Consider the following 56,399-nt stretch of genomic DNA (forward strand, 5'->3'; position numbering starts at 1 on the left):
TCTGGTGCGTTATCGATCTGGTCGAAAGCACGAGCAGCACCGCCGTAGGTTTTAGCCAGTACGGTAGTGATTGCAGCAGTCAGGGTAGTTTTACCATGGTCAACGTGGCCGATAGTACCAACGTTGACGTGCGGTTTTGTACGTTCAAATTTTTCTTTAGACACGGCTATATTCCTTACTATAGTGCTCTCCCCTTCGGAGAGAGCACGGGACTTAGGTTTTAATCCTGTGGATTACTTACCACGGGCTTCGATAACGGCCTGAGCAACGTTGTTCGGCGCATCATCATACTTCAGGAATTCCATAGTGTATGATGCACGACCTTTGGTCAGAGAACGCAGCTGAGTTGCATATCCGAACATTTCAGACAGCGGAACTTCAGCGTGGATCTTAACGCCAGTTACTTCGGATTCCTGACCACGCAGCATACCGCGACGACGGCTCAAGTCACCGATAACGTCACCGGTGTTCTCTTCCGGAGTTTCTACTTCAACCTTCATGATTGGCTCAAGCAGAACTGGTTTTGCTTTCTTAAAGCCTTCTTTAAAGGCAATAGACGCAGCCAGTTTAAACGCCAGTTCAGAGGAGTCAACGTCGTGGTAAGAACCGAAGTGCAGACGAACACCCATGTCTACAACCGGGTAACCAGCCAGAGGACCAGCTTTCAGCTGCTCCTGGATGCCTTTATCAACGGCAGGGATGTATTCGCCAGGAATTACACCACCTTTGATGTCGTTGATGAACTCGTAACCTTTAGGGTTAGAGCCCGGCTCCAGTGGGTACATGTCGATCACAACGTGACCGTACTGACCGCGACCACCAGACTGCTTAGCGTGTTTACCTTCAACATCGGTAACTTTCGCGCGAATCGCTTCGCGGTAAGCAACCTGAGGTTTACCCACGTTCGCTTCAACGTTGAATTCACGTTTCATACGGTCAACGATGATGTCCAGGTGCAGTTCACCCATACCAGCGATGATGGTCTGGTTAGATTCTTCATCAGTCCATACGCGGAATGATGGGTCTTCTTTCGCCAGACGGCCCAGAGCCAGACCCATTTTTTCCTGGTCAGCTTTGGTTTTTGGTTCAACCGCGATGGAGATTACCGGCTCTGGGAATTCCATACGCTCCAGAATGATTGGGTGATCCGGGTCACACAGGGTGTCACCAGTAGTCACGTCTTTCAGACCGATAGCAGCAGCGATGTCGCCCGCACGAACTTCTTTGATCTCTTCACGTTTGTTAGCGTGCATCTGTACGATACGGCCAAAACGTTCACGCGCCGCTTTCACGGAGTTCAGGATGGTGTCACCGGAGTTAACCACACCAGAGTAAACGCGGAAGAAGGTCAGGTTACCCACGAATGGGTCGGTAGCAATTTTGAACGCCAGTGCAGAGAACGGCTCGTCATCACTTGCGTGACGCTCAGCCGGAGTATCTTTACCGTCGTCCAAGATGCCGTTGATCGCAGGAACGTCAACCGGGGATGGCAGGTAGTCAACTACCGCATCCAGCATTGCCTGAACACCTTTGTTCTTGAACGCAGAACCACAGGTTACCAGGATGATTTCGTTGTTCAGAACGCGCTGACGCAGAGCAGATTTGATCTCTTGTTCAGTCAGTTCTTCACCACCCAGGTATTTCTCCATCAGCTCTTCAGAAGCTTCTGCTGCGGATTCGATCAGGTTCTGGTGCCATTCGTCAGCCAGGTCCTGCATCTCTGCCGGGATATCTTCGTATTCGAAGGTAACGCCCGCATCTGCTTCGTTCCAGTTGATCGCTTTCATTTTCACCAGGTCGATAACGCCGGTGAAACCTTCTTCAGCACCAATTGCCAGCTGAAGCGGAACAGGGTTCGCGCCCAGACGGGTTTTGATCTGGCCAACAACTTTCAGGAAGTTAGCACCCATACGGTCCATTTTGTTAACGAACGCGATGCGTGGAACTTTATATTTGTTCGCCTGACGCCATACGGTTTCAGACTGTGGCTGAACACCACCAACTGCGCAATAAACCATTACCGCGCCGTCAAGAACACGCATGGAACGTTCTACTTCGATGGTGAAGTCAACGTGCCCTGGGGTGTCGATGATGTTTACGCGATGCGGTTCGTACTGCTTAGCCATACCTGACCAGAAAGCAGTAGTCGCTGCGGAGGTGATAGTAATACCACGCTCCTGCTCCTGTTCCATCCAGTCCATGGTGGCAGCGCCGTCATGAACTTCACCGATTTTATGGTTTACACCGGTGTAGAACAGAATACGTTCGGTAGTAGTGGTTTTACCGGCGTCGATGTGCGCACTGATACCGATGTTACGGTAGCGTGCGATGGGTGTTGTACGAGCCATTTGATTCCTCGTTTATATCTTTAGGCGTTCAGTTAAGTTACCCAGAGCGGGCGGCTTCTCTGAAGCGCCCGCCTGGTGACTACGACTCCGAAGGGATTACCAACGGTAGTGTGCGAACGCCTTGTTGGCTTCTGCCATACGGTGAACGTCTTCACGTTTCTTAACTGCGGTACCTTTGTTTTCCGCAGCATCAGAAAGTTCGTTCGCCAGACGCAGAGCCATGGATTTATCACCGCGTTTACGAGCAGCTTCAACGATCCAACGCATTGCCAGAGCATTACGACGAACCGGACGAACTTCAACTGGAACCTGATAAGTAGAACCACCAACGCGGCGAGACTTAACTTCTACAGTCGGGCGCACGTTGTCGAGAGCGACTTCGAAAGCTTCCAGTTCATTTTTACCAGAACGCTGAGCCAGGGTCTCCAGCGCGCTGTATACGATTGCTTCTGCGGTAGATTTTTTACCATCTACCATCAGGATATTTACAAATTTTGCCAGCAGTTCTGATCCGAATTTCGGATCTGGAAGAATTTTACGCTGACCAATGACGCGACGACGTGGCATGGGATTACTCCGTTGTTAATTCAGGATTGTCCAAAACTCTACGAGTTTAGTTTGACATTAAGATAAATCAGTTTGGCCTTACTTAACGGAGAACCATTAAGCCTTAGGACGCTTCACGCCGTACTTGGAGCGAGCCTGCTTACGGTCTTTAACACCTGAGCAGTCCAGCGCACCACGAACGGTGTGGTAACGAACACCCGGAAGGTCTTTAACACGACCGCCACGGATCAGGATCACGGAGTGCTCCTGAAGGTTGTGACCTTCACCACCGATGTAGGAAGTCACTTCGAAACCGTTAGTCAAACGCACACGGCATACTTTACGCAGTGCGGAGTTTGGTTTTTTAGGAGTGGTGGTATATACACGAGTACATACACCACGTTTCTGCGGGCAGGCTTCCAGCGCAGGCACGTTGCTTTTTGCAACTTTGCGTGCACGTGGTTTGCGTACCAGCTGGTTAACTGTTGCCATTAAATAGCTCCTGGTTTTAGCTTTTGCTTCGTAAACACGTAATAAAACGACCTCATACAATATGAGGACGCGAAATTTTAGGGCTACGTCGAAAAGGTGTCAAGAAATATACAGCGATCTCAAATCACCAGTTCATTTGACTGGCGTGCGTCACAGTAAGATTGACGAAATCAGTATAGCCAACCACGTCAATTTTGGCTGAAATTTGACCAGAAAGACCCCGCGCATCCAGATCGTCCTTCAGCGCAGAGACAGTTATGGGGGCATTACTGAGGATTTCAACAAAACGGCTGCCTTCAAGCGCCGCCAGCACGCCATCCTGAATCAGCAGCAGATCGTCGCCTTCGCGCAGCATGCTCAGTAACGTGTCGATATCGCATTGCCACGGTGAACGGCTCAGGGTATGGAGCATGACGGCCTCAGAAAGTCAGAACGGTATCGTAGTGAGAGAGATGTTCGCGCAGCGCCGCAGAGGCGAGGATCGTCACGTCCAGCACGAACGATGTATTCTCGTTTAACCCACGAGCGGCCAGCGAGTCGGCACACACATAGAAGGTTTCAATGTCATAGAGCGGCAGAACCTTAAAGGTCGCAATGTAATCGCGCGCGAGAATAGCCTGCGGCTGTTGACCGGCCAGAAGCTGGAATACGCCATCGCCTATAAAGAACACGCCGATATCTTCGGTTAATGCCGATGTCGCGAGCAATGCATCCAGCCCTTCGCGACCTGAAGCGCTGCCGTGCGGCGCAGAAGTAAACACAAACGCTACGCGCTTCATCAAAATTGCACCACTCTGTCGCAGGTCAATGCAGCCTGTGCCAATGCACCTAATCCGCTGAGCGAAAAGCCCGGTTGCAGGTTGGCCCCCGCCAGACCGAGGCGTTCGGCTTCGGTCGCATCCGCCACACCGCGACGCAGTGCCGCGGCGACGCAGATATGCAGCTCAACGCCCTGCGTTTCGTTTAATTTTTGCCAGGCGCGCACAAGGTCAAACTCATCGCTTGCCGGAGAGGTAAACTGGTTCGCGTTATACACCCCTTCACGATAGAAGAAGACGCTTGCCAGTTCATGGCCGGCATCAAGCAGCGCATGGGCAAACTGTAGCGCGCTGCTGGCCTGCTGGGTTCCGTACGCCGGGCCCGTCACCATTAACGCAAAGCGCATTACTTGTCTTGCCCCAGGAAATCGCCGCTTTTGAACTGGCGAATATAAAGGTAAACCGTGTGCTTAGAGATATTCAGGCGATCGGCCACCTGGTTGATGGCATCTTTGATATCAAAAATCCCTTTCTCATAGAGGTTCAGGACGATCTGACGATTCTTGGCGTTGTTGGATACGTTGCGATCGGCATTCACCTCTTCAATGGTGAACTCCAGCGTCTGGGTCACGAGATCCTCAACGGAGGAAGCAAAGTTCACCGACGAGCCCACGTCCGGCGTTTCTGGCGGAATGAAGGTGCTCATGATTTGAGAGAAGGGCACATCAAGGTTCATGTTGATGCACAGCAACCCGATAACCCGGTGGTCACGGTTTCGAATCGCGATAGTTTCTGATTTCATCAGCACGCCGCTTTTGGCGCGGGTGAAATAGCATTTTGAGACGCTGCTGTCCGCGCCGGTCATGTCATGCAACATACGCAATGCAAGGTCGGTGATTGGCGAACCAATTTTACGGCCAGTGTGCTCACCGTTCGCAATGCGGATAGCGGAACACTTAAGATCTTGCAGGGAATGCAATACGATTTCGCAGTGGGAACCAATGAGCATCGCTAACCCGTCCACTACCGCTTCGTAGGATTTCAGAATATCGAAGTCGGTCTGGTCAAATGGACGTTGATCCAGCAAATCAAGTTCACTGGTTTCGTTGGTTAAAAGCGACCTGGACATGAAAAAAACACTCCTTTTCAGGAGCCTGTCGTTAGGTTTTCAGGGCAGGCTCATTATCTACACGGACAACTAAATTAATACAGCGTGTATAACGCTTTCCAGTGTTAATTATATCTGCCCCACATAAAAAAAACCGCCGCCTGGCAGGCGGCGGTTTTTCTCAGCATTACTTCTTGGCTGCTGCGGCTTTATCGTCAGCCGGTGCGTCTGCTTTCGCATCCGCTTTCGGAGCCGGTTTGATGTCCAGCAGTTCTACGTCAAATACCAGCGTAGAGTTAGCCGGGATGCCCGGAACGCCAGTTTTGCCGTAAGCCAGGTCTGGTGGAATGACCAGCTTGATCTTACCGCCTTTCTTGATGTTCTTCAGGCCTTCGGTCCAGCCCGGGATCACACCGTCCAGACGGAAGGAGAGAGGCTCACCGCGGGTGTAAGAGTTATCGAACTCTTTACCGTCGATCAGCGTACCTTTGTAGTTCACCACAACGGTGTCGCTGTCTTTAGGCGCGTCGCCGGTCCCTTCTTTCTCAACTTTATAGATCAGGCCGGTAGAAGACGTTTTAACGCCTTTCTCTTTAGCAAACGTGTCGCGGTAGGCTTTGCCTTTCGCTTCGTTATCTTTAGCGTCTGCTTCCATCTTGGTTTGAGCGGCGCCTTTCACACGCGCTTCAAACGCTTGCAGAGTCTGCTCGATTTCCTGATCAGAGAGCTTGCTCTTGTCGGCGAACGCATCCTGAACACCGGCGATCAGCTGGTTTTTGTCCAGTTTGATGCCCAGCTTCTCTTGTTCTTTCAGAGAGTTTTCCATGTAACGACCCAGAGACGCGCCAAGTGCGTAGGCGGATTTCTGGTCGTCATTTTTGAATGCCGCTTTGCTGTCTGTAGTCGCAGCAGGCTTCGCAGCAGTATCAGCAGCGAAAGACAGCGGCGCGTTGAGCGCAACGGCCATCGTGGTCGCCAGCAGCGTAACTTTAAACAGTGATTTCATCCATATCTCCAGGACCTGAGGTCTCTCACCCCAGTGTTAAACGTAAATGAGTGACGTACTATAAAACGTTGTGGAAGAAATCTACAGACAGACTCCCCCTATTGTCGCCTCTTTTCAGACTATTTTTGTTTAAATAAGTTTCTTGTCAGGGAGATGGATACTGTACTTAAGGAAAAAGTCAGCTAAACTTCGCCGCCGCTGGCCCATTATGGCGTATGAGATATAAACGAGGTGAATGATGAAGGATACAATGATCGAAGCGAGACTGGCTGAGCTGGAAAGCCGCCTGGCTTTTCAGGACATCACCATCGAAGAACTGAACCAGACCGTAACGGCCCATGAGCTTGAAATGGCAAAACTGCGCGATCATATGCGCCTGCTGACGGAAAAGCTGAAGGCCACGCAGCCGTCGAATATTGCCTCTCAGTCGGAAGAGACGCCACCACCTCATTATTGAGGCGTAAAAAAAGCGGGATTATCCCGCTTTTTTATTTTCCGCAGTACGGAATCAGTGGCAACCGCAGCCGCCGTTACCGCAACCACCTTTACCGTGGTCGTGACCATGGTCGTGGCCGTGACCACCGCAGCAGCCGTCATGGCCGTGATCGTGGTCATGGTCGTGACCGTGCGCACCGTGAACGTGACCATGAGCCAGCTCTTCTTCGGTTGCTTCACGGATAGCAACAACTTCTACGTTGAACTTCAGATTCTGGCCAGCCAGCATGTGGTTGCCGTCAACCACAACGTGGTCGTCTTCAACTTCAGTGATTTCAACAGGAACCGGACCCTGGTCAGTTTCAGCCAGGAAGCGCATGCCAACCTGCAACTCGTCAACGCCCATGAACACGTCTTTAGGAACGCGCTGAACCAGGTTGTCGTCATACTGACCGTAAGCGTCGTTTGCGCCTACAGCAACGTCGAATTTGTCGCCAACTTCATGGCCTTCCAGCGCAGTTTCCAGGCCGGAAATCAGGGAACCGTGACCATGCAGGTAGTCCAGCGGCGCACTCACCGGAGACTCATCAACCAACACACCGTCTTCTGTACGTACCTGATAGGCCAGGCTGACCACCAGGTCTTTTGCTACTTTCATGATATCTCCTGAGCGTGGGAAAATTACTGGCGCAGATTGTAGCGGAAATCTGCACCCGTGTACCCTTAAGCTTAAAAAAACTCAGAGCATATCGCTAGTCTGGATGAAAAATGCCGATCACTTGCTCTTCTTTGCGAACGTGATCGCGGGCTTCTTTGTCGGCCTCACGCATCTGGTGGCCGCACTTAACACATTCAACGATATCGATATTATTTTCGCGCCACATGGCCAGCGTATCTTGCGCCTGGCAGGACGGGCACTTTGCACCCGCGATAAAGCGTTTACGTACAGCCATCTTTCGTTACCCTTTATTCAAATTCATCCCAGCCGTCGAGCTGGCGTCGTTCCTGCTGCATTTCACGCTGGAAGATCTCCTCCAGTTCGCGACGCGCTTCCCGCACGCGGGAGATCTGCGCCGTGTCGCTGTGCACGGGCATGAGCTCGCGCAGCATGCGCATATCCAGCCGGCGGAAATGCATCTGGGCCCGCTGGGCCTGGTGAGGATGCATCCCAAGCGAGATCAGCGCCTTACGCCCCAGCTCCAGCGCACTGGAAAACGTTTCACGGGAGAAGTGTTTCACACCCGCCTGCAAAAGTTCGTGAGCTTCAACACGTCCGCGGGCACGCGCCAGAATATGCAGATGCGGGAAATGCTGCTGGCACAGCTCCACCAGCTTCATGGTGTCTTCCGGATCGTTGCAGGTGATAATGATGGACTCCGCGGCCTCCGCTCCCGCCGAGCGCAACAGCTCAAGCTGCGTCGCATCGCCGTAGTAGACCTTATAACCGTATTTGCGCATCAGGTTGACCGCGCTGATATCGCGCTCCAGCACCGTGATGCGCATTTTGTTCGCCATCAACAGACGGCCAATCACCTGTCCGAAGCGGCCAAAGCCCACGACGATCACCTGCGGCTTATCGTCTTCCACCCACGGCGTTTCATCTTCATCGGTTGCCGGGTTCAGCCGGCGCGACAGCAGTTTGTCCACCAGCTTCATCAGCAGCGGCGTGGTCATCATCGACAGCGTTACCGTCACCAGCAGCAGCGCCATCTGGTCATCTTTGAACAACTTCTGAGACGACGCCGTGGAAAACAGCACAAATGCAAACTCTCCCCCCTGGCTCAACACGCTGGAAAACTGCATTCTTTCCGAGCTGCGCAGCCCGTAAATTCTCGCCAGAACATACAGCACCAGCGTTTTCACCGCGACCAGCACCGCCACGCTCATCACGACCCACAGCAGATGGGTATAGAGCACGCCGAGGTTGAGCGCCATGCCCACCGAAATAAAGAATAGCCCTAACAGCAGCCCCTTAAACGGATCGATGGCGGTCTCCAGCTCGTGGCGGTACTCACTTTCCGCAAGCAGCACCCCGGCGATAAACGTCCCGAGCGCCATCGACAGCCCGAGGGCATCCATGAACAGCGCCGAGCCGAGAACCAGCAGCAGCGTTGCGGCGGTAAATACCTCGCGCACGCCGGATGCGGCAATGAACCGGAATACCGGGCGCAGTAAAAACCGTCCGCCAATCAGCATGCCCGCGAAGGCCAGCACCTTCATGGCGATTTTCATCCAGTCGAAATGATCGTCTCCGGAGCCTGCCAGCAGCGGCACCAGCGCCAGCGCCGGGATCACCGCTAAATCCTGGAACAGCAGCACCGAAAAGCCCAGCTGCCCCGCCTCGTTGCGGTTCATCCCCTTGTCGCGCATCAGCTGTAGCGCCATCGCCGTCGACGACATCGCAAGACCGATCCCGCCAATCACCGCCGCCTGCCAGGAAAACTGCGTCAGCATCAGCAGGCCCGCCAGAATGGCGGCGCTGAGCAACACCTGCGCCGCCCCGACGCCAAAAATAGATTGCCGCAATTGCCATAGCTTGGAGGGGTTCAATTCAAGGCCGATAATGAACATCAGGAACACCACGCCCAGCTCGGAGAAGTGGAGAATTTCATCCACATCGCTGATGAACCCCAGCCCCCAGGGGCCAATGGCGATCCCCGCCAGCAAATAGCCCAGCACCGCGCCGATGCCGAGACGCGCGGCAAGCGGCACGGCGACCACGGCGGCAAACAAAAACAGCACCCCGGCAAGGAGTAAATTCGAACCGTCCATTAGCGTCCTCCCGCCGGTATCGGTGATGCCAGCCATTCTCCGTAGGCTCTGGCATGGCTCGCCAGCGCCTTTGGTTCCTGCCGCCGCGCCCAGTAAACAATAATCGGGCTCATCCAGTGCATGCGGCACATCGCCGCCGTCAGCTCGAACGGCCTCAGGATGTCGCTCATGGGATAACGGTTCAGCCCGTCGTGACGGTAAGCGCTTTCCGGCTCACCGGTGGTAATGACGCTCCGCCAGTACTTTCCCGCCAGTTGGTTGCCTCCCACCCCGCTGGAAAAGCCCCGGCTCAGCACGCGGTCCAGCCACTCTTTGAGCAGCGCCGGACAGCTGTAGGTATAAAGCGGATGCTGGAACACAATCACGTCATGCTGACGCAGCAGTTCCTGCTCGTAAGGAATATCGATAAAGAAATCAGGATAGTGCGCGTAGAGATCGTGCACCGTGACGTTACTGAGCTGTGTGGCCGGCTTAAGCAGCACCCGGTTCGCCACCGAGTCCTGAGATTCCGGATGGGCATACAGCAGCAGCACTTTCGCTGTCTGAGACATCACTCCCCTCCCGGTTCTGTTTTTGTGTATTGTTGTCGTTTTGGGCTACCATGGCGGCCCGGTGGGAAAAATGGCCCACACCTTACATTATTATAATGACAAATTAACATAGTCGGAACATACGGCGCTTCTATGATTGTTTTCTCCTCGTTACAAATTCGTCGCGGCGTGCGCGTCCTGCTGGATAACGCGACTGCTACCATCAACCCGGGCCAGAAGGTGGGGCTGGTCGGCAAAAACGGCTGCGGTAAATCCACCCTGCTGGCGCTGCTGAAAAACGAGATAAGCGCGGACGGCGGGAACTTTACCTTCCCGGGCAACTGGCAGCTTGCCTGGGTGAACCAGGAGACGCCTGCGCTGAGCGAACCCGCACTCGACTATGTTATCGACGGCGACCGCGAATACCGCAGGCTCGAAGCGGAGCTTAATGCCGCTAACGAGCGCAACGACGGCCACGCCATCGCCACCGTTCACGGCAAGCTGGACGCCATCGACGCCTGGACCATTCGCTCCCGCGCCTCCAGCCTGCTGCACGGTCTGGGCTTCAGCAACGAACAGCTTGAACGCCCGGTCAGCGACTTCTCGGGCGGCTGGCGTATGCGCCTCAACCTGGCGCAGGCGCTGATCTGCCGCTCCGACCTCCTGCTGCTCGATGAACCGACCAACCACCTCGATCTCGATGCGGTTATTTGGCTGGAGAAGTGGCTTAAGAGCTATCAGGGCACTCTGATTCTGATCTCCCACGACCGCGACTTCCTCGATCCGGTAGTAGATAAAATCATTCATATCGAACAGCAAAGCATGTTCGAGTACACCGGCAACTACAGCTCCTTCGAACGCCAGCGCGCGACGCGCCTTGCCCAGCAGCAGGCGATGTATGAAAGCCAGCAGCAGCGCGTAGCGCACCTGCAAAGCTTTGTGGATCGCTTCAAGGCTAAGGCGTCAAAAGCCAAGCAGGCGCAGAGCCGCATCAAGATGCTGGAACGCATGGAGATGATCGCCCCCGCGCACGTGGATAACCCGTTCCACTTCAGTTTCCGCGAGCCGGAGAGCCTGCCGAACCCGCTGTTGAAAATGGAAAAAGTGAGCGCAGGCTATGGCGATCGCATTATTCTCGACTCTATTAAGCTTAACCTGGTGCCGGGTTCACGCATCGGTCTGCTGGGGCGTAACGGCGCCGGTAAATCCACGCTAATCAAGCTGCTGGCGGGCGAGCTTAACCCGGTCAGCGGCGAAATCGGCCTGGCGAAGGGCATTAAGCTTGGCTACTTCGCCCAGCATCAGCTGGAATTTTTACGCGCGGATGAATCGCCAATTCAGCACCTGGCTCGCCTGGCCCCGCAGGAAATGGAGCAAAAGCTGCGCGACTACCTCGGCGGCTTCGGCTTCCAGGGCGATAAGGTCACTGAAAACACCGCGCGTTTCTCGGGCGGTGAAAAAGCCCGTCTGGTGCTGGCGCTGATCGTCTGGCAGCGTCCAAACCTGCTGCTGCTCGATGAACCGACCAACCACCTGGATCTCGACATGCGTCAGGCGCTGACCGAAGCGCTGATTGAGTTCGAAGGGGCGCTGGTTGTCGTATCGCACGATCGCCACCTGATCCGCTCCACCACCGACGATCTCTACCTGGTGCACGGTGGCAAAGTGGAGCCGTTCGACGGCGATCTGGAAGATTATCAGCAGTGGCTGACGGACGTGCAGAAGCAGGAAAACCAGCCGGAAGAGTCAGCGAAAGACAACGCCAACAGCGCGCAGGCGCGCAAAGACCAGAAGCGCCGTGAAGCGGAGCTGCGCACCCAGACTCAGCCGCTGCGTAAAGAGATTGCCCGTCTCGAAAAAGAGATGGAAAAGCTCAACGCCACGCTTGCCGCCGTTGAAGAGAAGCTGGGCGACAGCGATCTGTACGATCAGCGCCGTAAAGCGGAGCTAACGGACTGCCTGCAAACGCAGGCGAAAGCCAAATCCAGCCTCGAAGAGTGCGAAATGGCCTGGCTGGACGCGCAGGAACAGCTGGAAGCGATGCTGCAAGCCGACTAACACGCCGGGAGGGTTATGGGTTTCGATACCACGAGCGAGATTACGTTCCGTAAGCTCAGCATCTTCATGACGTTCATGGAGAAGGGCAATATCGCGCGTACCGCCGAAACACTCGGCCTGAGCGGCGTCAGCGTGCACCGGGCGCTGCATACCCTGGAAGAGAACGTCCGCTGCCCGCTCTTTACCCACAAAGGACGCAACCTGATTGCCCTCCCCTCGGCGTGGACGCTGCTGGAGTATTGCCAGGAGGTGATGCAGGTGATGGAGCGCGGGCTGGAAGAGTCGCGCAAGGTCGCCGGCATTGGTCAGGGGCGGTTACGCGTCGGCACGCTCTACTCGTTGACGCTGGAAACCGTGCCGCGCCTGATCATGGGCATGAAGCTGCGCCGTCCGGATCTGGAGATGGATCTCACGATGGGATCTAACGAAACCTTGCTGCACATGCTGGATGAAGGGTCGCTGGACGCGATTTTAATCTCTATCTCCGAAAGCGATATCGACCGTAACAGCCTCGAAGTGCTGCCGCTGTTCCACGACGATATTTTCCTTGCCGCACCGGCCTCTGCCACGCTCAATACCAGCGTCCCCGCCGATCTGCGCGACTATAAAGATCGGAAGTTCGTCGCCCTCGCGGAAGGGTTCGCCACGTATGCGGGGTTTCAGGAAGCGTTTCATATTGCCGGCTTCGAGCCGGATATTGTGACGCGGGTGAACGATATCTTCTCGATGCTGAGCCTGGTGCAGGCAGGGGTCGGGTTTACGCTAATGCCGGGCAGGATGAAGAAAGTGTACGAAAATTCGGTGCAGCTGTTAAAGCTGGCGCAGCCGTACCAGATGCAGCAGCTGATTGCGATCGTCTTTGCGCGCAACCGCGAGCAGGATCCCAGCCTGCGGGCGCTGGCCGCTGAAGGGCGGATGTATGCCCGCAGTTTGCAGGATGGTGCCTGATGTTATTGCCCGGTGGCGCTACGCTTACCGGGCCTACTCCCGGATTGTAGGCCCGGTAAGGCGCAGCCGCCACCGGGCATCAAACTCACCGCTGAAGCCGCCCTGCCAGATGCACCGCCACGTCCACCCCGCTGCGCTCCAGCGAAATGGATTCCCCTTCCCAGGCCGCCTGACGCGTCAGGCAGGTCAATATGCCCCCTGGCGGCATCTCAATCGCCAGCCGCGCTTCGCGTTCATTGGCGGAAATGACTGCCTCCTGCCAGCGCACGGTGCGCGCCATGTTCATCGCCAGGTCATCGGCAATTCTTTCTGGCTGCCAGAGCACGCGCCCGGTACTGCCGCTCAGGTACGCGCAGCGGGGGCGTGAAAGCGTGACCGATTCAAACGCCGCCACCAGCTTCTGCGCCGGTTCCGCCAGCAGCTCGCAGTGCGACGGCACGCTTACCGCCAGCCGTTTGGCCTTGCTCGCACCCTTCGCCAGCGCGCGTTCCGCCACCTGCGCCATGCCGTCATCGGTTCCGGCTATAACGATCTGCGTTTCGGCATTCAGGTTAGCGATATAGGTTTCTGTCCCCTGGATAAGGTTTTCCACCTGCGGCAGGGTCAACCCCATTATCGCCGTCAGGCCGTAGCCGTGCGGATACGCCTGCTCCATCAGATCGCCACGCAGCGCCACCAGCTTCAGCGCGTCCGTAAACGCCAGCGCGCCCGCCACTACCGCCGCGGGATAAGCGCCAATCGATAAACCGCTGACGATATCCGGCGACACGCCGCGACGTTCCAGCTCGCACGCCCAGGACACGCCGGCAATTAACAGTGAAAGCTGAACCGCGCGGGTATGGGTCAGCGAGGCTGCGCTGTCCAGGGTATCGACTTCCGCCCCCAGCACGGCACGGGCCTGCTCCAGCTCCGTTCCCGGCAGGTTTTGCAGCATACCTTCATGCTGGGTGCCCTGCCCCGGAAAGGTAAACAGTATTTTCATTACTCCTCCCTGTGCCATGGATCCGCCACCAGGCGCGGTCCACGGCGAGTTTTCAGCAGCGTTTTGCCATCGCGTAACCATTCCGCCAGCGCGAATCCGCCCTCGGGCGTATCCACCTGCGTATCCGCCCGGCACAGCGCGCGGCCAAGCTGAGCCTGCCAGCCGGTAAACGCGTCAGGTGACACGGCGTGCGGAGCGCGGATGAGCAGATCGAGATCGCTGTCGGCGTGGATCACCGGAATACTGGTCGCCAGCGCGTAACCCGTACTGCCGGTTATCCCCCACGTCCACGGCCACGACTGCTGAGCAAGCTGAAGCGCCACCTGAACCGGCGGCTGAGTGACAAACGGCGAACGCAGCAGATCGGCGGTGACGCACAAATCTTCAGGCGAAACCACGCGCAGCACGTTCCCGGGCTTCACCCATCCGGCCGCACGCTGGTCGCGACGCAAACCGCGCACGCCAACGGGAATACGGCCTTCACTATCAACATCACGCCGTACCACTACCGGCAGCCCGGTATGCCAGGCCGCGTCCACCCAGGAGTCGGTGACGCCTTCCAGCGCGTCACGCGCGGTAAGCCAGATAAGGTCGTGGGGGCGTAATGTTGTGGTCATGATTACATTCCTGAAGTCAGCGAAATAAACAGCGGCAGCGACAGGATACACAGTACGGAGCTCAACAGCAGCACGGCTTCTGCATCCGGCGACTGCACGCCAAAGCGGTTACCGAACACGACGCCGAAGAAGCCCGCGGACAGCGCAATCATCAGGATGGCGGTGATCGCCACGGAGCCGTGCAGACCGAAGATCAAGACGATACCCCAGGCAATCGCTGGCTGGATGAGCAGCTTAGCGATGGTGGAGGTGATCACCATGGTGTTGATCTGAAGCTTACGCGCGGAGAGGATCACCCCGGTCAGGAACAGCGCCGCAGCGGTCGCGGACAGTCCCAGCGGTTTAATCGCCGCCAGTACCAGCTCTGGCATTGTGATGCCGATAGCGGACAGGATCACACCCAACAGCGGGCCCATCACGATCGGTTTTTTAATGGAACGCCACATCAGCACCGGCAGCATGGAAAGCGTTGAACCGGAGTTATTGCCTTCGGCGCGGGCTTTCTCACGCTCCAGAATCAGCAGGCAGAACGGGGTCATCAGCACCGAACCACAGGCGATGGAGACCGCTACGGAGAGTGAAGTAGAAGAACTTTCACCCAGCACGCTGCCCAGAATCGGCAGGCCGAGCGCCGCATAGTTTGGCAGGGCGACGGTCAGCGTCAGCACGGCCGCATCCTGCGGGGATTTTTTAAAGACTTTGGTGGCGAGGAAGTAGATGGCCGCATAGGTGATCCACATCGCCAGAGTGAGAACCAGGATCAGCGGCGACTGCGCCACAATGCCGGTCCACGGGGTTTGCACGGTGGCGCTGAACAGCGCGGCAGGGAGTGCAAAATCCATAACGAAGATATTCAGCAGGGAAACATTTTTGTTATCGACCATCTTTGCCTTACCGGCCCAGAATCCCAGCAGCATGATGACGAAAATCGGTGCAAGAGCATGAACAATTACGTAAGTCATAAATCACCTGTAGTAAAAAAGTTTAAGCACTGGCGCGATGTTTATTATTTTCAGGATGCAGCTCCCCGCGTGGACGCAGCGGGTGCGCCCACGGGGTGATGCATCTGGCAGGTCTCTTGTTACTTACCAGTTGGCTCGCATGCGTTCACGTACGAGCGCCGAGCTGCGGCGGTTGTCAGCACCCAGACGGTTTTTCAACGTGGTGTCCTGACGAGCGTCACTGATGGCCTGTTGCAGGGTGGTTTTCACCAGCGTCAGATCGTTATCGGAAGGGGCATCCGGATTGCTGATGTCCAGCAGGTCAGAAAGCAGCCCCAGCGTGGCGTAGTTGCTGATGTCGTACGCCATTGGCGGGATGGTTGCCGCCAGTTTTTCCAGCGCCTCTACGGTGCGCAGCGTAATGCGCGCCGCAGACTCTTTGCCCATCGCGTGGATCAGCACGCCTTTATCGTTGAAGGCAATCAGGCGGTTAGCCTGGTAGCCGTGCGCCAGAAACGCGCCAGACATGGCCTTACCGACGATAAGACCAATCACCGGATGCCCCGCTAAACGCGCGTTGGCGTAGGCGGCAGCGGCTCCGGCCAGCGCCTGGTGGATACCAAACGCCTCTTCGCGACGACCATAGGCCTGGCTTGGGACGTCGATCACCGCCACAATCGGGCGCTTCACGGCTTTATCAGCGTCAGCGGCTACGGTTTCGCTGACCACTTTTGCCAGCGTCCAGCCTTCCAGCAGGCCGACTTCCCCTTGCGCCGCGCGCGGGAAGTGGTTGTTGGCGTCCGGCACCACGGCGACAAAGCGCACCGTTTCACCGTTCAGCTCGCCGTCTGCCGCCTGCACGGACGGGCATAACCCTTCCAGACGTTTGGCGTGAGGAGCGAGGGTTTCCAGCCAGAGTTCGCCACGGCTTATTGAAGTACTCATCATTTCACCTCCCGGGCAAAAAGCGCTTTAATCTGTTCGGCATCGGCCTGTTTGCGGGTGTCGAAATTCGTCAGACGGTTCAGGTAATCGTCGTAGTTATCGGTGCGATGTTTCGCCGGTACGCCTTTGGCGATGGCCTCGTTCATCGCGGCTTTCACCGCGTTCACGCCGTCGCCGACGAGCGCGTCTACCAGCCCGCTTTCATAGCGCACTTCACCGCCGGTCATGCTCCAGATAAACGGACGGTCGCGGGAGTCGTACTCTTCAATGCCCGCTTCCTGCTCAATAACCTGCGGACCGTTGAGGCCAAGACGCGCTTCGCGGGTCACAATCAGGTAGCTGCACAGCGCCGCGGCGATAGACATCCCGCCGAAGCAACCTACGGTCCCGGCGACAATCCCGACGACCGGGGTATAGCGACGCAGGTCAACGATCGCGGCGTGGATATCGGCAATCGCCGCCAGGCCAAGGTTGGCTTCCTGCAAACGTACGCCACCGGTTTCGAGGCACAGTACCGCCTGAGTCGGAATGCCGTTGCGGTTATCTTCCGCCGCCAACTCCAGCGCCGCCGCCATTTTGGCGCCGGACACTTCGCCCATGCTGCCGCCCTGGAAGGTGCCTTCAATCGCCACGACTACCGCAGGCTGGCCGTTGATGGTCCCTTTCGCGACCACCATGCCGTCGTCGGACTGAGGAACAATCCCCTGTGGCCCAAGCCATGGAGAGATAATGCCTTCAAACGGATCCAGCAGTTCGCGGTAGCTGCCGTCGTCAAGCAATGCCTGCGCACGCTGGCGCGCTTTTAGTTCGATAAAGCTGCTGTCATCACGCATGATTCACCCCTTCAAAGACCTGTTCGATACGAATGCGCGCCACGCCCGGCGTCGCGCCGAAATCGTGGATGGTCAGTTTGCCTGCGGGCAGGCTGCTGACGGTTTGCAGGCGGTTGAACAACGCCTCCCAGCGTCCGCGGCTGTTGTCGACGGAGGTGGTGATATCAATGGTTAAGGTCTGGCCCGGTTCGGCGGTGAAAAGCGCCTCCATATCCCCGGAACCGACTACCCCTGCCAGCGCCCTGCCGCTTACTTCGCGGCTGGCGGGCACGGTCAATGTAATTTTTTCCATAACATCCTCTTAATGCTTTGAATAGGGCGTTTCGATGCGGTCAAGAAACAGCGTGGCGGCAAGCAGGTCTGCGGCACCGCCCGGCGAGGCGTTGAGCGTCAGCATCTGACGGTCTAACCGCGCCAGCGCCTGCTGTCCGGCAAGCGTTGCGCATCCTCCGGCGTTCAGCACCGCACGGGCACCGTTCTGCATGGCGTCCAGACCCTCCATTCCAGCGCGCGACAGCACGCAGGTATCGGTGAGCGAGGTCATGATCGCCATCAGCGCGTCAAGCCTGGCGTGCGTTTCGCTGCTGCCGTTGAAACGGCTGAGGCGAAGCTGCGGCAGCGCGCGCTGCATAACGTGCGGAAACGCCTGCTGAGCCTCTTCACGCGCGCCCGGCACGCGGTAGCGGTGCGTGGCGCGTAACCCTTTGCTGAACACTTTTGGTGCCGCGTCGTCCGGCAGTTTCGCCAGCTGCGCGGCGGTGTTCGCGACGGCCTGCGCGCTGGCATCACCGCCCAGCATCGCCACCGCGCTCACCAGCAGACCTAAAGCCCAGATCGCGCCACGGTGCGTATTCACGCCGTCGGTAGCGGCCATCATCTGCCGTTCACCTTCGCGACCCAGGCGGCCAACGGTTTGCCTGAGGGCAATATCCGCCGGACGCTGCCAGCTCTGCTGCGCCATCGCCTGAAACGAGGGGGTCAGGCTGTGGGCGGAACGCTCCATCAGCGCAAGCGATAAATCGTGGTGCGCGCCGTTCCCCCGGCTGTCCACCAGACCGGGTTTCGGGCTTAAGCGTGCTTCGTCAATCAGACACTGCGTGGCGGTTCGCGCCAGCCATTCGGCACCGCCTTCAACCTGGATCTGGGGCAGAAGTTTCATTACCAGCTCCGGAATTTCGCAGGTGGGTTATACAGACCGCCGGACCACTCAACGAGGTCGGACACGCTGCCTGCGGCCAGCAGAGAGCGAGTGGCGTCGGTGCGACGAATACCCATATCTTCCGGATAAACCACCTTCCCGCTCTGGCGCAGTTCCGCCACGCGTTTGGCATCCACGCCCAGACCGATATCGGTAATACCCGCCACGGCGGCGACCATCGCGCGACGCTCTTCCAGATCTTTCGCCCGGTAGAGGTACGCAATCCCCTCTTCCGTCAGCACGTGGGTGACGTCATCACCGTAAATCATGACCGGCGCCAGCGGCATACCGGAGGCTTTCGCCACGTCTACGGCGTCGAGTTTTTCCACGAAGGTTGGCTTCACGCCCGCCTGGAAAGTTTCCACCATCTGCACGACCAGCTTTTTACCGCGCTGCATTGGGTCCGGCTCGGTGATCATGTTCAGCCAGGCCGGCGTGGCGTGGCGACGACCGTGCGGATCGTGGCCCATGTTTGGCGCGCCACCGAAGCCGGAGAGACGACCGCGGGTCACGGTTGAGGAGTTCGCGTAACCATCAACCTGTAGCGTAGAGCCGATAAACATATCCACCGCGTACTGACCTGCCAGCTGGCAGAAGGCGCGGTTAGAGCGCATAGAGCCGTCTGCACCGGTAAAGAACACGTCCGGACGAGCGCGGATGTACTCTTCCATCCCCAGCTCGCCGCCGAAGCAGTGGACGCTCTCCACCCAGCCGCTTTCGATGGCGGGGATCAGCGTTGGATGCGGGTTCAGGGTCCAGTGTTTACAGATTTTGCCTTTGAGCCCGAGCTGTTCGCCGTAGGTTGGCAGCAGCAGCTCAATCGCCGCGGTGTTAAAGCCGATCCCGTGGTTCAGGGACTGCACCTGGTGCTCCGCGTAGATGCCTTTAATTGCCATCATCGCCATCAGGATATGTTCCTGTTTGATGAGGCGCGGGTCGCGGGTGAAGAGCGGTTCAATAAAGAACGGCTTGTCCGCCACCACCACGTAATCGATCCACGAGCCCGGGATATCAACGCGCGGCAGGTCGCACTCGTCGTCCACCAGTTCGTTCACCTGTGCGATGACGATACCGTCGTGGAACGCGGCAGCTTCCACCAGCGCCGGGGTATCTTCGGTACTCGCCCCGGTATAAAGATTGCCTTTGCGGTCCGCTTTAAAACCGGCAATCAGCGCCACGTTTGGCGACAGGTCGACGTATAAACGTGAATAGAGTTCGATGTAGGTGTGAATCGCACCGATTTCGAGCTGACCATCTTCCAGCAGCTGCGAAATGCGCAGGCTTTGCGTACCGGAGAAGGAGAAATCCAGCTTGCGGGCGATACCTTTCTCAAAGATGTCCAGATGTTCGCTGCGGCCCACGCTCGGCATGATCATATGCAGGTCATGTACGATTTGCGGGTTCACTTCCGCCAGTGAACGGGAAAGGAAATCCGCCTGCTTCTGGTTATTACCTTCCAGAACGACTTTGTCGCCTGGTGCGATCAGTTTTTCCAGCATGGCGACAAGATCGCCCGTTGGCAGTACCTTGCCCTGTACCGGTACGGATGCCAGACGACGCGCTTTCTCAGTGCGTCGGGTGTTCCATTGCCGGGTGGGAGTTTGCCCAGATAACATTATTAACCTCCTGATTCAGCACATCATTCTGATTTGCCTGACGTTGAGTAAAGTGTGCGCTCTGGTGAGAAAGGCATCAATTAAGCGTAGGACGGAATCATTAGCTTGAGAGTAATAAACAAGGTAAGGAAATGTGATCGGGATCAGTTCATATTTCGGAAAAACGGGCTAAACGGGGTACAATCCGGAAGGTATAGTTAATTACTGACAAGAATCAGCATCGCCCTTATGACCCAAATCATTCCCTCAGACTTCGACATTGCAGCCGAAGAGAGCGCAGAGTTTGTGCCCATGCGCGGGGTGGCTAACCCCCACCTGCAAACCATGCTGCCGCGCCTGATCCGGCGCAAGGTACGGTTCGCCCCTCACTGGCAACGCCTGGATTTGCCGGATGGCGACTTTTTGGATCTTGCCTGGAGCGAAGATCCGGAGCGGGCCAAACATAAACCTCGTCTGGTGGTGTTTCACGGTCTGGAAGGCAGCCTGCACAGCCCTTACGCCCACGGCCTCATCGAGGCGGCGAAGGCCCGCGGCTGGCTTGGGGTCGTAATGCACTTTCGCGGATGCAGCGGCGAGCCAAATCGCCAGAAACGCATCTATCACTCGGGTGAAACCGAGGACGGCACCTGGTTTCTGCGCTGGCTGAGAGACCGTTTTGGCGCCGCGCCAACGGCAGCGGTGGGATACTCGCTGGGCGGCAATATGCTGGCCTGCCTGCTGGCGAAAGAGAGCGACGCCGTACCGCTGGACGCGGCGGTTATTGTCTCCGCGCCATTTATGCTTGAGCAGTGCAGCTATCATATGGAAAAGGGGTTTTCGCGAGTCTACCAGCGTTACCTGCTCAACCTGCTGAAAGCCAACGCCGCGCGCAAGCTGAAGGCCTACCCGGATACGCTGCCTGTGACGCTGCAACAGCTTAAACGCGTGAAGCGCCTGCGCGAGTTTGATGATTTGATCACCTCGAAAATTCACGGCTTTGCCGATGCAATCGACTATTACCGTCAGTGCAGCGCCATGCCTTTACTGAATCAAATCACGAAACCCACGCTGATTATCCACGCCAAAGACGATCCGTTTATGGATCATCACTCGATCCCCGCGCCCGATTATCTGCCGGCCAACGTGCAGTATCAGCTTACCGAGTTCGGCGGACACGTCGGCTTTGTTGGCGGCACGCTGCGTCGGCCTAAAATGTGGCTTGAGACGCGTATTCCCGACTGGCTAACGGCTTATCTGGACGGTAAAAAATGATTATTCCCTGGCAGGATCTCTCTCCCGAAACGCTCGATAATCTGATTGAAAGCTTTGTCTTGCGCGAAGGCACCGATTATGGTGAACATGAACGTTCGCTTGAACAAAAGGTCAACGATGTTAAGCGCCAGCTTAAAAGCGGCGACGTGGTGCTGGTATGGTCCGAACTGCATGAGACGGTCAATATCATGCCCCGCAACGCGTTTCATGGCTGATCTTAAAACTTTTCCAGTCAGGGAGTTGCTATGTCTGCCAGACATCCGGTTATTGCCGTTACGGGTTCGAGCGGGGCGGGAACCACCACCACCAGCCTCGCCTTTCGCAAGATCTTCGCACAGCTGAATTTACGGGCGGCAGAGGTAGAGGGCGACAGCTTTCACCGCTACACGCGCCCGGAGATGGACATGGCCATCCGCAAGGCGCGCGATCTGGGTAAACACATCAGCTACTTTGGTCCGGAGGCGAATGACTTCGGCCTGCTGGAGCAAACCTTCCGCGAATACGGGCAAAGCGGCACCGGACAGTCCCGCAAGTATCTGCACACCTACGATGAAGCCGTTCCCTGGAACCAGGTACCCGGCACGTTCACGCCCTGGCAGCCGCTGCCGGAACCGACTGACGTGCTGTTTTACGAAGGGTTGCACGGCGGCGTGGTGACGCCTCAGCACGACGTGGCGCGCCACGTGGATTTGCTGGTAGGGGTGGTGCCGATTGTTAACCTTGAGTGGATCCAGAAGCTGACGCGCGACATCAGCGAGCGCGGCCACTCGCGTGAAGCGGTGATGGACTCGGTGGTGCGCTCCATGGAAGACTACATCAACTTCCTGACGCCACAGTTCTCCCGCACCCACATTAACTTCCAGCGCGTGCCCACCGTGGATACCTCTAACCCGTTCGCCGCGAAAAGCATTCCCTCGCTGGACGAAAGCTTTGTGGTGATCCACTTCCGCAACCTGGAAGGCATCGATTACCCCTGGCTGCTGGCGATGCTGCAAGGCTCGTTTATTTCGCACATGAATACGTTAGTGGTGCCGGGCGGAAAAATGGGGCTGGCGATGGAGCTGATCATGACGCCGCTGGTGCAGCGGCTGATGGAAGGGAAGCAGATCGCGTGATTTTTTTGCCCGGTGGCGCTGCGCTTACCGGGCCTACGGTCATGCTTTTGTAGGGCGGGTCAGCGAAACGCCACCCGCCAAAAGATTAAGCCTCGATCACTTCATACGAATGGGTGATGTTTACCGCTTTCTCCAGCATCAACGCCACGGAGCAGTACTTCTCCGCTGAGAGATCCACCGCGCGTGACACCGCCGCGTCTTTCAGCGCTTTCCCGGTGACAACAAAATGCAGATTGATGTGCGTGAACAGGCGTGGCGCCTCTTCGCGACGTTCTGACGTCAGCTTCACTTCACAATCGGTCACGTCATGACGGCCTTTTTGCAGGATCGACACCACGTCGATCGCACTGCATCCCCCTGCCGCCATCAGCACCATTTCCATCGGGCTTGGGGCTTTATCGCCGGAGTTACCGTCCATCAAAACCTGGTGCCCGGAGGCCGACTCGCCCAGGAACGTTAACCCTTCAACCCATTTCACACGCGCTTGCATATTCACTCACTCCAACGTTGCATTTTTTATGACAGATTACGTGTACGTTACATTTCTCGCAACGGAAGGCGACCTGCGTCATGCTGAAGCGAGACACCAGGAGACACGCAGCGAAAGCTATGCTAAAACACTCTGGATGCTACAGTAATACATTGACGTTACACATGTATGCAGAGGACATCAAACTTTACTGGCTGCGAAACGTTACGACAGCCGACTTCCCAGGGTATGGGTAAGAATTCGATTGCAACCCCAGAGTCCGGATGCATCTTATGACTCTGGTGACAGCTTATAACAGAGGATAACAGCGCATGGTGCTTGGCAAACCGCAAACAGACCCGACTCTCGAATGGTTCTTGTCTCATTGCCACATTCATAAGTACCCATCAAAGAGCACGCTGATTCACCAGGGTGAAAAAGCGGAAACGTTGTATTACATCGTTAAAGGCTCGGTGGCCGTGCTGATCAAAGATGAAGAAGGGAAAGAGATGATCCTTTCTTATCTGAACCAGGGCGATTTTATCGGTGAACTGGGCCTGTTTGAAGAAGGCCAGGAACGTAGCGCCTGGGTTCGTGCAAAAACAGCATGTGAAGTGGCTGAAATTTCTTACAAGAAATTCCGTCAGCTGATTCAGGTCAACCCTGACATCCTGATGCGTCTATCTTCCCAGATGGCACGCCGTCTGCAAGTGACCTCTGAGAAGGTGGGTAACCTTGCTTTCCTGGACGTAACCGGTCGTATCGCGCAGACGCTGCTGAACCTGGCGAAACAGCCGGACGCCATGACCCACCCTGACGGTATGCAAATTAAAATTACCCGCCAGGAAATCGGTCAGATTGTCGGCTGCTCCCGTGAAACAGTGGGCCGTATCCTGAAGATGCTGGAAGACCAGAACCTGATCTCCGCCCACGGTAAAACCATCGTGGTTTACGGGACCCGTTAATTCCGGTCAGACGGCGTGCCGCCGCAGGGTGGCACGCCGTTTTTGTCTCTACTCCTCATGTGGCGCAGGCTGATCTATCACCCGGAAGTTAACTACGCACTGCGACAAACGCTGGTGTTGTGTCTCCCCGTGGCCGTGGGCCTGCTCCTCGGACATCTTCAGCAGGGGTTGCTGTTTTCTCTCGTGCCCGCCTGCTGCAACATTGCCGGTCTGGACACGCCGCATAAACGCTTTTTCAAACGCCTGATTATTGGCGGCTGCCTGTTTGCCGGCTGTAGCCTGGCCGTGCAGCTTTTACTGGCCCGCGACATTCCGCTGCCGCTGATCCTGACCGTGCTGGCGATGACGCTCGGCGTAACCGCTGAAATCAGCTCGCTGCACGCCCGCCTGCTTCCCGCGTCGCTGATAGCCGCCATCTTCACCTTAAGCCTTGCGGGCAATATGCCTGTGTGGGAGCCATTGCTGATCTACGCCCTCGGCACGCTGTGGTACGGGCTGTTTAACTGGTTCTGGTTCTGGCTGTGGCGGGAACAGCCGCTGCGTGAATCCCTGAGCCTGCTCTACGTGCAGCTTGCTGAATACTGCGAAGCAAAATACACCCTGCTCACTCAGCATACCGACCCGGAAAAATCCCTGCCGCCGCTGCTGGAGCGGCAGCAAAAAGTGGTGGATCTGATCAGCCAGTGCTACCAGCAGCTGCACATGCTTGCCGCCAATAAAAATCATGAATACAAGCGGCTGCTGCGTACCTTCCAGGTCGGGCTGGATTTGCAGGAGCATATCTCCGTCAGCCTGCATAATCCGGAAGAGGTGCAAAAGCTGGTGGAGCGCAGCCATGCGGAAGCAGTGATCCGCTGGAACGCGCAGACCGTCGCGGCGCGCCTGCGGGTGTTGGCTGATGATATTCTCTATCACCGCTATCCGACGCGCTTTAACATGGATAAACAGCTCGGCGCGCTGGAAAAGATTGCGCGTCAGCACGCGGATAACCCGGTCGGGCAATTTGCCGCCTGGCATTTCAGCCGCATCGCCCGCGTGCTGCGCACCCAGCGCCCGCTTTATGCCCGCGACCTGATGGCCGATAAGCAAAAACGGCTCCCGCTGCTGCCCGCGCTGAAAAGCTACCTGTCGCTGAAGTCTTCCGCCCTGCGCAACGCCGCGCGGATCAGCGTGATGCTGAGCATCGCCAGCCTGATGGGAATGGCCCTGCACCTGCCGAAACCCTACTGGATCTTAATGACCGTACTGTTTGTTACCCAGAACGGCTATGGCGCCACGCGGGTCCGGATTCTGCATCGTGCGGGCGGCACGATGGCGGGGCTGATTATCGCGGGCGTGACGCTGCACTTCCACGTGCCGGAGGGCTATACCCTGGCCGGTATGCTGGCGATCACTTTAGTGAGCTATCTGATCATCCGCAAAAACTACGGCTGGGCGATGGTGGGCTTTACGGTGACGGCGGTGTATACCCTGCAACTGCTCACGCTTAACGGGGAACAGTTTATTATTGCCCGGCTGGTCGATACGCTGATTGGCTGTCTGATCGCCTTTGGCGGTATGGTCTGGCTGTGGCCACAGTGGCAGAGCGGGCTGCTGAGGCAGAACGCCCACGACGCGCTGGAGGCCGATCAGCAGGCCATTCGCCTGATCCTGAGCGACGACCCGCAGCCTTCCCCGCTGGCCTACGAACGCATGAAGGTCAACCAGGCGCATAACGCCCTGTTCAACTCCCTGAACCAGGCCATGCAGGAGCCGGGCTTTAACGCGCACTACCTGGCGGACATGAAGCTGTGGGTGACGCACAGCCAGTTTATCGTCGAGCACATCAACGCCATGACCACGCTGGCGCGCGAGCACACCATGCTGACGCCAGACCTGGCGCAGCGCTATTTGCAGTCGTGTGAAATTGCGTTGCAGCGCTGTCAGCAGCGTCTGGAGTATGACGCGCCGGGCGAGTCGGGAGAGTCAAATATTCTGGAAGCGCCGGAAACACTCACCCACGGCCCGATGAGCACCCTGGAGCAGCATTTGCAGCGCGTTCTCGGGCACCTGAACACCATGCACACCATTTCCTCGGTGGCATGGCGTCAGCGTCCGCATCACGGGATTTGGTTAACCCGCAGGTTGAAGCGGACGGCGTATTAGCCTTTTACAATCTTCGCGACCGCCGCGGCAAAGCGGGTTAACCCGTCTTCAATGTCGTTCTCTTCCACCACCAGCGACGGCGCAAAACGCATCACGTCCGGCCCGGCGTTGAGTACCATGACGCCTTCATGGGCGGCGGCGTGCAGGAAATCGCGCGCGCGACCTTTATACTGCGGCTTCAGCTCGGCGCCGATCAGCAGCCCCATGCCGCGGATCTCGCTGAACACGTCGTACTGTTCATCAATCTTTTTAAGGTGTTTCACAAACAGGTCGCGTTTCGCATTCACGCCGTTCAGAACGTCCGGCGTGTTGATGATGTCGAACGCCGCGCCCGCCACGGCGCACGCCAGCGGATTACCGCCGTAGGTGGAGCCGTGTGAGCCGACGTGGAACGCGGACGCGATATCCTGGGTGGTGAGCACCGCGCTAACCGGGAAGCCGCCGCCGAGCGCTTTCGCGCTGGTCAGAATATCCGGCGTGACGCCGTAGTGCATGTAAGCGAACAGATCCCCGGTACGCCCCATTCCACACTGCACTTCATCAAACACCAGCAGCGCCTGATGCGCATCGCACAGCTCGCGCAGTCCTTGCAGAAATTCCGGGGTAGCCGCCGTGACGCCGCCTTCCCCCTGAATCGGCTCGACCACCACCGCGCAGGTGTGGTCGTCCATCACCGCCTTTACCGCGTGCAGATCGTTAAACGGCACGTGGATGATGTCCGCTGGTTTCGGGCCAAAGCCGTCGGAATACTTCGGCTGTCCGCCCACGGAAACGGTAAAGAACGAGCGACCGTGGAAAGCGTTATGGAAGGCGATGATTTTGGTTTTATACGGGCTGTGGCGTGTGGTTGCGTAATAGCGCGCCAGCTTGAACGCGGTTTCGTTGGCTTCGGTGCCGGAGTTCATAAACAGCACGCGTTCGGCGAAGGTTGCATCGATGATTTTACGGCCCAGGCGCAGCGCCGGTTCGTTGGTGAAAACGTTGCTGGTGTGCCACAGGGTTTCGCCCTGGGTTTTCAGCGCGTCCACCAGCGCTGGATGGCAATGGCCCAGCGCCGTCACCGCAATACCGCCCGCGAAATCCACGTACTCTCTGCCCTGCTGATCCCACACGCGGCTGCCTTTCCCTTTTACCGGAATAAACTCAGCCGGTGCATAAATCGGCAGGATCACTTCATCGAATGTCGCGCGGGTAATTGCTGGTTGTTCAGTTGCCATGTCATGACCATCCATTTTTATGTCACAGTGATTGTGAAAATATAATCACAAAATATGCATAAAAAATCACAACAAGGCAACAGATATTCAGCGGTTGAGGAAATTCGCCAGCAGCGCGTGCCCCTGCTCGCTCAGGATGCTTTCCGGGTGGAACTGCACGCCTTCAAGATCCCAGTCCCGGTGACGAATGCCCATGATCTCCTGCGTCTCGCTCCAGGCGGTAACCTCGAAGCAGGCCGGGAGCGTCGGCGGATCGATCACCAGCGAATGGTAGCGCGTCACGGTTAGCGGATTGTTGAGTCCTGAGAATACGCCCGTACCGGTGTGCGTGACCGGCGAGGTTTTACCGTGCATGACTTTCGCGGCACGGACAATGGTCGCGCCAAAAACCTGCGCAATGGCCTGATGGCCCAGGCAGACGCCCAGAATCGGCAGCCTGCCCGCGTAGTGGCGGATCGCCTCCAGGGAGATACCGGACTCCGACGGGGTACACGGCCCCGGCGAAATCACGATTTTCCGGGGAGCCAGCGTGTCAATGTCTGCCAGCACGATCTCGTCGTTACGGCGGACAACCACCTCTGCCCCCAGCTCACAAAAATACTGGTAAAGGTTCCAGGTAAAGGAATCGTAGTTATCAATCAGCAGAATCATGGCGGCCCCCGAAAAAATTGCCGCCCTATTCTACTCAGATCCCCGCGCTTCGCTCACTACTTTAGCAAAGATGGCGTTCAGGGCGGCCAGATCCCCCATCGCCCCGCTCTGGTTGGCGGCGGCCCAGTCGTCCGGGTCGATACCCTGCCAGTTCAGCACGTAGCCCGCATGGATCGCCAGCTGCTCAAAGAAGATCCGCTGGGCCACGCCATTGCCGCTCATAAACGGATGTAGCATGTTGATTTCACAGTAGTAGTGACTCATTTTGTCTGTGAAATCCTCTTTCGGAAGGCCAACCAGATATTTATCGGTTTCCAGCGAAGCCATCAGCTCATTCCCCACCTTCTCGATGTACTCGAAATGGCAAAAAGGAATGTCGCCTTTGGAAATATCGGCGGTGCGCAGCTCACCAGCCCCTTTCATTTCGTTGCGGAATAAATGGCGATGAATAAGGCACAGATGGGGTAAACCCGGTGCAGGAGGCCCCAGTTCCAGCGTCTCAATATCGGGTTCAGCTGGACCCTTGCCTTTTTCAAGAAGGCGGCTGGCCTGAAGATTGACGCTACGCTGTTGCTCCCAGAGTCGGGATTTTTGCTTGTCGGTGAGTTTTTTCACTACGCCTCCCTGAATAGTCCGTTTGCCACAAGTATAAGCAGCAAAACGCGCTTTCGCTGGGAGGAGGGAAAGACACGGGCAGGATATGCCCGTGTGGAAGAACGATTACGGCAGCACTTTCGCGGAGAGGATCACCACTGGCTTAGACGGCACATTCTGGTATGGACCGACATCGTGGGTCTGAACCTGAGAGATCTTGTCCGCCACGTCCATGCCTTTCACCACTTTACCGAAGACCGCATAGCCAAAGTCGCGCTGGCCGTGATCCAGGAAAGCGTTGTCTGCCACGTTGAGGAAGAACTGGCTGGTGGCGCTGTCTTTATCCGCCGTACGCGCCATGGAAATGGTGCCGCGCTTGTTCAGCAGGCCGTTATCCGCTTCATTTTTGATTGGCGGGTTAGGCTTTTTCTGCTGCATCTGCTCGTTGAAACCGCCGCCCTGAATCATAAAGCCCGGGATCACGCGGTGGAACGTGGTGTTGTTATAAAAACCACTGTTCACGTAGTCGAGGAAGTTTTTCACGGAAACGGGGGCTTTCTGGCTATCCAGCTCCAGCTCAATATTCCCCGCAGAGGTAGTCAGCAGGACGTGAGGGTCTCCTTTGGCTGCCAGCGCAGCAGGGGAAACGGCAGAAAGAGCAAACACAGCTGCGACAGCCGCCAGTGTTGATTTGAGCATGAGAATTCCTTAACAAAGCGCAGTATAAAAAGCGAATGGCTTGATTCTAAAGAGCAGTATGAACCCAGACCAGTCTTTTACCTAATTTTACGAAATTGAAACAATTATTACCGCGCAAACGATTGTTCAACACGCGATAGAATGTGATCTTTATCACGTTAAAGCCTGCAATTGTGCTCAAAATTTTCTTAAAAGATTTAATTAGATCACTTTCGCGACTAAAATCTGCCCGCTCAAACGCAGTCCATGCGTTTTTCTTTACTTTTAACAGGCCAGACATGACTAACAGCAATCGCATCAAGCTCACATGGATCAGCTTCTTCTCTTACGCCCTGACTGGCGCGTTGGTGATCGTCACCGGGATGGTGATGGGTAATATCGCAGAGTATTTCCAGCTGCCCGTTTCCAGCATGAGTAACACCTTCACCTTCCTGAACGCAGGGATCCTGATCTCTATTTTCCTGAATGCCTGGCTGATGGAAATCGTGCCGCTGAAAACCCAGCTGCGCTTCGGCTTCGTGCTGATGGTTGCCGCCGTGGCGGGCCTGATGTTGAGCCACAGCATCGCCCTGTTCTCCGCCGCCATGTTCGTGCTGGGCCTGGTGAGCGGGATCACCATGTCGATCGGTACGTTCCTGATCACCCATATGTATGAAGGCCGCCAGCGCGGCGCGCGTCTGCTGTTTACCGACTCCTTCTTCAGCATGGCCGGGATGATTTTCCCGATGGTCGCCGCGTATCTTCTCGCGCGCAGCATTGAATGGTACTGGGTATACGCCTGTATCGGCCTGGTCTATGTCGCGATCTTCATTCTGACCTTCGGCTGTGACTTCCCGGTACTCGGCAAAAAAGCGCAGACCACCTCAGAGCCGGTGGCGAAGGAAAAATGGGGTATCGGCGTGCTATTCCTCTCCATTGCCGCCCTGTGCTACATCCTCGGTCAGCTGGGCTTTATCTCGTGGGTACCGGAATACGCAAAAGGTCTGGGCATGAGCCTGAACGACGCGGGCAAGCTGGTGAGCGATTTCTGGATGTCTTACATGTTCGGCATGTGGGCCTTTAGCTTCATCCTGCGCTTCTTCGACCTGCAACGTATTCTGACCGTTCTGGCGGGTCTGGCGACCGTGCTGATGTATCTGTTCATCAACGGTTCCCCGGAACATATGCCGTGGTTCATTCTGACCCTGGGCTTCTTCTCCAGCGCGATTTATACCTCAATCATCACCCTTGGCTCACTCCAGACCAAAGTGGCCTCGCCAAAGCTGGTGAACTTCGTGCTGACCTGCGGCACCATCGGCACCATGCTGACCTTCGTGGTCACTGGCCCGATCGTAGCGCACAGCGGCCCGCTGGCGGCGCTGCATACCGCTAATGGTCTGTACGCCGTGGTGTTTATCATGTGCTTCGTGCTGGGCTTTGTGACCCGTCACCGCCAGCACAATACGGCAACGGCTACCCACTAATCGCCATCACCCCTTTGCGTTCTGCAAAGGGGTTTTACCCTGCTTACCCGCTCTGACTGCCGATTCGTAAAAAACCCCACTAAATTTGTGCAAAAAACAAGCAAGCACAAAAAACGAACAATATCCGCCACTTATAAAAATCCTGACAAATCATAGATATACCCACTAAGGGGTAGGTGCAGGCGTATTTGATTTGCATCAATAAGTGCCTCTGCTGAATCGTTAAGGTAGGCAGTAATAGAAAAGAAATCGAGGCAAAAATGAGCAAAGTCAGACTCGCTATCATCGGTAACGGCATGGTCGGCCACCGCTTTATTGAGGATCTTCTCGATAAAGCCGATGCTGACCAGTTCGATATTACCGTGTTCTGTGAAGAACCCCGCAAGGCGTACGACCGTGTGCACCTGTCTTCCTACTTCTCCCACCATACCGCCGAAGAGCTCTCTCTGGTGCGCGACGGGTTCTACGAGAAGCATGGCGTAAAAGTGCTGGTGGGCGAACGCGCTATCACCATCAACCGTCAGGAGAAAGTGATCCACTCCAGCGCCGGGCGTACGGTTTTTTACGATAAGCTGATCATGGCGACTGGCTCGTATCCGTGGATCCCGCCGATTAAAGGGTCGGAAACCCAGGATTGCTTCGTTTACCGTACCATTGAAGACCTCAACGCCATTGAATCCTGCGCACGTCGGAGCAAACGCGGTGCGGTTGTCGGCGGTGGTCTGCTGGGCCTGGAAGCGGCAGGCGCGCTGAAAAACCTCGGCGTTGAAACCCACGTCATCGAATTTGCCCCGATGCTGATGGCGGAACAGCTGGACCACATGGGTGGCGATCAGCTACGCCGTAAAATCGAAAGCATGGGCGTGAAGGTTCACACCAGCAAAAACACCAAAGAGATCGTGCAGGAAGGTACCGAAGCGCGTAAAACCATGCGCTTTGCCGACGGCAGCGAGCTGGAAGTGGACTTCATCGTCTTCTCCACCGGTATTCGTCCACGCGACAAGCTCGCCACGCAGTGCGGCCTGGCCGTCGCCCAGCGCGGCGGGATCATGATCAACGATACCTGCCAGACTTCCGATCCGGATATCTACGCCATCGGCGAGTGCGCCAGCTGGAATAACCGCGTGTACGGTCTGGTGGCGCCAGGGTACAAAATGGCGCAGGTTGCCGTTGACCATATCCTCGGCAACGAAAACGCCTTTACCGGCGCAGACATGAGCGCCAAGCTGAAGCTGCTGGGCGTGGACGTAGGCGGCATTGGCGATGCGCATGGCCGTACCCCGAACTCCCGCAGCTACGTCTATCTGGACGAAAGCAAAGAGGTCTACAAACGCCTTATCGTCAGCCAGGACAACAAAACCCTGCTCGGTGCGGTGCTGGTGGGCGATACCAGCGACTTCGGTAACCTGCTCCAGCTGGTGCTGAACGCCATTGAGCTGCCGGAAAACCCGGACGCGCTGATCCTGCCGGCACATGCCTCCAGCGGTAAACCGTCGATCGGCGTAGATAAACTGCCGGACAGCGCGCAGATTTGCTCCTGCTTCGACGTCACCAAAGGCATGCTGATCTCCGCCATCAACAAAGGCTGCCACACCGTTGCGGCGCTGAAGGCCGAAACCAAAGCCGGTACCGGCTGCGGCGGCTGTATTCCGCTGGTCACGCAGGTGCTGAACGCTGAACTGGCGAAACAGGGCATCGAAGTGAACAATAACCTGTGCGAGCACTTCGCTTACTCTCGCCAGGAGCTATATCACCTGATCCGTGTGGAAGGCATCAAAACCTTCGACGAGCTGCTGGAGAAACATGGCCAGGGCTACGGCTGTGAAGTGTGTAAGCCGACCGTCGGTTCCCTGCTGGCGTCCTGCTGGAACGAGTATGTGCTCAAACCAGAGCACACCCCACTTCAGGACACAAACGACAACTTCCTGGCCAATATTCAGAAAGACGGGACTTACTCGGTGATCCCGCGTTCTGCCGGAGGGGAAATTACTCCGGAAGGGCTGGTCGCCGTGGGCCGTATCGCCCGAGAGTTTAACCTGTACACCAAAATCACCGGTTCCCAGCGTATCGGCCTGTTTGGTGCGCAGAAAGATGATCTGCCGGAAATCTGGCGTCAGCTGATTGAAGCGGGCTTCGAAACCGGTCACGCGTATGCCAAAGCGCTGCGCATGGCGAAAACCTGCGTGGGCAGCACCTGGTGCCGCTACGGCGTTGGCGACAGCGTGGGCTTCGGCGTCGAGCTGGAAAACCGCTACAAAGGCATCCGTACTCCGCACAAAATGAAGTTCGGCGTCTCAGGCTGTACCCGTGAATGTGCGGAAGCGCAGGGTAAAGACGTGGGTATCATCGCCACCGAGAAAGGCTGGAACCTGTACGTGTGCGGCAACGGCGGGATGAAACCTCGCCACGCGGATCTGCTGGCGGCGGATCTCGATCGCGATACGCTGATCAAGTATCTCGACCGCTTCATGATGTTCTACATTCGTACCGCCGATAAGCTGACCCGTACCGCGTCCTGGCTGGATAATCTAGAAGGCGGTATCGACTACCTGAAGTCGGTCATCATTGACGACAAGCTGGGTCTGAACGAACAGCTGGAGTCCGAGATGGCTCGCCTGCGCGAGGCGGTGATCTGCGAGTGGACCGAAACCGTGAACACGCCTGCGGCGCAGACGCGCTTCAAACACTTTATCAACAGCACCCAGCGCGACCCGAACGTGCAGGTGGTGCCGGAGCGCGAACAGCATCGTCCTGCAACCCCGTATGAACGCATTCCGGTGATGCTGGTGGAGGAAAACGCATGAGCCAGTGGGTAAACATCTGCAACATTAACGACATTCTGCCAGCAACCGGCGTCTGTGCTTTGCTGGGTAACGAGCAGGTGGCGATTTTCCGCCCTCGCCACGATGAACAGGTCTTTGCCATCAGCAATATCGACCCGTTCTTTGAGGCCAGCGTGCTCTCCCGCGGTCTGATTGCGGAACACCAGGGCGACCTGTGGGTCGCCAGCCCGCTGAAAAAGCAGCGCTTCCGCTTAACCGACGGGCGCTGCATGGAAGACGAAAGCTTCTCTGTGAAGCACTACGACGTCCGCGTGAAGGACGGCGAGGTGCAGCTGAAAGCGTAACCCTCCGCCTTTCCAATAGGAAAGGCTTATGACCTCTTGTGGGTAGCAGCAGGAAAAACCGTATGTTCTGTACGATCCCTGCTGTTATCCTGACGTCAATTCTTCCCCCGCTATGAATGCTGTGAGGTAACGTCGTGGATCACCTGCCGATTTTTTGTCAATTACGCAACCGCGACTGCCTGCTCGTGGGTGGCGGCGATGTGGCTGAGCGCAAAGCCCGCCTGCTTCTGGAGGCTGGCGCCCGCCTGACCGTTAACGCCCTCACCTTCGCCCCACAGTTTGACGTCTGGGCGCAGGAAGGGATGCTCACGCTGGTGCAGGGCGAATTTGATGAATCCCTGCTGGAAACCTGCTGGCTGACCATCGCCGCAACGGATAACGATGACGTTAACCAGCGCGTCAGCGACGCCTGCGAAGCGCGCCGCATCTTCTGTAACGTGGTGGATGCGCCGAAAGAGGCGAGCTTTATCATGCCGTCGATTATCGACCGTTCACCGCTGATGATTGCGGTGTCGTCCGGCGGCCGCTCGCCCGTGCTTGCGCGCCTGCTGCGGGAAAAACTGGAGGCCGTGCTGCCGCAGCATCTCGGCCAGATTGCGCATTACGCAGGGCAGCTTCGCTCCCGCGTGAAGCAAACCTTCTCAACAGTGGGCGAACGCCGTCGCTTCTGGGAGAAGTTCTTTGTCAACGACAGGCTGGCGCAGTCGCTGGCCAATCAGGACGCAAAGGCGGTTGAAGAGACCACCGAGCAGCTTCTCTCTGAACCGCTGGATCACCGCGGTGAAGTGGTGCTGGTGGGCGCAGGTCCCGGCGATGCGGGCCTGCTGACGCTGAAAGGCCTACAGCAGATCCAGCAGGCCGATATCGTGGTGTATGACCGTCTGGTTTCTGATGACATCATGAACCTGGTACGCCGGGATGCTGACCGCGTGTTCGTCGGCAAACGGGCGGGCTATCACTGCGTGCCGCAGGAAGAGATCAACCAGATCCTGCTGCGGGAAGCGCAAAAAGGTAAGCGCGTGGTGCGCCTGAAGGGTGGCGATCCGTTTATCTTTGGTCGCGGCGGCGAAGAGCTGGAAACCCTGTGCAACGCCGGTATTCCGTTCTCCGTGGTGCCGGGCATTACGGCGGCATCCGGCTGTTCTGCCTATTCCGGTATCCCGTTGACCCACCGCGATTATGCCCAGAGCGTGCGCCTGGTAACGGGACACCTGAAAACCGGCAGCGAGCTGGACTGGCATAATCTGGCCGCTGAAAAGCAGACGCTGGTCTTCTATATGGGGCTAAATCAGGCCGCCACTATTCAGGCGAAACTGCTGGAGCACGGCATGGAAGCAGATATGCCGGTCGCGCTGGTAGAAAACGGTACCGCCATTACGCAGCGCGTGGTTGATGGCGTGCTGACGCAGCTGGGCGAGCTGGCGCAGCAGGTTCAAAGCCCGGCGCTGATCGTTGTTGGACGCGTGGTTGAGCTGCGCGAAAAGCTGAACTGGTTCTCAAACCACTAATCATAGTCTCTCTTCCTGGAGTAGTCCTTATGCGGACTACTCCCTTCATACCTCAGTCGATAACATACCGCCCGCATAATGGAACTTTTTCATTTATTCCCTCGTGTTACATCCAATTTTAGATTTTTAGACAAGGAATGCGTATGTTCAAACTGGCAAAAGCTGCCGTTCTGGTCGGCCTGTTATCAACTCTGACGGCCTGCACCGGTCACGTTCAAAATACTAAAAATAATTGCAGCTATGATTACCTGCTGCACCCGGCGATCTCCATTTCGAAGATCATTGGCGGTTGCGGCCCGGCGGCACAGCAGTAAGCGTTTTTCAGGCGTAAAAAAACCGGGAATTTCCCGGTTTTTTATTGAGTCCGTATTTGTCGGGTGGCGGCTTAAGGTTTCGCCACAAACCCAATCGCCTCGTACACCGCTTTCAGGGTTTCCGACGCGCGCGCGCTGGCTTTTTCTGCGCCCTCTTTCATCACTTTTTGCAGGAATGCTTCGTCGTTACGGTAACGATGATAACGCTCCTGCAACTCGGTCAGCATACCGGAAACGGCATCAGCCACTTCGCCTTTCAGGTGGCCGTACATCTTGCCTTCGAAGTGTTTTTCCAGCTCAGGGATGCTCTGTCCGGTTACGCCGGAGAGGATGTCCAGCAGGTTGGATACGCCCGCTTTATTCTGCACGTCGTAGCGCACTACCGGCGGCTCGTCGGAGTCGGTTACCGCACGCTTGAGCTTTTTCACCACCGATTTCGGATCTTCCAGCAGGCCGATAACGTTGTTGCGGTTATCGTCAGACTTGGACATCTTTTTGGTCGGCTCCAGCAGCGACATCACGCGCGCGCCGGATTTTGGAATAAACGGCTCCGGCACCTTGAACACGTCGCCGTACAGCGCGTTGAAGCGCTGGGCGATATCGCGGCTCAGCTCCAGATGCTGCTTCTGGTCTTCACCCACCGGCACCTGGTTGGTCTGATACAGCAGAATGTCGGCCGCCATCAGCACCGGATAGTCAAACAGACCGGCGTTGATGTTTTCAGAGTAACGGGCAGATTTATCCTTGAACTGGGTCATGCGGCTCAGCTCACCGAAGTAGGTGTAGCAGTTCAGCGCCCAGCCCAGCTGCGCGTGCTCCGGCACGTGAGACTGAACGAAAATGGTGCTCTTCTCGGGATCGATACCGCAGGCCAGATACAGCGCCAGCGTATCCAGCGTCGCTTTACGCAGCTTCTCGGGATCCTGACGCGCGGTGATAGCATGCAGATCCACGATGCAATAAATGCAGTGGTAGTCATCCTGCATGCTCACCCACTGACGTAACGCACCCATGTAGTTACCAATGGTCAGTTCACCTGAAGGCTGTGCGCCACTAAAAACGATGGGCTTAGTCATTATTCAATTCCTGATGTTCACTGTGCGAGAGCCCGAGTGCGGGCAACAAATCTTTGAAGTGGTCGAACACAATGTCCGGCTCACTCAGCGTAATGGCCTCACCGTAGTTGTAGCCATAGGTCAACCCAACAGACGGGCAACCTGCCGCTCTGGCAGCCAGAATATCATTGCGGGAATCTCCGACAAAGAGCAGCTCCGCCGGTGCTAAGGATAATTTTCCTGCCACCAGCAGTAGCGGTTCCGGATGCGGCTTTTTATTCTGCACGTCATCGCCGCCCACAATCACGGAGAAGTATTTCGCGATATCCAGCGCTTCCAGCAGAGGCGCAACAAACGGTGTTGGCTTGTTGGTCACCAGCCCCAGCGGGATGCCTTTCGCGTGCAGCGCGCTCAGGGTTTCCTGGACATCCGGGAACAGGAAACTGCCCTCTTCGACGGTCTCTTCATAGAAACGGTCGAACAGTTTACGCAGAATACGCTGCTGTTCGTCCTGGGGAATATCCGCGAGATCAACGCTCGGTTTTCCCTGTGCGGAACGCTGAGAGGCGCGCTCCTGACGTGCCCAGGCCAGCGCGCGCTCCATCAGCACGTCCGCACCGTTACCAATCCACGTCACGACGCGCTCTTCGCCCGCAACGGGGAGTTCAAGCGCATACAGCGCCCGATCGACGGCGCTGGTTAATCCTGGCGCGCTGTCGACCAGCGTGCCGTCGAGGTCAAATGCTACACCCCGAATAGCCTGCAATTTATCCATGACTTACCTTCGCCAGTTCACGGCGCATTTCATCAATAACTTTTTTGTAATCCGGCTGATCGAAGATGGCGGAGCCCGCGACGAACATATCCGCACCCGCAGCCGCAATCTCACCGATATTATTCACCTTCACGCCGCCGTCCACTTCCAGGCGAATATCATAACCAGACTCATCGATACGGCGGCGCACTTCACGCAGTTTGTCGAGGGTCTGTGGGATAAACGACTGGCCGCCAAAGCCCGGGTTAACGGACATCAGCAGGATCACGTCCAGCTTGTCCATCACGTAGTCGAGATAGCTCAGCGGGGTCGCCGGGTTAAAGACCAGCCCCGCCTTACAGCCGTTCTCTTTGATCAGTTGCAGCGTGCGGTCAACGTGCTCGGAGGCTTCCGGGTGGAAAGTGATGATGCTGGCACCCGCTGCGGCAAAATCAGGCACGATGCGGTCAACCGGCTTCACCATCAGATGCACGTCAATGGGCGCGGTGATCCCGTAATTACGCAGCGCTTTAAGCACCATCGGACCGATGGTCAGGTTGGGAACGTAGTGGTTATCCATCACGTCGAAATGGACGACGTCCGCGCCAGCCGCGAGAGCTTTGGCAGTGTCTTCACCCAGGCGGGCAAAATCGGCCGACAGAATTGAGGGAGCAATCAAAAACTGTTTCATCCGCATCTCCTTGAAATGTGTTTACCGGCGGGCAAAGGCTCAGGGTCGATAAAGCGCCAGAAGTTCGTCCACCTTTTTACGTGTGCCGCCGTTGCTGCTAATGCTACGCCGCACTTTTACCTGAAAATGCTTCGCGGCCTTGTACCATTCGCGCGTATCAGGCGTGTCGTGATTCGAAATTAACACCGGTATTCTTTTGCTGACCAGCTTTTCCGCCAACTCCGCCAGACGCGCCTGCTCGGCAGGGCTAAAGCTGTTGGTATGGTAGGCGGTGAAGTTTGCCGTGGCAGACAGCGGCGCGTAAGGCGGGTCGCAGTAAACCACCGAGTTTACGCCCGCCAGCTCCATGCACTCTTCATAGGAGAGGCAGTAGAATTCGGCATTCTGCGCTTTTTCAGCAAAGTGATACAGTTCGTCCTGCGGGAAGTAGGGGCGCTTATAGCGGCCAAACGGCACGTTAAACTCGCCACGCAGATTATACCGACACAGGCCGTTGTAGCCATGGCGGTTGAGATAAAGAAACAACAGCGCGCGACGGAACAGATCCTGGCTCTGATTAAACTCAGCGCGGAACTGATAGTAGACGTCCGGGTTGTTGTTCTCTGGCGTAAACAGCTTTCGCGCCTCTTCCACGTACTCATCGGTACGCAGTTTGACGATGTTATAGAGGCTGATAAGGTCGCTGTTGATATCCGCCAGGATATAACGAGAAAAATCGGTATTCAGGAACACCGATCCAGCACCCACGAAGGGCTCGATAAGACACTCGCCTTTCGGCAGGTGCTTTTTAATATCATCGAGCAGGGGGTATTTCCCCCCTGCCCATTTCAGAAAAGCGCGATTTTTTTTCATGCTGACTAACTGATTACACCTTCTCCGGCTGTGGAGAAAGCTCCGACAGCATCCTGCGCTTTAAACATTACTTCAGATCGGCCTGCACCTGATGAATCGGCTTCGCCCACGGATTTTTCGCCTGCACATCGGCTGGCAGCGTGGAGACGGCACGTTTTGCTTCATCTTTAGAAGCATAAACACCGCTTACCAGCACGTACCACGGCTGTCCGTTACGGGTCGTCTGATAAACCACGTAGTTTTTCAGATTCGTTTTCTTCGCCCACGCGTTGAGGTTGTCGTAGTTAGACGAACTGCTCAGCTGCAACGTGTAGTTGCTGGATGACGCAGCTTTAAGAGAACCCACGTTACCCGTCGTTTTCCCTGCCGTGGTGCCGGATGCACTAGCGGCTGGCGTTGCAGCCGGTGCCGCAGTTGCCGCAGGCGCGGTTGTGGTCGCCGTTGCTTTCGGTGCAGCGGTTGCCGCAGGCGTTGGCGCTTTAACCGGCTGGCTCACCGCAGGTTTTGTCTGCGCTGGCGCTTTCGTTTCTGGCGCTTTTGCCACAGCCTGTGGTTTCGTCTCACGCTTCGGCTCAATCACGGCCTGCTTACGTTCCTGACGCGGCGCAGTCTGCGTCTGGCGCGGTTTGGTTTCCGTTGCCGCAGTTTGCTGCTGGGCATTGCTGCCATGCACTGGCGCAACGGTGGCGGGTTCAGTTGGCAGCGTGGAGTTCACCACGGCGTTGTTAACCTGCTCCTGATTCTGCGGCTGCATCAGCGCGTTGTTCAGATCGCCCTGAACCTCAACACGCTGCTGGCCTTCAGGCGTAGCGGGCGCCTGGCCCTGAGTCGGGGTAGCAGAGACAGGCGGCAGAGAGATATCCTGACCGGCGCTGGTGTTGCCTGCGGTCTGCTCTGCGGAGGTGGTGCCCGGCGCAGGCTGAGCGCCATTCGCCTGGTTGCTCGCATCGTTACCTGACAGGTCGATGCTCTTCTCGGCAGACGCGGTCTGCTCGGTAGAATGGGTAGAAGGGGCTTTTAGCGCGGAACCAATGCCGACAATCAGCAGTACCAGCACCAGAACGCCAAGGCCCATCATGATGTACTGACGGGAGGCCGGTTTTGCCGCTACCGCTTTTTTACGCTTGCGCGGACGACGTTCAACAGGCTGTTCATCCATTAACTCTTCTTCGGATTCAAACGCCTCGTCTTCACGCTCAGTACGCGCGTTGCGGCTACGCGAAGGGCGACGATCGTCTGCATCCAGATCGACATCGTCAAAGTTGATCTGCGGCTCGTTATCACGTTCTGAAGATTGACGAGAACGACCAGTACGACGATCGCTGGGATCGGGTTTCAGCTCGTCTTCTGGTTTGAATTCATCCATTTAACACCCCACTCAAAGGCTTCTGCCAACGACTCTGCATTTACCTGAAGCTAAAACGACCACCTGTTACAGCGGTCTGACCTTTCTAGTTGTTACGCCTGCTGACAATCAGCAATAGCGCCAAGTACGACTTCGTGCGGCACTCCGCCGCGCACTTCACTTTTCCCTATTGCAAGCGGGAGCACCAGACGCATCTCACCTGCCAATACTTTTTTATCGCGCATCATGTGGGGAAGGTACGCCTGCGCAGACATTTCCTGCGGACCACTCACCGGCAAGCCAGCGCGCTTAAGCAACGCAATGATACGCGCTGTCTCTTCCGGCCTGAACTGCCCCAGACGTTCAGAGGCACGGGCCGCCATAACCATCCCGGCAGCGACAGCTTCACCGTGAAGCCAGTTACCGTAGCCCATTTCGGCTTCGATCGCGTGACCAAACGTATGTCCCAGATTCAGTAAAGCACGTAAGCCGGTTTCACGCTCATCTGCGGCAACGACTTCTGCTTTCAGCTCACAGCAACGGCGAATACAGTAGGCCATTGCCTGCCCATCGAGGCGCAGCAGCGCATCCATATTCTCTTCCAGCCAGTTGAAGAACTCACCGTCAAGAATAATGCCGTATTTGATCACTTCTGCAAGGCCAGACGCCAGTTCGCGTGCTGGCAACGTTTTCAGACAGTCGAGATCCACCACCACCGATGCAGGCTGGTAGAACGCGCCAATCATGTTTTTGCCGAGCGGATGGTTAACCGCCGTTTTACCGCCTACAGAAGAATCGACCTGTGACAGCAACGTGGTTGGAATTTGAATAAAGCGCACACCGCGCTGATAGCTGGCGGCTGCAAAACCGGTCAGATCGCCCACAACGCCGCCGCCAAGGGCAAGCAGTGTTGTATCACGACCGTGCGGTTTTTGCAGAAGTGCGGTAAAGACGGTATCCAGTACCGTCAGGCTTTTGTACTGCTCGCCATCGGGCAGAATCACACTGTCGACCTTCACGCCCGCCTGCTCAAGCAGGTGGCGTACACGGTCGAGATAAAGCGGAGCCAGCGTCTCGTTGGTGACCAGCATCGCCTGATCACCCGCTTTCAGTGGTAAGAAGGAAGCTGGATCGTTAAACAAACCAGCCGCGATGGTGATAGGGTAACTACGTTCCCCGAGAGTAACTGTAATCCTCTCCATGACGCGACATCCACCTTAAATGCTTTTACCCGCAGGCGAGTGTATATAAAGCCAGAATCAGTTGCTTTCCAGCATATGAATAATCTGGTTTGCAACCACTTTAGCGCTTTGATCGTCAGTACGAATGGTCACATCAGCAATCTCTTCGTACAGAGGATTGCGTTCATCGGCCAAAGCTTCCAGAACTTCACGTGGCGGTGTTTCAACCTGCAACAACGGGCGCTTTTTATCACGCTGCGTGCGTGCCAGCTGTTTTTCGATGGTCGTCTCAAGATAGACCACTACGCCACGGGCGGAGAGACGGTTGCGGGTTTCGCGAGATTTTACAGAGCCGCCGCCTGTTGCCAGCACAATGCCCTGTTTTTCCGTGAGTTCGTTGATCACTTTTTCTTCTCGGTCACGGAAACCTTCTTCGCCTTCTACGTCGAAGACCCAGCCCACATCCGCTCCGGTTCGTTTCTCAATCTCTTGATCAGAATCGTAAAATTCCATATTGAGTTGTTGAGCTAACTGACGCCCAATAGTGCTTTTGCCGGCACCCATAGGCCCAACCAGAAAGATATTGCGTTTCTCTGCCATTTTTTCGGTACTACTAAGACTATTCGTTAATGGTAATCCCCGCTGCGCAGACACCTGGCGTAGCAGGACATGAACTGAAACCTCATTTGCAATAGAGCGAGAGTCAGACGAAAAATTATCTCAATACTCCGGCTTGTTTGGCAACTGATTAAATCACCGTTCCCGGCGCATAAGGAAATAAGACGTAAGTCCAACTCAAATCGGTACTCCTTGTATGCTAATTCATGCCCCACGTCAAACATCTGCAACAAACTGAATGCAAAATCATTGCGGGGATCGTTACCCATTAATGAATACTGACCAGACGTGGCGTGATAAACACCACCAGCTCGCGCCGTTCGTTATCTTTTCCGTCATGGCGAAACAACTGACCCAGCCACGGTATGTTGCCCAGCACAGGCACGCTATCGCGTCCGGTTTTATTCTTTTGCGAAAAGATCCCGCCCAGCGCGATCGTTTCCCCACTTTTTACTTCTACCTGCGTTTCGATCTCCTGTTTATCAATCGCCAGCGTTTCGCCGTCTGCCTGTTGCAGTACCTGTCCGGGCATATTTTCACTGATATGGAGCTTCAGACGTACGCGGCCGCCTGGCAGCACTACCGGTGTGACCTCCATCCCTAATACCGCCTCTTTAAATTCAACGGATGTCGCCCCGCTCTCGCCGCTGGAAACCTGATACGGAATTTCACTGCCCTGCTTGATGCTGGCCGGTTGCATATGCGACGCCAGCAGCCGCGGGCTGGCGATAATGTCCACCTGCTGCTTTTGCTCAAGCGCAGACAGCTCAAGATCCAGCATCCTGCCGTTGATGCGCCCGATGTTGAACCCCACGTGGGTGGTTGCGCTGGCGACCGACAGATCGGCACCAAGCGTCGTCACCTGCCCCACTTTTCCCGCCTCCGACGCCTCGGCGAGACTCCACTTCACGCCCAGCTCGCGCAGGCTTTTTTCATTGATGGTCACGATTTGCGCCGCCAGCTCCACCTGCTCGATGGGCAGATCCATCTGCGCCGCCCAGCGCGAGAGCGTGTCCACAACCGTCTGGTTATCCCTTATCAGGAGACGATTGGTGCGCTTGTCGACGGACAGACTGCCTTTCGGGCTTAGGAGCTTCTCCGCCGCTTTTTGCAATTCGGCTGCATCTGCCCAGGCAAACGGAATGCTGTGAGAGAGAAGCGGGGCATCGAGCAGACGCTGGGTCCGCTCCTGCTCTTTACGCGTCTGTTGTTCCCGTTGCCAGGCCGCCGTATGCACATAAAAAATGCCGCCCTCTTCCCGCAATACCAGCCCGGCGCTGTTCACTACCGTCTGGAGCGCCTGCCTCCAGGGCACCCGTGTTAAATTCAGCGAAAGCGAACCGCTGACGTCCGGCGAGACCACCAGATTGCGGTCCGCCTGCGCTATCAATGCCTGTAAAATCTGCACCACCGGGACATCATCCACCAGCAGGGTGACCGGTTTTGGCGTGGCGGCCCACAGGGGTTGGCTGAGTGCCGTCAGCAACAGCAATATCCTTAACTTCACTTTTTTTCGTTCCTTCTCGTTGCCATGTCCATCGCTTCGGCTCGCACATGTCGCCGACATCAACGGTCAGTTGTTGTTTATCTATCGCACTCACCCGCCAGCCTGGCGGTAACCGCATCTGCGTTTTTACCCGGTGCCAGCGTTTCTGCTCGTCCTGCATAAGGCCGATATCCATGCCGCCACTGACTATCCCCTGATAACGCCACTGGCTCAGTTGCCCTGCGGCGCAGCTCTCGTGTGGCACTGAGAAGGGATCCCGCATCCCGGTCAGGAAAAGCGGAGAAAGCAGGATCAGCAAACGGGCTTTACCGCGCATGACCGACCTCCAGTTGCAGGCTGAGGCGTAGCTGTTTGCCCTGAGGCGTAAGATCAAATGCGCTCACCCGCACGTTCTTAAGCGCCAGCCGTGAAAAGAGCGCCGGAACGGCACTCCATGAGATATCCAGCGCCAGCTCTCCCCCACTCTTTTGCGGCTTCCAGTACACCAGCCTTGCGTCCTCACGCTGAAATGCCAGCGGAGAAAAGGGCTGCAAGGGCTTCCCTTGCGTAACCCCCGGTCGCCGTCTGGCTTCTGGCCACAGCGAGGCATTAATCCGCTGTGTACTGATGGCCTGCGCCTGAATATCGGCGTGGCGAAGAGCTGCGGGTCTGAGCAGCAGCCCCCACATCACAAACGCGATGACCCCCGATGCCATCAACCAGCAAAGTACGCGTCGGGAAGGGCGTGCATCAGCCCAGCGTTGATACCAGATCCCCACTGGTTACCTCCGGCTATGCAGCTGAAAAGAGAACATCCATCGCCCCTGGCTATCCTGTTTCAGTTCGCCTGTCGGCCCGGGGTTAAAACCCGCCACCCTTTTTAGCGCATCGGTCATGGCGGAGAGCGCCGGGAGTGAGGAGGCATAACCTGTCAGGATCAGCGAGGGTGGCTGGTAACGCAGCGCCGTCAGCCAGGCCTGCTGGGGCATGGCGCCAGCGAGAGATTCCAGCGCGGGTTGCCAGGCCACCGGCTCGGGCGGCTGCGAAGGGGTATTCAGCGCCGCAGGCTGCGGCTGACGGGCTTTCAATACCTTCTGCACCGCACGCGTGCCCGCCAGATCGCTTTGCAACGCCTGTGACGATAGAGACTGAGCCGCCCGCAGGCTAACGCCGCCCGCCAGCATCACCAGCAACGAGGCGACGTACAGCAGGCCCCAGAAGCGCAGGCGCTGGATACGCTGTTGCCAACGCCACGGTAAAAGATTGGGCATGCTCATCAACGTGCCTCGCTCATGGCCAGCGCCAGGGCGACGGTGTACTCAGCACCGCATTCAGGCAGCGGCGGCTGACACAGCGTCACCGCTTCCCAGGGATCGCGAGCAGCATCAAAAACGGCGATGTCAGAAGCAGACAGCGCAAGCAGCGCCGCCAGCTCATTCACCGTCGCCGCTTCTGTGGTATAGCGCCGCCCCCACTGATGACGCATCGCCCATAACCACTGGTCTTCATCTCTCCAGGCCACGCACCGGGCGGGTTCAACAGCAGAGAGAAGATTAGCCAGCGCACCGGCATCCGGGGCGATGGCGGCCAGGCGCAAACGCAGCGCTTTCGCCAGCGACAGCAGAGTATCGACCTCTCTGTTTTGCGCCGCGGTGACATGAAATGTGTTGCTGAACGTATCCTGCGCGTAGTCAAAGCAGAGCGTATCGGCGGGCATCTCCAGCTCACGTGCTAATGTGGCCCCTACCCAGGTGAGCTGTTCGCTGTCGCGCAAGGCTACGGTGGGCCGGGGCAACGCGCGTTGCAGCACGCGCGTCGCCGGAAATGAGAGAAAAACCCGATGCGCGTGCGGCAACGTCTTCCGCCAGCCGCGTAATGCATTAACCAGTTGATCGGGCTTGAGTATTTTCCCCTCCCCGATAATGCCGTCCGACAGCGGCACGGCCCACCAGCGGCGTAAACGCCAGCCGGCCCGCTCCCGGGTCAGCGCCACCGCGACCACCTTATCCTGTTGAATATGAACGCCTGTTTGCCACGTTTTAAAAGCCATGCTTCACGATCTCCTTATCGCCCGTCGGAGTGACGGCTATATCAATGAATCAGGCTTGCCTTTATACTACCGCGCGATTGTTTAGAAACTGCCCAGGCTAAACCAAATGGGAAATCTCCGGTGAAGTTCGTAAAGTATTTATTGATCCTTGCAGTCTGTTGCATTCTGCTGGGAGCAGGCTCGATTATTGGTTTGTACAAATATGTCGAGCCGCAACTACCTGATGTCGCCACGCTTCGTGATGTGCGGCTCCAGATCCCTATGCAGGTCTATAGCGCCGACGGTGAACTGATGGCGCAATACGGCGAGAAACGTCGTATCCCGTTGACCTTAAATGAAATTCCGCCCGTCATGGTGAAGGCCTTTATCGCCACCGAGGACAGCCGTTTTTACGAGCACCACGGTGTGGATCCGGTCGGTATTTTCCGTGCGGCAAGCGTGGCGCTGTTCTCTGGTCATGCCTCTCAGGGGGCAAGTACCATTACCCAGCAGCTGGCGCGTAACTTCTTCCTCAGCCCGGAAAAGACGCTAATGCGTAAGATCAAAGAGGTGTTCCTCGCGATCCGCATTGAGCAACTGTTAAGCAAAGACGAGATCCTTGAGCTTTACCTCAACAAGATCTATCTGGGCTACCGCGCCTATGGCGTAGGGGCAGCGGCGCAGGTCTATTTTGGTAAGCCGATCGATCAGCTCACGCTGAGCGAAATGGCGACCATTGCCGGCCTGCCAAAAGCGCCGTCCACGTTTAACCCGCTCTACTCGCTGGACCGCGCCACCGCGCGTCGCAACGTGGTGCTGTCGCGTATGCTGAGCGAAGGCTACATCAGCCAGGATGACTACAATCGGGCGCGCGGCGAGGTTATCGACGCCAATTACCATGCGCCGGAAATTGCTTTCTCATCGCCGTATCTGACGGAAATGGTTCGCCAGGAGATGGTGCGCCGTTACGGCGACAAAGCGTATGAAGACGGCTATCGCGTTTACACCACCGTGACTCGAAAGGTGCAGCAGGCTGCCCAGCAGGCGGTGCGTAATAACGTGATGGATTACGATATGCGTCACGGCTATCGCGGCCCGTCTAACGTGCTGTGGAGAGTGGGCGAAGGCGCATGGGACAGCAAAAAAATCACTGATTCCCTGAAGGCGCTGCCGACCTATGGCCCGCTGCGTCCGGCGGTGGTAACCCAGGCCGATCCGCAGGAAGCGGTGGCAATGATGGCCGATGGCACCTCTGTGTCGCTGCGCATGGAGGGTGTCCGCTGGGCGCGTCCGTACCGCTCCGACACTCTTCAGGGCCCGACGCCGCGTAAAGTGACCGATGTCGTACAAACCGGACAACAAATCTGGGTACGTCAGGTCGGTGATGCCTGGTGGCTGGCGCAGGTGCCGGACGTCAACTCTGCCCTGGTCTCCATTAATCCGCAAAACGGTGCCGTGATGGCGCTGGTGGGCGGGTTCGATTTCAACCAGAGCAAATTTAACCGCGCAACCCAGGCGCTGCGTCAGGTCGGTTCGAACATCAAACCGTTCCTGTATACCGCCGCGATGGACAAAGGTCTGACGCTCGCCAGTATTCTCAACGACGTGCCCATTTCCCGCTGGGATGCCGGCGCCGGCTCTGACTGGCAGCCGAAGAACTCTCCGGCGCAATACGCTGGCCCTATCCGTCTTCGTCAGGGGCTTGGCCAGTCGAAGAACGTGGTCATGGTTCGCGCGATGCGTGCGATGGGCGTTGATTATGCGGCAGAGTATCTGCAACGCTTCGGCTTCCCGGCGCAAAACATCGTCCATACCGAATCTCTGGCGCTCGGCTCCGCGTCCTTTACGCCGCTTCAGGTCGCGCGTGGATACTCGGTGATGGCGAACGGCGGCTTCCTGGTCGATCCGTATTTCATCAGCAAAATCGAGAACGATCAGGGCGGCGTGCTGTTTGAAGCGAAGCCGAAAATTGCCTGCCCTGAATGCGATATCCCGGTGATTTACGGCGACACGCCAAAATCTAATGTCCTTGAAAACAAGGATATGGAAGATGTGGCGATCTCTCAGGAACGTCAGAACCTGACGGTGCCGCAGCCTCAGCTGGAACAGGCCAATCAGGCGCTGGTCGCCCAGAGCGGCGCGCAGGAGTATGCCCCGCACGTCATCAGCACCCCGCTGTCGTTCCTGATTAAGAGCGCGCTGAACACCAACATCTTTGGCGAACCGGGCTGGCAAGGCACCGGGTGGCGAGCGGGCCGCGATTTGCAGCGCCGCGACATTGGCGGCAAAACCGGCACCACCAACAGTTCAAAAGATGCCTGGTTCTCGGGTTATGGCCCGGGCGTTGTCACCTCGGTCTGGATTGGTTTTGACGATCACCGCCGTACTCTGGGGCGCACAACCGCTTCTGGCGCGATTAAAGATCAGATTTCCGGTTACGAGGGCGGGGCGAAGAGTGCGCAGCCGGCCTGGGATGCTTACATGAAGGCCGCCCTCGACGGCGTACCGGAGCAGCCGCTAACGCCTCCGCCGGGCATTGTCACGGTCAATATTGACCGCAGCACCGGGCAGCTGGCGAATGGCGGCAACAGCCGCGCAGAGTATTTCATCGAGGGTACGCAGCCAACCACGCAGGCGGTGCACGAGGTGGGTACCGAAATCATTGATAACGGCGAAACGCACGAGCTCTTCTGACGCCGACAAAAAAGCCGGGTGGCGACGACGCCTGACCCGGCCTACAGCGTAATGCAAAACGGCAACCATCGGTTGCCGTTTTTACAGGTGGCGCTACAAACGCCCCTGCCCCTTCAGCCACTCCCGCACCAGGAACAGTGCGCTCACGTTGCGCGCCTCGTTAAAGTCAGGATCTTCCAGCAAATCCATCAGGTGGGCCAGCGGCCAGCGAACCTGCGGCAGCGGTTCCGGCTCGTCTCCTTCCAGCGATTCAGGATAGAGATCTTCCGCGACAACAATGTTCATTTTGCTGGAGAAATAGGACGGCGCCATGCTCAGCTTTTTCAGGAACGTCAGCTCCTTCGCGCCAAAACCGACCTCTTCTTTCAGCTCGCGGTTTGCTGCTTCAAAAACCGTTTCGCCCGGGTCGATCAGTCCTTTGGAAAAGCCCAGCTCGTAGGATTCAATGCCCACGGCGTATTCACGAATGAGGATCAGGTGCTCGTCGACAATGGGCACAATCATCACCGCTTCGCGCGTGGAGGGGCGCATACGTTCATAAACACGACGCACGCCGTTGCTGAATTCCAGATCCACGCTTTCAACATTAAACAGACGCGATTTCGCGACGGTTTCAACATTCAGAATGGTGGGCTTTTGTAAGGGTTTGGTCATCTTGACGGGTCTTTGCTGGGTGAACTGGCTTTATTGTGCGATACGCCGCACGGTTTCGGCAATGTCAATTGCTCTTTATTTACATTTATGCAACGTAACTGAATGCGATTCTCATTTCAAAACAAATGTCAAGAGGTTGAAATGTTTCCAGGAATTTGCTGATATCGCGCCGGAACAGGCTTTGGTATCATTACCGGTCACTGGGATGCGCGTCAACATGCTCAAGTTAGACTCCATACTTGCCGATAGCCGACCACAGAATCTCATTCATTGTACAAAAGGTGCGACTGACAACACCTGTAAGAAGATAAGTAAGATGGGGAAAGCATGAGCACCATTTTGATTTTTCTCGCTGCTGTGCTGGCCTGCGCGTCGATTGCGGTGTGGGTATTCAGGCGCCGCGTACATCGCCGTTATCGGCTGCCCTTTTTAAACGCGTTCGCCGGGGCAAACACGCGCAAGCTCTCGCCAGAGGAACGCAGCACCGTTGAGCAGTATCTCGACACGCTGAACCGATCCCGGCTTTCGCCTGGCCCTACCGGCGCCAGCACCGCCCCCGTATCGCTTAACCTGAACGCACAAAGCGACACCGTTCTGTGCGTGACGCGCTCCATTACCCGCTACGGCATCACTACCGACGATCCCAACAAGTGGCGTTACTATCTCGATTCTGTTGAAGTCCACCTGCCGCCCTTCTGGGAGCAGTATATTAACGATGAAAACAGCGTCGAGCTCATCCATACCGATACGTTGCCGCTGGTTATTTCCCTTAATGGTCACACCCTGAGCGAATATGTTCAGGAAGCGCCACGCTTTGCGCTGGAGCGCGCGAGCGGAACGCAGGCCTCCATTCGCGGTGAAGAGACAGAGCAGATTGAACTGCTGAACATCCGTCAGGAGACGCATGAAGAGTACGTCCTGAGCCGCCCGGATGGCATTCGCGAAGCGGTGCTGATTGTCGTCTCGTTCCTGCTCTTTTTCATCTGCCTGCTGACGCCGGACGTGTTTGTTCCGTGGCTCGCGGGTGGCGCGGTACTGCTTCTGGCCGCCGGACTGTGGGGCATATTTGCCCCGCCGGCAAAAACGTCGTTACGTGAAATTCACTGCCTGCGCGGAACCCCAAAACGCTGGGGACTGTTCGGCGAGAACGATCAGGAACATATCAACAATATCTCGCTCGGGATCATCGATCTTATCTATCCGCGCCACTGGCAGCCGTGGATTGCGCAGGACCTTGGCCAAAAAACGGATATTGATATCTATCTCGACCGCCACGTTGTACGCCAGGGACGTTATTTGTCCCTGCACGACGAAGTGAAAAACTTCCCGCTTCAGCACTGGCTTCGCAGCGCGGTGATTGCCGGTGGCGCCGCGCTCGTCTTCGTTATGTTGCTGCTCTTCGTGCCGCTGGATATGCCAATTAAGTTTACCCTGTCGTGGATCAAAGGGGCGCAAACCGTGGAAGCCACCAGCGTCCAGCAGCTTGAAGAAGCGGGTGTCCGCGTGGGAGATACGTTGCGGCTGAAAGGTACCGGGATGTGTAATATCCACACGCCGGGCGCCTGGAACACGCGCCAGAATTCGCCGTTCGCGCCGTTCGACTGCTCTCAGATCATCTGGAATGATGCCTCTCCGCTGCCGCTGCCGGAATCGGATGTGGTCAATAAGGCCACCGCGCTCACCCAGACGATTAATCGCCAGCTCCATCCAAAACCGGATGATGATTCTCGCGTGAGCCCTGCCCTGCGCTCGGCCATCCAGAAGTCGGGCATGGTGCTGCTGGATGACTTTGGCGAAATCGTCCTGAAAACTGAAGATCTCTGTTCCGCTCAGGATGACTGTATCCGGCTTAAGAACGCGCTGGTCAACCTCGGCAACAGCAAGGACTGGGATGCGCTGGTGAAACGCGCCGAAGCGGGACGCCTCGACGGCGTGAACGTGCTTCTGCGTCCGGTCAGCGCCGAGTCGCTGGATAACCTGGTGGCGACGTCTACCGCCCCCTTCGTGCTTCGAGAAACCACCCGTGCGGCCCAGGCGCTTAACAGCCCGGCGCCAGGCGGATTTGTGATTGCCAGCGATGAAGGCAGCGACCTGGTGGATCAACCCTATCCGCAGGTTTCGCTGTATGACTATCCTGCTCAGGAACAGTGGAGCGAATTTCAGCGTCTGGCGCAGATGCTGATGCGAACGCCGTTCAGCGCGGAAGGGATCGTCACTACCCTGTTTACCGACGCCAACGGCACGCGTCATATTGGCCTGCACCGCATGCCGGACAGCGCTGGCCTGTGGCGCTACGTAGGAACATCACTGCTGCTGATTGCGATGCTGGCGTGCATTGTCTGGAACGGTTATCAGGCCGTACGCCGCTACCAGCGCTCCCGCACGCGACTGGCAGACATCCAGGCCTACTACGAAAATTGCCTTAACCCGAAACTGATCTCCTCTTCTGAGAGCCTGATCGGATAACGTCCCTGCGCGACAAGTTGTGCTACCCTGTCGCGCACGTTTCTTCTGGCTGGAGTTCCCCCTTATGCATCTTGATATCGACTGGCAGGCGGTCGATACCGTCCTGCTTGATATGGACGGCACGCTGCTCGATCTCGCCTTTGATAACTATTTCTGGCAAAAGCTGGTCCCGGAAACATACGGTGAACAGCAGGGGATCTCCCCGGCGGAAGCGCAGGAATTCATTCGTTCGCAATATAGCGCGGTGCAGCATACGCTAAACTGGTACTGTCTTGACTACTGGAGCGAGCGACTCGGTCTGGATATTTGTGCCATGACCACCGCCCAGGGCGCACGCGCCGTACTGCGTGACGATACGGTCCCGTTTCTGGACGCGCTGAAAGCCTGCGGTAAGCGCCGCATTTTGCTGACAAATGCGCATCCCCATAACCTGGCCGTGAAGCTGGAACATACCGGTCTTGCTTCACACCTTGATTTATTGCTTTCCACCCACACATTTGGTTATCCGAAAGAGGATCAGCGGTTGTGGCATGCCGTGGTGGAAGAGACCGGTTTACAGCCGGAACGGACGCTGTTCATTGATGACAGCGAGCCCATTCTGGATTCTGCGGCCGCATTTGGCATTCGCTATTGCCTGGGCGTGACCAATCCTGATTCCGGCCTGGCTGAAAAAAGCTATCTGCGACATCCGGGGCTGAACGACTATCGCCGGATGATCCCCTCACTTACCGTGAAGGAGACGCCATGAAAGAAAAACCCTCTGATGGGGTAAGACTGGATAAATGGCTGTGGGCCGCCCGTTTTTATAAAACGCGCGCCCTTGCCCGTGAAATGGTTGATGGCGGAAAGGTGCATTACAACGGCCAGCGCAGCAAACCGAGCAAGCTGGTTGAACTGAATGCCACGTTGACGCTTCGCCAGGGCAACGATGAAAAAACGGTCGTGGTGAAAGCCATTACCGAACAGCGGCGGCCCGCAACCGAAGCCGTTTTGCTTTATGAAGAGACGGCCCAGAGCATAGAGAAGCGTGAGAAAACCGCGCTGGCGCGCAAAATGAATGCGCTGACCATGCCTCACCCGGACCGGCGACCGGATAAAAAAGAGCGCCGCGATCTGATGAAATTTAAACACGGTGAGAACGAGTAACCCTCACCTGCACGAGAGATGAAAATGGCCCAACACGACCAATTACACCGCTATCTGTTTGAACAATTCGCCGTGCGCGGCGAGCTGGTCACCGTATCCGAAACCTGGAAACAGATTCTGGAAAACCACAACTACCCGCTGCCGGTGAAAACCCTGTTGGGCGAACTGCTGGTTGCCACCAGCCTGCTGACCGCCACGCTGAAATTCGCAGGCGATATTACCGTACAGTTGCAGGGCGATGGCCCAATGTCGCTGGCGGTGATCAACGGCAATAACCAGCAGCAGATGCGCGGCGTGGCGCGCGTTCAGGGCGATATCCCTGAAAATGCCGATCTGAAAACGCTGGTCGGTAACGGCTACCTGGTCATCACCATCTCGCCTGAAGAAGGTGAGCGCTATCAGGGCGTGGTCGGTCTGGAAGGCGATACGCTTGCCGCCTGCCTGGAAGATTACTTCATGCGTTCCGAACAGCTGCCAACCCGTCTGTTCATCCGTACCGGTGAAGTTGACGGCCAGCCTGCCGCCGGCGGTATGCTGCTCCAGGTTCTGCCTGCGCAGGATGCGCAGACCAATGATTTCGAGCATCTGGCAACGCTGACGGAAACCATCAAAGCGGAAGAGCTGTTCACCCTGTCGGCGACCGACGTGCTGTGGCGTCTGTATCACGAAGAAGAAGTGACGGTTTACGATCCGCAGGCGGTGGAATTTAAGTGCACCTGCTCTCGCGAGCGTTGTGCTGGCGCACTGAAAACCCTGCCGGATGAAGAGATCGACAGCATCATGGCGGAAGACGGTGAAATCGATATGCACTGTGACTACTGCGGTACGCACTACGTGTTCAATTCGATGGATATCGCGGAGATCCGCAATAACGCCTCTCCGGCGGATCCGCAGGTTCACTAAGCTCTGAGCCAGTTGCCCGGCGGCGCTATGCTTGCACGGGCCTACAATGAATTGTGCAATTTTTTCATATGATTGCTAATTGTAGGCCGGGTAAGCGTAGCGCCACCCGGCAAGAAAGAGCGCTAACGCCACTGCGCATTATTATAACTGTCGTAGCTCATATCGACACGCTCCCCAAAAATCTCAATATCCGCCCAGGGCTTCACGACAGATTTCACTTTCCTCTGCCTTAATGCCCGGTCAAGTTCTTCTCTGGTCAACGCCTCCGGCATTTTCCACGCGTCCCCGGCGAGCCTCCAGCCCGTGTCGGTTTGTGTGTAAGCCACAATCGTGCGATCGGTAAATTGAAATAGCACGGCTTCCGGCTTGCCGTCGCCGTTAAGATCCAGCGGCATGAGTAAACAGTTACTCTGGGCGCTATCGCAGCTCTCAAAGCGATACTGATTGCTGAGCATGGCTTGCCACAATGCCTTATCAGGACGAGCCATTCCCGGTGCGAGCTGAACCTGTTTTTCCAGCATCGCGGCGGTCATCTTACCTGCTCCGCCAGCGTTCCCGGAGAGAAGACCATTTATTTCACGCTGGCGTTTTGGGTTAGCGATAAACTGCGGATCGTTTTGCAGCGTGAGCATCGCCTCCCGCCCCTTTCGTCCAGCGTTACTGAGCATATACAGGCTGACTTGATCCGCAGTTATCCTGCCGTCCTGATAGCGGGCCATATGGCTTGCGACGCTTATTCGCCACGGATCCAGCACGGGGGTATGGATCAACGCCAGGAAGACGAGGGAAAGCAGCCCGGTCGCCGGAATGACGTACGCATGGATTTTCTGCGGTTCACGGCGCTGAATCAGGACGCTGGCGCAAAAACCGACCGCCCAGACCAGCGCCACGATGGTTATTAATACCCCGTACAAACGCTCGGGTGACCAGCCGTATTGCGAAATGCGTAGCCACAGCGCCCATCCCGCCAGAACCGGATACGCGGGTACGATAGCCACGGCAAGGCGAATCATCCCTCGCAGCGGGGCATAGTAAGGCAGCGTTTGACGCTGTGGATGCCACACTATCGTCACCAGGAATAACAGCAGCAGCGCTAAGGTGGTCAGCAAGCCCGCGGCGGATATTCTGGCTGAAATGGATTCAAAGCCGACAAAAGGCAATGCGCCAATAAAGAGCAGCGCCAGCGCCGCCATCAGGGGAAGCAGACCGGTGGCGATGAGGGTCAGCAGATTTTGCAGGGCAAGGATTAACCTTACCTGCATACGCGTGAGAACGGCCGCACTGGCTGAAACCACGCCAATCGCCACTGAAATAAACCCGTCAGAATGGAAGAAAAGCCGATCAAAAAAGCCGATGCCGATAAGTTCGAAAAGCTCGGCCCAGAGGAAAAGCACCAGCCAGAAGAGACCATTCGAAACAAAAATAATGAGCAGCGTCAGCGCGTTATGCCAGTTGCGTTGATAAAAGTCGCTGTAAAACGAGGTAGTCGGGACAGGATCCAGACGCCGCTGAAGCCATGGCAACACCAACAGCGTCATCAGCAGCAGATGAAAGCCGAAAACGAGCATCTCATCTCTGAGACTCCAGCTTTCGAGTCCTGCAACGCTCCACTTAAGCCAGCCGCCCATACCCGCGACTGCCGCGCCGATCAACCCGAGCGCCAGCCACAAAAAAGGCTTTCTGAACGATGTCACAGCAAGCGACATCGTGGTCGTCATTACCACGGTGGCAGGAATAACGCACATCAACCACAGCGTATCGGACGGCAATTTCGCATGCCCGATGTACCAGGTAATGGCATAGCAGAGCACTCCCTGTAAAGCGCCCGCCAGCACGACGGCCAGGCGCGTGGAAGGGGATAACGTTTCACTGTTGTCCATCTTTCATCCCTTGCTTACGAAAAATACAGTGTCCCATTAAAGCGATATCAGGGTGTCAACGGCAATATCTGAAATCATAGTTGCAGGAGACATGAATCGTTTTCCCAATGTAACCCTTACGTAATTTTCTTTCATGTATGCGATTACATTCACATTCTTCCGGATAAATTCACCAGAGATTAACCTTTTAAGAACATTTTCCCCAACCAAAAAGCGATTCCTGCGATAATCTGCCCGCCCTGTGACTGGAGTCGCAGCGTTTTCCGTTAGTAAGGGTTTTGCCAGATACGTAAATCTATGAGCCCCGTCGCGGTTAACATCCCCAGAAAAACCCTACAATTTCAGGCAGTACATATTGGCTAAGGAGCAGTGATATGCGTGTTAATGGTTTAACCCCGCAAGATCTCAAGGCTTATGGTATTCACGACGTCCAGGAAGTGGTCTACAACCCCGATTACGATACGCTGTATCAGGAAGAGCTTAATCCCGCGCTGGAAGGGTACGAGCGAGGTGTGTTGACGAATCTTGGTGCTATCGCCGTCGATACCGGTATTTTTACCGGCCGTTCGCCGAAAGATAAATACATCGTCCGAGATGATACCACCCGCGATACGCTGTGGTGGGCCGATAAAGGCAAAGGGAAGAACGATAACAAACCGCTCTCTCCTGAAACCTGGCAGCATCTGAAAGGGCTCGTCACCCATCAGCTTTCCGGCAAGCGTCTGTTCATCGTCGATGCTTTCTGCGGCGCTAACGCCGACACCCGTCTCTCCGTTCGCTTTATCACTGAAGTGGCCTGGCAGGCGCATTTCGTGAAGAACATGTTCATTCGTCCGACCGATGAAGAACTGCAAAACTTCACCCCTGACTTTATCGTGATGAACGGCGCGAAATGCACCAACCCGCAGTGGAAAGAGCAGGGTCTGAACTCCGAAAACTTCATCGCCTTCAACCTGACCGAGCGTATCCAGCTGATCGGCGGTACCTGGTACGG

Annotated in this window: 59 protein-coding genes (1 of these 59 running past the window's edge); 19 read left to right on the forward strand and 40 right to left on the reverse strand. The window is 56.6% G+C overall.

Annotation, left to right across the window (positions count from 1 at the left end):
• The 9 genes from INF58_RS00005 to fkpA form a co-directional block, all read right to left on the reverse strand.
• Positions 1-164, reverse strand: a 164-nt coding sequence (locus INF58_RS00005; protein WP_001445782.1) for a GTP-binding protein, incomplete at its 3' end; no start/stop codon positions are given.
• A 69-nt stretch (positions 165-233) separates the two neighbouring features.
• Positions 234-2,348 (reverse strand): elongation factor G, encoded by a 2,115-nt coding sequence (fusA, locus tag INF58_RS00010; RefSeq protein ID WP_063449470.1) that lies wholly within the window; start codon positions 2,346-2,348, stop codon positions 234-236.
• 96 nt (positions 2,349-2,444) lie between these two features.
• Positions 2,445-2,915, reverse strand: coding sequence for a 30S ribosomal protein S7 (gene rpsG / locus INF58_RS00015; RefSeq protein WP_003861706.1), 471 nt, complete (start codon positions 2,913-2,915; stop codon positions 2,445-2,447).
• Between the two features lie 96 nt (positions 2,916-3,011).
• The gene (rpsL, locus tag INF58_RS00020) at positions 3,012-3,386 is read right to left on the reverse strand and encodes a 30S ribosomal protein S12 (RefSeq protein WP_000246815.1); all 375 of its coding nucleotides are present in this window, start codon (positions 3,384-3,386) and stop codon (positions 3,012-3,014) included.
• Positions 3,387-3,510: 124 nt separating this feature from the next.
• The gene (gene tusB / locus INF58_RS00025) at positions 3,511-3,798 is read right to left on the reverse strand and encodes a sulfurtransferase complex subunit TusB (protein ID WP_063449471.1); all 288 of its coding nucleotides are present in this window, start codon (positions 3,796-3,798) and stop codon (positions 3,511-3,513) included.
• Between the two features lie 7 nt (positions 3,799-3,805).
• A complete protein-coding gene (gene tusC / locus INF58_RS00030; RefSeq protein ID WP_107534028.1) occupies positions 3,806-4,165 on the reverse strand; it encodes a sulfurtransferase complex subunit TusC in 360 nt (119 codons plus the stop codon).
• Positions 4,165-4,551, reverse strand: coding sequence for a sulfurtransferase complex subunit TusD (tusD, locus tag INF58_RS00035; RefSeq protein ID WP_063865797.1), 387 nt, complete (start codon positions 4,549-4,551; stop codon positions 4,165-4,167). The genes tusC and tusD overlap by 1 nt, the downstream gene beginning before the upstream one ends.
• The gene (locus INF58_RS00040) at positions 4,551-5,273 is read right to left on the reverse strand and encodes a transcriptional regulator (RefSeq protein WP_023333674.1); all 723 of its coding nucleotides are present in this window, start codon (positions 5,271-5,273) and stop codon (positions 4,551-4,553) included. The genes tusD and INF58_RS00040 overlap by 1 nt, the downstream gene beginning before the upstream one ends.
• Positions 5,274-5,439: 166 nt before the next feature.
• Positions 5,440-6,258, reverse strand: coding sequence for an FKBP-type peptidyl-prolyl cis-trans isomerase (fkpA, locus tag INF58_RS00045; protein ID WP_063865794.1), 819 nt, complete (start codon positions 6,256-6,258; stop codon positions 5,440-5,442).
• Positions 6,259-6,496: 238 nt separating this feature from the next.
• On the opposite strand from fkpA, the gene INF58_RS00050 reads away from it, so the two are divergent.
• The gene (locus tag INF58_RS00050; protein WP_063449475.1) at positions 6,497-6,715 is read left to right on the forward strand and encodes a protein SlyX; all 219 of its coding nucleotides are present in this window, start codon (positions 6,497-6,499) and stop codon (positions 6,713-6,715) included.
• A gap of 51 nt (positions 6,716-6,766) precedes the next feature.
• Here INF58_RS00050 and slyD read toward each other — a convergent pair whose 3' ends face one another.
• The 4 genes from slyD to kefG all read right to left on the reverse strand — a co-directional run bounded on the left by slyD (position 6,767) and on the right by kefG (position 10,016).
• Positions 6,767-7,351 (reverse strand): peptidylprolyl isomerase, encoded by a 585-nt coding sequence (slyD, locus tag INF58_RS00055; RefSeq protein WP_023331458.1) that lies wholly within the window; start codon positions 7,349-7,351, stop codon positions 6,767-6,769.
• 94 nt (positions 7,352-7,445) lie between these two features.
• Complete coding sequence (locus tag INF58_RS00060; protein ID WP_003861689.1) at positions 7,446-7,646, reverse strand: YheV family putative zinc ribbon protein; 201 nt, start codon at positions 7,644-7,646, stop codon at positions 7,446-7,448.
• Between the two features lie 13 nt (positions 7,647-7,659).
• Positions 7,660-9,465, reverse strand: coding sequence for a glutathione-regulated potassium-efflux system protein KefB (kefB, locus tag INF58_RS00065; protein ID WP_063865786.1), 1,806 nt, complete (start codon positions 9,463-9,465; stop codon positions 7,660-7,662).
• Positions 9,465-10,016 carry a glutathione-regulated potassium-efflux system ancillary protein KefG gene (kefG, locus tag INF58_RS00070; RefSeq protein WP_074160922.1) on the reverse strand — a complete coding sequence of 184 codons (552 nt, stop codon included), beginning with the start codon at positions 10,014-10,016 and terminating at the stop codon, positions 9,465-9,467. The genes kefB and kefG overlap by 1 nt, the downstream gene beginning before the upstream one ends.
• A 132-nt stretch (positions 10,017-10,148) precedes the next feature.
• Between kefG and INF58_RS00075 the strand changes: the two genes are divergently transcribed.
• Both INF58_RS00075 and INF58_RS00080 read left to right on the forward strand, forming a co-directional pair.
• Positions 10,149-12,053 (forward strand): ABC transporter ATP-binding protein, encoded by a 1,905-nt coding sequence (locus tag INF58_RS00075; RefSeq protein WP_064910102.1) that lies wholly within the window; start codon positions 10,149-10,151, stop codon positions 12,051-12,053.
• 15 nt (positions 12,054-12,068) lie between these two features.
• The gene (locus INF58_RS00080) at positions 12,069-13,001 is read left to right on the forward strand and encodes a LysR substrate-binding domain-containing protein (RefSeq protein ID WP_193526763.1); all 933 of its coding nucleotides are present in this window, start codon (positions 12,069-12,071) and stop codon (positions 12,999-13,001) included.
• A gap of 85 nt (positions 13,002-13,086) precedes the next feature.
• Here the strand turns inward: INF58_RS00080 and mdcH are convergent, their stop codons facing one another.
• The 8 genes from mdcH to mdcA all read right to left on the reverse strand — a co-directional run bounded on the left by mdcH (position 13,087) and on the right by mdcA (position 20,133).
• Entirely contained in the window at positions 13,087-13,983 is an 897-nt protein-coding gene (gene mdcH / locus INF58_RS00085) for a malonate decarboxylase subunit epsilon (RefSeq protein WP_193526764.1), read from the reverse strand.
• Entirely contained in the window at positions 13,983-14,600 is a 618-nt protein-coding gene (locus tag INF58_RS00090) for a malonate decarboxylase holo-ACP synthase (protein ID WP_193526765.1), read from the reverse strand. The genes mdcH and INF58_RS00090 overlap by 1 nt, the downstream gene beginning before the upstream one ends.
• Positions 14,601-14,602: 2 nt before the next feature.
• Positions 14,603-15,562 carry an AEC family transporter gene (locus INF58_RS00095; protein WP_063449483.1) on the reverse strand — a complete coding sequence of 320 codons (960 nt, stop codon included), beginning with the start codon at positions 15,560-15,562 and terminating at the stop codon, positions 14,603-14,605.
• Positions 15,563-15,685: 123 nt separating this feature from the next.
• Positions 15,686-16,486, reverse strand: coding sequence for a biotin-independent malonate decarboxylase subunit gamma (gene mdcE, locus INF58_RS00100; RefSeq protein ID WP_193526811.1), 801 nt, complete (start codon positions 16,484-16,486; stop codon positions 15,686-15,688).
• Positions 16,486-17,319, reverse strand: coding sequence for a biotin-independent malonate decarboxylase subunit beta (locus INF58_RS00105; RefSeq protein WP_063865774.1), 834 nt, complete (start codon positions 17,317-17,319; stop codon positions 16,486-16,488). Before INF58_RS00105 ends, mdcE begins: the two co-directional genes overlap by 1 nt.
• Complete coding sequence (gene mdcC / locus INF58_RS00110; protein ID WP_015571419.1) at positions 17,312-17,611, reverse strand: malonate decarboxylase acyl carrier protein; 300 nt, start codon at positions 17,609-17,611, stop codon at positions 17,312-17,314. The genes INF58_RS00105 and mdcC overlap by 8 nt, the downstream gene beginning before the upstream one ends.
• Positions 17,612-17,620: 9 nt before the next feature.
• Positions 17,621-18,478, reverse strand: a complete 858-nt coding sequence (locus INF58_RS00115) for a triphosphoribosyl-dephospho-CoA synthase (RefSeq protein ID WP_193526766.1) — start codon at positions 18,476-18,478, stop codon at positions 17,621-17,623.
• Positions 18,478-20,133 carry a malonate decarboxylase subunit alpha gene (gene mdcA / locus INF58_RS00120; RefSeq protein WP_063449487.1) on the reverse strand — a complete coding sequence of 552 codons (1,656 nt, stop codon included), beginning with the start codon at positions 20,131-20,133 and terminating at the stop codon, positions 18,478-18,480. Before mdcA ends, INF58_RS00115 begins: the two co-directional genes overlap by 1 nt.
• A 228-nt stretch (positions 20,134-20,361) precedes the next feature.
• On the opposite strand from mdcA, the gene INF58_RS00125 reads away from it, so the two are divergent.
• From INF58_RS00125 to INF58_RS00135, 3 genes are read left to right on the forward strand one after another with little or no spacing between them, the layout of a single operon-like run.
• Positions 20,362-21,384, forward strand: coding sequence for a hydrolase (locus INF58_RS00125; RefSeq protein WP_063449488.1), 1,023 nt, complete (start codon positions 20,362-20,364; stop codon positions 21,382-21,384).
• On the forward strand, positions 21,381-21,599 hold the full coding sequence (locus tag INF58_RS00130) for a YheU family protein (RefSeq protein ID WP_003861664.1): 219 nt from the start codon (positions 21,381-21,383) through the stop codon (positions 21,597-21,599). The genes INF58_RS00125 and INF58_RS00130 overlap by 4 nt, the downstream gene beginning before the upstream one ends.
• A 30-nt stretch (positions 21,600-21,629) precedes the next feature.
• Complete coding sequence (locus INF58_RS00135) at positions 21,630-22,499, forward strand: phosphoribulokinase (protein ID WP_063449489.1); 870 nt, start codon at positions 21,630-21,632, stop codon at positions 22,497-22,499.
• An 85-nt stretch (positions 22,500-22,584) separates the two neighbouring features.
• Here INF58_RS00135 and INF58_RS00140 read toward each other — a convergent pair whose 3' ends face one another.
• Positions 22,585-22,989 carry an OsmC family protein gene (locus tag INF58_RS00140; protein ID WP_063449490.1) on the reverse strand — a complete coding sequence of 135 codons (405 nt, stop codon included), beginning with the start codon at positions 22,987-22,989 and terminating at the stop codon, positions 22,585-22,587.
• Between the two features lie 311 nt (positions 22,990-23,300).
• On the opposite strand from INF58_RS00140, the gene crp reads away from it, so the two are divergent.
• Together crp and INF58_RS00150 are read left to right on the forward strand one after the other, a co-directional pair.
• Positions 23,301-23,933 (forward strand): cAMP-activated global transcriptional regulator CRP, encoded by a 633-nt coding sequence (crp, locus tag INF58_RS00145; protein WP_000242758.1) that lies wholly within the window; start codon positions 23,301-23,303, stop codon positions 23,931-23,933.
• Positions 23,934-23,990: 57 nt separating this feature from the next.
• Positions 23,991-26,078: a YccS/YhfK family putative transporter gene (locus INF58_RS00150; RefSeq protein ID WP_063449491.1), complete on the forward strand. Its 2,088-nt coding sequence runs from the start codon at positions 23,991-23,993 to the stop codon at positions 26,076-26,078.
• On the opposite strand, the gene INF58_RS00155 is transcribed toward INF58_RS00150, so the two are convergent.
• The 4 genes from INF58_RS00155 to ppiA form a co-directional block, all read right to left on the reverse strand.
• On the reverse strand, positions 26,075-27,295 hold the full coding sequence (locus INF58_RS00155) for an aspartate aminotransferase family protein (RefSeq protein ID WP_172807012.1): 1,221 nt from the start codon (positions 27,293-27,295) through the stop codon (positions 26,075-26,077). The two genes, INF58_RS00150 and INF58_RS00155, sit on opposite strands and share 4 nt — an antisense overlap.
• Positions 27,296-27,382: 87 nt before the next feature.
• A complete protein-coding gene (gene pabA, locus INF58_RS00160; protein ID WP_193526767.1) occupies positions 27,383-27,946 on the reverse strand; it encodes an aminodeoxychorismate synthase component 2 in 564 nt (187 codons plus the stop codon).
• A gap of 30 nt (positions 27,947-27,976) precedes the next feature.
• Positions 27,977-28,561, reverse strand: a complete 585-nt coding sequence (locus INF58_RS00165) for a putative adenosine monophosphate-protein transferase Fic (RefSeq protein ID WP_193526768.1) — start codon at positions 28,559-28,561, stop codon at positions 27,977-27,979.
• 105 nt (positions 28,562-28,666) lie between these two features.
• On the reverse strand, positions 28,667-29,239 hold the full coding sequence (gene ppiA / locus INF58_RS00170) for a peptidylprolyl isomerase A (protein ID WP_022649614.1): 573 nt from the start codon (positions 29,237-29,239) through the stop codon (positions 28,667-28,669).
• A 278-nt stretch (positions 29,240-29,517) separates the two neighbouring features.
• Between ppiA and tsgA the strand changes: the two genes are divergently transcribed.
• The 5 genes from tsgA (at position 29,518) to INF58_RS00195 (ending at position 35,651) form a co-directional block, all read left to right on the forward strand.
• Positions 29,518-30,702 (forward strand): MFS transporter TsgA, encoded by a 1,185-nt coding sequence (tsgA, locus tag INF58_RS00175; protein ID WP_063449495.1) that lies wholly within the window; start codon positions 29,518-29,520, stop codon positions 30,700-30,702.
• Between the two features lie 260 nt (positions 30,703-30,962).
• A complete protein-coding gene (gene nirB / locus INF58_RS00180; RefSeq protein ID WP_063865753.1) occupies positions 30,963-33,506 on the forward strand; it encodes a nitrite reductase large subunit NirB in 2,544 nt (847 codons plus the stop codon).
• Complete coding sequence (gene nirD / locus INF58_RS00185; RefSeq protein ID WP_063449497.1) at positions 33,503-33,829, forward strand: nitrite reductase small subunit NirD; 327 nt, start codon at positions 33,503-33,505, stop codon at positions 33,827-33,829. Before nirB ends, nirD begins: the two co-directional genes overlap by 4 nt.
• Positions 33,830-33,963: 134 nt before the next feature.
• Entirely contained in the window at positions 33,964-35,337 is a 1,374-nt protein-coding gene (cysG, locus tag INF58_RS00190) for a siroheme synthase CysG (RefSeq protein WP_063865750.1), read from the forward strand.
• Positions 35,338-35,480: 143 nt separating this feature from the next.
• The gene (locus INF58_RS00195) at positions 35,481-35,651 is read left to right on the forward strand and encodes a YhfL family protein (protein ID WP_008503029.1); all 171 of its coding nucleotides are present in this window, start codon (positions 35,481-35,483) and stop codon (positions 35,649-35,651) included.
• 71 nt (positions 35,652-35,722) lie between these two features.
• Here the strand turns inward: INF58_RS00195 and trpS are convergent, their stop codons facing one another.
• The 12 genes from trpS to pilM form a co-directional block, all read right to left on the reverse strand.
• A complete protein-coding gene (trpS, locus tag INF58_RS00200) occupies positions 35,723-36,727 on the reverse strand; it encodes a tryptophan--tRNA ligase (RefSeq protein WP_023298773.1) in 1,005 nt (334 codons plus the stop codon).
• Positions 36,720-37,481 carry a phosphoglycolate phosphatase gene (gene gph / locus INF58_RS00205; protein WP_193526769.1) on the reverse strand — a complete coding sequence of 254 codons (762 nt, stop codon included), beginning with the start codon at positions 37,479-37,481 and terminating at the stop codon, positions 36,720-36,722. Before gph ends, trpS begins: the two co-directional genes overlap by 8 nt.
• Positions 37,474-38,151 (reverse strand): ribulose-phosphate 3-epimerase, encoded by a 678-nt coding sequence (gene rpe / locus INF58_RS00210; protein ID WP_003861634.1) that lies wholly within the window; start codon positions 38,149-38,151, stop codon positions 37,474-37,476. The genes gph and rpe overlap by 8 nt, the downstream gene beginning before the upstream one ends.
• Positions 38,152-38,190: 39 nt before the next feature.
• Entirely contained in the window at positions 38,191-39,003 is an 813-nt protein-coding gene (gene dam, locus INF58_RS00215) for an adenine-specific DNA-methyltransferase (RefSeq protein WP_193526770.1), read from the reverse strand.
• 67 nt (positions 39,004-39,070) lie between these two features.
• Positions 39,071-40,369: a cell division protein DamX gene (gene damX, locus INF58_RS00220; protein WP_193526771.1), complete on the reverse strand. Its 1,299-nt coding sequence runs from the start codon at positions 40,367-40,369 to the stop codon at positions 39,071-39,073.
• Positions 40,370-40,461: 92 nt separating this feature from the next.
• Positions 40,462-41,550, reverse strand: coding sequence for a 3-dehydroquinate synthase (gene aroB / locus INF58_RS00225; protein WP_063865743.1), 1,089 nt, complete (start codon positions 41,548-41,550; stop codon positions 40,462-40,464).
• Positions 41,551-41,607: 57 nt separating this feature from the next.
• Entirely contained in the window at positions 41,608-42,129 is a 522-nt protein-coding gene (gene aroK / locus INF58_RS00230; RefSeq protein ID WP_003861630.1) for a shikimate kinase AroK, read from the reverse strand.
• A 286-nt stretch (positions 42,130-42,415) separates the two neighbouring features.
• Complete coding sequence (gene hofQ, locus INF58_RS00235; RefSeq protein ID WP_193526772.1) at positions 42,416-43,654, reverse strand: DNA uptake porin HofQ; 1,239 nt, start codon at positions 43,652-43,654, stop codon at positions 42,416-42,418.
• The gene (locus tag INF58_RS00240) at positions 43,566-43,970 is read right to left on the reverse strand and encodes a HofP DNA utilization family protein (protein WP_193034077.1); all 405 of its coding nucleotides are present in this window, start codon (positions 43,968-43,970) and stop codon (positions 43,566-43,568) included. Before INF58_RS00240 ends, hofQ begins: the two co-directional genes overlap by 89 nt.
• The gene (locus INF58_RS00245) at positions 43,960-44,412 is read right to left on the reverse strand and encodes a DNA utilization protein HofO (RefSeq protein ID WP_193034078.1); all 453 of its coding nucleotides are present in this window, start codon (positions 44,410-44,412) and stop codon (positions 43,960-43,962) included. Before INF58_RS00245 ends, INF58_RS00240 begins: the two co-directional genes overlap by 11 nt.
• Before the next feature lie 3 nt (positions 44,413-44,415).
• Positions 44,416-44,910, reverse strand: a complete 495-nt coding sequence (locus tag INF58_RS00250; RefSeq protein WP_193526773.1) for a PilN domain-containing protein — start codon at positions 44,908-44,910, stop codon at positions 44,416-44,418.
• Positions 44,910-45,683, reverse strand: a complete 774-nt coding sequence (pilM, locus tag INF58_RS00255) for a pilus assembly protein PilM (protein ID WP_193034080.1) — start codon at positions 45,681-45,683, stop codon at positions 44,910-44,912. The genes INF58_RS00250 and pilM overlap by 1 nt, the downstream gene beginning before the upstream one ends.
• A 120-nt stretch (positions 45,684-45,803) precedes the next feature.
• Here pilM and mrcA point away from each other — a divergent pair, with 120 nt between their 5' ends.
• Positions 45,804-48,356 (forward strand): peptidoglycan glycosyltransferase/peptidoglycan DD-transpeptidase MrcA, encoded by a 2,553-nt coding sequence (mrcA, locus tag INF58_RS00260; RefSeq protein WP_063865728.1) that lies wholly within the window; start codon positions 45,804-45,806, stop codon positions 48,354-48,356.
• A gap of 93 nt (positions 48,357-48,449) precedes the next feature.
• On the opposite strand, the gene nudE is transcribed toward mrcA, so the two are convergent.
• Positions 48,450-49,010: an ADP compounds hydrolase NudE gene (nudE, locus tag INF58_RS00265; protein ID WP_063449510.1), complete on the reverse strand. Its 561-nt coding sequence runs from the start codon at positions 49,008-49,010 to the stop codon at positions 48,450-48,452.
• 327 nt (positions 49,011-49,337) lie between these two features.
• Between nudE and INF58_RS00270 the strand changes: the two genes are divergently transcribed.
• From INF58_RS00270 to hslO, 4 genes are all read left to right on the forward strand, one after another.
• Entirely contained in the window at positions 49,338-51,476 is a 2,139-nt protein-coding gene (locus INF58_RS00270; protein WP_063865725.1) for an intracellular growth attenuator family protein, read from the forward strand.
• Between the two features lie 64 nt (positions 51,477-51,540).
• Positions 51,541-52,224 carry a GMP/IMP nucleotidase gene (yrfG, locus tag INF58_RS00275; RefSeq protein ID WP_006812237.1) on the forward strand — a complete coding sequence of 228 codons (684 nt, stop codon included), beginning with the start codon at positions 51,541-51,543 and terminating at the stop codon, positions 52,222-52,224.
• Positions 52,221-52,622 (forward strand): ribosome-associated heat shock protein Hsp15, encoded by a 402-nt coding sequence (hslR, locus tag INF58_RS00280; RefSeq protein WP_063449514.1) that lies wholly within the window; start codon positions 52,221-52,223, stop codon positions 52,620-52,622. The genes yrfG and hslR overlap by 4 nt, the downstream gene beginning before the upstream one ends.
• 18 nt (positions 52,623-52,640) lie before the next feature.
• On the forward strand, positions 52,641-53,525 hold the full coding sequence (hslO, locus tag INF58_RS00285) for an Hsp33 family molecular chaperone HslO (RefSeq protein WP_006812239.1): 885 nt from the start codon (positions 52,641-52,643) through the stop codon (positions 53,523-53,525).
• A 122-nt stretch (positions 53,526-53,647) separates the two neighbouring features.
• On the opposite strand, the gene INF58_RS00290 is transcribed toward hslO, so the two are convergent.
• Positions 53,648-55,405 carry a DUF4153 domain-containing protein gene (locus INF58_RS00290; protein WP_193526774.1) on the reverse strand — a complete coding sequence of 586 codons (1,758 nt, stop codon included), beginning with the start codon at positions 55,403-55,405 and terminating at the stop codon, positions 53,648-53,650.
• A 374-nt stretch (positions 55,406-55,779) separates the two neighbouring features.
• On the opposite strand from INF58_RS00290, the gene pckA reads away from it, so the two are divergent.
• On the forward strand, positions 55,780-56,399 hold the 5' portion of the coding sequence (gene pckA / locus INF58_RS00295; RefSeq protein WP_063865721.1) for a phosphoenolpyruvate carboxykinase (ATP). The gene runs 1,000 nt beyond the window's last position; only the first 620 of its 1,620 coding nucleotides appear in the window; the start codon lies at positions 55,780-55,782; the stop codon falls past the right edge of the window.

Source organism: Enterobacter cloacae complex sp. P24RS, assembly GCF_014982165.1.
In the GTDB taxonomy this organism is placed as follows: domain Bacteria; phylum Pseudomonadota; class Gammaproteobacteria; order Enterobacterales; family Enterobacteriaceae; genus Enterobacter; species Enterobacter quasihormaechei.

Bases quoted from the DNA above. Each gene is read 5' to 3' on its own strand.
- fusA (WP_063449470.1), bottom strand. From the start codon at position 2,348: ATGGCTCGTACAACACCCATCGCACGCTACCGTAACATCGGTATCAGT.
- rpsG (WP_003861706.1), bottom strand. From the start codon at position 2,915: ATGCCACGTCGTCGCGTCATTGGTCAGCGTAAAATTCTTCCAGATCCG.
- rpsL (WP_000246815.1), bottom strand. From the start codon at position 3,386: ATGGCAACAGTTAACCAGCTGGTACGCAAACCACGTGCACGCAAAGTT.
- tusB (WP_063449471.1), bottom strand. From the start codon at position 3,798: ATGCTCCATACCCTGAGCCGTTCACCGTGGCAATGCGATATCGACACG.
- tusC (WP_107534028.1), bottom strand. From the start codon at position 4,165: ATGAAGCGCGTAGCGTTTGTGTTTACTTCTGCGCCGCACGGCAGCGCT.
- tusD (WP_063865797.1), bottom strand. From the start codon at position 4,551: ATGCGCTTTGCGTTAATGGTGACGGGCCCGGCGTACGGAACCCAGCAG.
- INF58_RS00040 (WP_023333674.1), bottom strand. From the start codon at position 5,273: ATGTCCAGGTCGCTTTTAACCAACGAAACCAGTGAACTTGATTTGCTG.
- fkpA (WP_063865794.1), bottom strand. From the start codon at position 6,258: ATGAAATCACTGTTTAAAGTTACGCTGCTGGCGACCACGATGGCCGTT.
- INF58_RS00050 (WP_063449475.1), top strand. From the start codon at position 6,497: ATGAAGGATACAATGATCGAAGCGAGACTGGCTGAGCTGGAAAGCCGC.
- slyD (WP_023331458.1), bottom strand. From the start codon at position 7,351: ATGAAAGTAGCAAAAGACCTGGTGGTCAGCCTGGCCTATCAGGTACGT.
- INF58_RS00060 (WP_003861689.1), bottom strand. From the start codon at position 7,646: ATGGCTGTACGTAAACGCTTTATCGCGGGTGCAAAGTGCCCGTCCTGC.
- kefB (WP_063865786.1), bottom strand. From the start codon at position 9,465: ATGGACGGTTCGAATTTACTCCTTGCCGGGGTGCTGTTTTTGTTTGCC.
- kefG (WP_074160922.1), bottom strand. From the start codon at position 10,016: ATGTCTCAGACAGCGAAAGTGCTGCTGCTGTATGCCCATCCGGAATCT.
- INF58_RS00075 (WP_064910102.1), top strand. From the start codon at position 10,149: ATGATTGTTTTCTCCTCGTTACAAATTCGTCGCGGCGTGCGCGTCCTG.
- INF58_RS00080 (WP_193526763.1), top strand. From the start codon at position 12,069: ATGGGTTTCGATACCACGAGCGAGATTACGTTCCGTAAGCTCAGCATC.
- mdcH (WP_193526764.1), bottom strand. From the start codon at position 13,983: ATGAAAATACTGTTTACCTTTCCGGGGCAGGGCACCCAGCATGAAGGT.
- INF58_RS00090 (WP_193526765.1), bottom strand. From the start codon at position 14,600: ATGACCACAACATTACGCCCCCACGACCTTATCTGGCTTACCGCGCGT.
- INF58_RS00095 (WP_063449483.1), bottom strand. From the start codon at position 15,562: ATGACTTACGTAATTGTTCATGCTCTTGCACCGATTTTCGTCATCATG.
- mdcE (WP_193526811.1), bottom strand. From the start codon at position 16,486: ATGAGTACTTCAATAAGCCGTGGCGAACTCTGGCTGGAAACCCTCGCT.
- INF58_RS00105 (WP_063865774.1), bottom strand. From the start codon at position 17,319: ATGCGTGATGACAGCAGCTTTATCGAACTAAAAGCGCGCCAGCGTGCG.
- mdcC (WP_015571419.1), bottom strand. From the start codon at position 17,611: ATGGAAAAAATTACATTGACCGTGCCCGCCAGCCGCGAAGTAAGCGGC.
- INF58_RS00115 (WP_193526766.1), bottom strand. From the start codon at position 18,478: ATGAAACTTCTGCCCCAGATCCAGGTTGAAGGCGGTGCCGAATGGCTG.
- mdcA (WP_063449487.1), bottom strand. From the start codon at position 20,133: ATGTTATCTGGGCAAACTCCCACCCGGCAATGGAACACCCGACGCACT.
- INF58_RS00125 (WP_063449488.1), top strand. From the start codon at position 20,362: ATGACCCAAATCATTCCCTCAGACTTCGACATTGCAGCCGAAGAGAGC.
- INF58_RS00130 (WP_003861664.1), top strand. From the start codon at position 21,381: ATGATTATTCCCTGGCAGGATCTCTCTCCCGAAACGCTCGATAATCTG.
- INF58_RS00135 (WP_063449489.1), top strand. From the start codon at position 21,630: ATGTCTGCCAGACATCCGGTTATTGCCGTTACGGGTTCGAGCGGGGCG.
- INF58_RS00140 (WP_063449490.1), bottom strand. From the start codon at position 22,989: ATGCAAGCGCGTGTGAAATGGGTTGAAGGGTTAACGTTCCTGGGCGAG.
- crp (WP_000242758.1), top strand. From the start codon at position 23,301: ATGGTGCTTGGCAAACCGCAAACAGACCCGACTCTCGAATGGTTCTTG.
- INF58_RS00150 (WP_063449491.1), top strand. From the start codon at position 23,991: ATGTGGCGCAGGCTGATCTATCACCCGGAAGTTAACTACGCACTGCGA.
- INF58_RS00155 (WP_172807012.1), bottom strand. From the start codon at position 27,295: ATGGCAACTGAACAACCAGCAATTACCCGCGCGACATTCGATGAAGTG.
- pabA (WP_193526767.1), bottom strand. From the start codon at position 27,946: ATGATTCTGCTGATTGATAACTACGATTCCTTTACCTGGAACCTTTAC.
- ppiA (WP_022649614.1), bottom strand. From the start codon at position 29,239: ATGCTCAAATCAACACTGGCGGCTGTCGCAGCTGTGTTTGCTCTTTCT.
- tsgA (WP_063449495.1), top strand. From the start codon at position 29,518: ATGACTAACAGCAATCGCATCAAGCTCACATGGATCAGCTTCTTCTCT.
- nirB (WP_063865753.1), top strand. From the start codon at position 30,963: ATGAGCAAAGTCAGACTCGCTATCATCGGTAACGGCATGGTCGGCCAC.
- nirD (WP_063449497.1), top strand. From the start codon at position 33,503: ATGAGCCAGTGGGTAAACATCTGCAACATTAACGACATTCTGCCAGCA.
- INF58_RS00195 (WP_008503029.1), top strand. From the start codon at position 35,481: ATGTTCAAACTGGCAAAAGCTGCCGTTCTGGTCGGCCTGTTATCAACT.
- trpS (WP_023298773.1), bottom strand. From the start codon at position 36,727: ATGACTAAGCCCATCGTTTTTAGTGGCGCACAGCCTTCAGGTGAACTG.
- gph (WP_193526769.1), bottom strand. From the start codon at position 37,481: ATGGATAAATTGCAGGCTATTCGGGGTGTAGCATTTGACCTCGACGGC.
- rpe (WP_003861634.1), bottom strand. From the start codon at position 38,151: ATGAAACAGTTTTTGATTGCTCCCTCAATTCTGTCGGCCGATTTTGCC.
- dam (WP_193526770.1), bottom strand. From the start codon at position 39,003: ATGAAAAAAAATCGCGCTTTTCTGAAATGGGCAGGGGGGAAATACCCC.
- damX (WP_193526771.1), bottom strand. From the start codon at position 40,369: ATGGATGAATTCAAACCAGAAGACGAGCTGAAACCCGATCCCAGCGAT.
- aroB (WP_063865743.1), bottom strand. From the start codon at position 41,550: ATGGAGAGGATTACAGTTACTCTCGGGGAACGTAGTTACCCTATCACC.
- aroK (WP_003861630.1), bottom strand. From the start codon at position 42,129: ATGGCAGAGAAACGCAATATCTTTCTGGTTGGGCCTATGGGTGCCGGC.
- INF58_RS00240 (WP_193034077.1), bottom strand. From the start codon at position 43,970: ATGCGCGGTAAAGCCCGTTTGCTGATCCTGCTTTCTCCGCTTTTCCTG.
- INF58_RS00250 (WP_193526773.1), bottom strand. From the start codon at position 44,910: ATGAGCATGCCCAATCTTTTACCGTGGCGTTGGCAACAGCGTATCCAG.
- pilM (WP_193034080.1), bottom strand. From the start codon at position 45,683: ATGGCTTTTAAAACGTGGCAAACAGGCGTTCATATTCAACAGGATAAG.
- nudE (WP_063449510.1), bottom strand. From the start codon at position 49,010: ATGACCAAACCCTTACAAAAGCCCACCATTCTGAATGTTGAAACCGTC.
- INF58_RS00270 (WP_063865725.1), top strand. From the start codon at position 49,338: ATGAGCACCATTTTGATTTTTCTCGCTGCTGTGCTGGCCTGCGCGTCG.
- yrfG (WP_006812237.1), top strand. From the start codon at position 51,541: ATGCATCTTGATATCGACTGGCAGGCGGTCGATACCGTCCTGCTTGAT.
- hslR (WP_063449514.1), top strand. From the start codon at position 52,221: ATGAAAGAAAAACCCTCTGATGGGGTAAGACTGGATAAATGGCTGTGG.
- hslO (WP_006812239.1), top strand. From the start codon at position 52,641: ATGAAAATGGCCCAACACGACCAATTACACCGCTATCTGTTTGAACAA.
- INF58_RS00290 (WP_193526774.1), bottom strand. From the start codon at position 55,405: ATGGACAACAGTGAAACGTTATCCCCTTCCACGCGCCTGGCCGTCGTG.